Source organism: Arundinibacter roseus (assembly GCF_004348825.1).
Classification (GTDB): domain Bacteria; phylum Bacteroidota; class Bacteroidia; order Cytophagales; family Spirosomataceae; genus Arundinibacter; species Arundinibacter roseus.
Genome location: NZ_SMJU01000006.1, coordinates 1 through 57,671 on the forward strand (window position 1 = coordinate 1; position 57,671 = coordinate 57,671).

A 57,671-nucleotide genomic window follows, 5' to 3' on the forward strand; every position below is an offset into this window, starting at 1 on the left:
TCAGCAGAGTGAAATAAAAATACGCACTTATAAAAAAGAAAGCCGCTGCAAAAATAATGTTGCAACGGCCTAAACAATCTAAATTAAACTAATCTTAAATCTGTATCTCTATTTTAGGACTAGTCATTCAACTTGTATTACTGGTTTCAACTACGCTATTTGGCAGTTGCTGCGGCGGGTTGTTTCACCACATTCATTGTTCCTTTCATCAAGCGCCAGTGACCGGGGAAGGTACACACGTAGGGGTAGTTCCCTGCTTCGGCAGGAGCTGTAAACTTCATGCGGTAAGTCTGATCAGGGTTAACTAGTGGACTTGCCATCAAAACCTGCGGGATAGATGGTACATAGTTCCGTTCGGCACCATCTTTGGCGGTGATGAGTTTATCTGCTGCGGCACCAATGATTTCCAGCGATTTGGGTTTACCAATCACCAGGTTATGCTGCATGGCATCGGGGTTTTCAAAAATAATCTCAACAGGTTTGCCGGCTATTACCGTAAACTCGGAAAGGTCAAATTTCAACGCTTCGCGCACAGCCTTGATGCGAATCACCTGCACGTTCGGATCGTTTTCTGAGGATTCCTTTATTCCAAAAGATTCCAGAAAACTTCCCATGCGTCCACTTAATTCGGGAGAAATCGATTGACTTAAAGATGCCAAAAATGACTTATCGGCCTCAGATGCAACTTCTTTTCTTCTGACATTCCAGCCATTCAGAACGCCCTTGTTAACTGCAAAAAGTCCGTCAGGATCCAGCTTTTGGGCCGTTTTCAGCATGTCAAGCACCTCGCTTGCCGAGGCGTAAGACGCATAACTCCGGGCGGCACGTTCCAGGGCAAAATCCGACATACGCTGTGGGCTGCGAACCTCAAAGGTTTTGGTCAACACGTTGTTACGTTCGTTGGCTTCTTCAACCACGTTATCTTTATCAATTGTCGCCGTTACGCTCACTTTTCCTGCCTGCTCCGACGTAAACCCAAACGGGCTGTTCCAGGGGCCATTGTTGCCTTCTGAGAGCTGAATGGTTTCGCCCGGAGCAATCCCCTTGGTAATTTTACGACTTACATAATTGATATTCAATCCATTGCCACGAATACCTACCGTTATCAGCGGTACTACATCGGCCGGAACTGCCACGCTGCCTTTATTGGTAATTTCGAGTGTAATACGTGCATATTCGCGAACATACGGACTTGATGGATTGATTGTGATATTAGAAACGGACAATTCGGCTTTTCCTTCAATCAGTGCCGTTTCGCCCATCGCATGTTTGGAGTGATCCATCCCCTGCATCGGCGCAGTACTTGCTGTAAATGAAGCGCTTGCAGCCTTCTTTTGGGGAGCTGCCGCTACACGCTGGGCCAGGTATTTCTGACGAAGTTTACCATCATTGGCATTCAATACAATGGAAAAAGCATCGGGCAACCAACGGTCATTGGCGGCTTCGTATTCTTCCATTCGAGCCAGAAGGGCCGTTTCAATGGCAGGTGTTTGGGGCGTTTCGGTAAGAGCCAGCAGCGTGTTCAGAACTACCAACGGCTCCTGATCGTGCAGGGCGTTTGCCTGCATGAGCGCCTGCGCAGTTGCTTCGTTTTTGGGCAATACCTGTACGGCATTCTTACGAACGGCTGCACTTGGGTGGCGCAAGGCCTGCGTAACCGCACTCAACACTGTCGGGTCTCCGAGGGCATCCAGGCCGTGCAGGGTCCAAAGCGCGTGGATGGCAGCAGTATTCAGGCCAATTTCATCAACCGACTGATCTTTCACCAGCGCTACCAATTGAGGAACTACGTCTTTATTTCTACGCTCAACCAGCATCCGCTGCGCATGACGACGCCACAGCATGTTGGTATTTTTGAGGGTAGCAACCAACTCTTCGGGACGATCTTTGCTCAACGAAATCGGCGTATAAGCCGGAGCATTTTTCCAGGCAATCCGGTACAAACGTCCGTGAGTAAAGTCTCTAAGATCGGTATCATAGGCATTACCACTTCCATTATCAAATCCTTTGGGCGTTGGGTTATGCTGAATAATGAAGCTATACCAGTCGGCTACCCAAACGGCGCCGTCCGGGCCCACCTCAGCAAACACGGGCGACACCCATTCGTCAGCCCCGGCCAACAGGTTGAATGCTTCCTCATCTTCGTAGTCCGTTCCGTTTTTAACCATTTTGTTTTGGTGCAAAACGTGTCCGGTTGGTTCAGATACAAACGCAATGCTGTTCCAGTATTTTTTTGGAAAAGCGCGTGCCGTATAAAAATTATGACCCGCAGCGGCAGTAAAGCCACCAAATACATCCACCTGCCGGACTTTGGGCGTAATAGGCTTCATGTCTTTGTGCGTATCCGTTCCCCGTCCGCCGTTGTCTACCCGACTATTTCCAAAATAGCGACTTGGAATCGCCATGTACCAGCCGTGTGAGTTGTTGGCCGTAGAGCCGAACAAATCGCCGGCTTCGTTGAAACCAAGTCCCCAGGTATTATTGGAAGTACGGGTCATCATTTCCATATCAGAACCATCGGGACGGAACCGGAAGAGTACTTGTCCGAAATTAAGGCTGTCTTTATCGGCAAATTTTCCTTTGAAACCCGAATAGCCCAAAGCACCATAAATCCAGTTATCAAAGCCATAGTGCAGGTTGGAAGGTCCGGCGTGGGTATCAAACGTACCAAAACCCGTGAAAAGAGTTTTCTTGACATCGGCTTTGTCGTCTCCGTCGGTGTCCTGCAGGAAAATCATATCAGGAGCCTGAGACACGATAAGTCCGCCATTGGCAAACACCATACCCGTCGGAATGCTGAGTCCATCGGCAAAACGGGTAAATTTATCCGCTTTGCCATCCTTATTGGTATCCTCACAAATCAGGATATAATCGCTTCCGCCACTGCTCTTGCGTTCGTTGGGATAATCTTTGGTAATCAGCACAAACAACCGTCCGCGCTCGTCCCAGGTCATTGCGATAGGGTGCATGACGTCGGGCTCATGAGCAAAAACAGATAGAGAAAAATCTACCGGAATCTGAATATGTTTTACGGATTCTTCGGGCGAAAGCGGTAACTGCTGCAACTGAGGACCGGGGCGTTGCTCGTAGTTGGGCAGGCGGGCTTCCCGGTATTCAAAAGGCTTTGGATTAAGCGCTTTATGCGCCTGACGGGCTTCGTCATTTACAGCCCAAAGAATTCCTTTTTCAATTAGGTTATGAAACTGAGGCTGTGTCCAGGTGCGCTCATCGTGGCCGTAGGCTGTATAAAATACGCGCCCCTTGCCGTGCGTCCGCACCCATGTGTACGGTTCTTTGGTTTGGCCGGGTTTATCCTTGGCCTGATCTGCCTGAATAATCCGCTCCGTCAGGACGATGTTGTCCGGCTGCAATTTTTCGTGCAAATACGTTTCATCCCAGGTTTTGAAAGGCTCTACGCCCGCGAGTGCCGGATGTTCAGGCTGTGTCCATACGGGCTGAATGGTGTCCATCGTATGCCGCCAAAACTGACCGCCAATTAGCTTCACCACCTCAGGATTATTTCTAAAACAGTAGGAAGCACAGTGAATGGGCAGGAACCCTTTTCCCTGCGCCACAAAATCCAGCAGAGCATTGGCCTGTGCGGGCGCAATCGTGTCCCAGTTGGCAAAGAGCAACAGCGCGTCATACTTTGCCAGCGTTTCGGGGTTCAGGTCCGTAAGCTTATCTGTGTAGGTAAAATTGATTCCTTTACTGCCCAAAGCTTCCATCAGTTTGGGCACAAAATCTATGGGGCGGTGATGCCCGTTATCGCCCAAAAATAGTATTTCCAGCCGCCGTGCCGTTACCTTCGACGCTGCCGTCGTTACGGTAGCCAATTCGCCGGTAGCGGTCTGTTGTACGCCTGTATTCCTGGCACATTGCCAGAACAGCGCCACACCCACAATCAATAGCCCGATGCGTTTCATAAAATTGGTTGTTTAAAAAATGAGTGCAGGCGCAGCTATGTACGCCACGCCTGCGGTAGGGTTAGGAATTTTTAAAATCAGGAATCGCAATCAGTTTGCCACCTTCCATTGCCGACTCATGCGCCAAAATCCCGACGCTCGTCCAGTTGGCTGACTGCCAGGCATTTGGGAACGGTTCACGATCTTCGATCAGCGCCATAATAAATTCATGGGCAAGGTGCGGGTGCGAACCACCGTGGCCGCCTCCCTGCACAAACGACAGGTGCGCTTTTTCGCCCAAATCATACACGCCACGGCCCGTAAACGACTGAATCTCTTCGGGTAGCAGGTGCGCATAATCAGGGGTTGGAACACGCTCAGGGATCTCATGCTCAGGCTTTTTGGCCGTATGAATCACCGGATCTTCGCCTTCAATGAGCGGCCATTCAAATGATTTTTTACTGCCATATACCTCAAAACTTTCCCGATATTGACGGGCCGTATCAAAAAGAGAACGGTACACATAAGCCGACAAATCACTGTCTTTGAACTTGATATGCGCCGACTCAACGGCAAAAGGCGAGTTATGGATTTTTACCAGATCTTCACTGATTGTCCCCGAACCAAAGCACGAAACATATTCCGCTTCAAGCCGCAGCAAACCCGCCACCGGTCCCACGCAGTGTGTGGCGTAGTGCATCGGCGGCAGGCCGGGCCAATAGTCGGGCCACCCTTCCATATCCTGCTGATGACTCGCTTTCAAAAACTGCACTTTGCCGAGTTCGCCTTTTTCGTATAATTCTTTGACAAACAAAAACTCGCGGGCGTACACCACGGTTTCCATCATCATGTATTTCAGGCCGGTTTCTTTACACACCTTCACGATTTCCATACAATCTTCTACCGAAGTAGCCATCGGTACGGTACACGCAACATGCTTACCTGCCCGAAGAGCTTTCAAAGTTTGCTCGGCGTGATTTGGAATGGGCGAGTTTATATGAACAGCATCTACGTTTGGGTCAGCCAGCAAATCGTCGTAGCTTGTGTAGCGCACGTCTACCCCAAATTCATCGCCCACGGCGTAAAGTTTGGACTCCGTCCGCTGACAAATCGCATACATATTGGCATTCGGATGACGCTGATAAATGGGAATAAACTCAGCTCCGAAACCAAGTCCAACAATGGCAATATTGATTTTTTTCATGGGTAAAAAAGTAGTAATTAACTCAAAGTTTTCAGGTAGTTATTATGACAAAACAATGTGATTTTGCACGGGAGCAGTTTTCACATTTTTTTTGATAAAGTCCAGTCCATCACGCATCAGTTGCTCTTCTGAATCAAACATTTTGCGCCAGATATTCGCCGCCGGGAGTTTTGGGCTGAACGCCTCAATACTCAGCCAACCGTCGTAGCCAATCGCCTGAATCGCGTCAAACACACCCGGCCAGTCAACATTCCCTTTGCCGGGAGTCGATCGGTCATTTTCAGAAAGTTGAATGAAAGAAATTCGGTCGCCCATTGTGCGGATACACTCGCCCGTATTTTTTTCTTCAATGTTGGCATGAAATGTATCGAACATGATTCCGCAAGCGGGGTGATTTACCTCATCCACAAATCGAATCAGCTCATCGCCACAGCTTGTAAGGTACGTTTCAAAGCGGTTGAGGTATTCAAGACCCAGCGAAATGCCCTGCTGCTGTGCGTATTCGGATAAATTATAAATACCTTCCACGCCCCATTTCCATTCGTCGGCAGTGGCGGGTTGTCCGCTAAAAACGCCCAAAGCGGCATTAAACGGTCCCATAAGTCGTGGCGCGCCTAACACAACGGCGCAATCGACGCAGCGTTTGAGGGTTTCCAGGGCATGCGCACGAATGACGGAATCGGGACTAATGAGATTGGTGTCCGCACCACAAAAGGTATCGGCTTCGCGATGAAGGCCCAAAGCATCAAGTTTTTTGCGCCATCCCTCCCAATACTTTGGATCAGGATTAAAAACCGGGACTTCCACGCCTTCAAAACCGATTTCCTGAATAAGATCCAAAACCGGAAAGAGCGTCTCATCCACCTGCGTTCCCCACAAGAGGAGATTCATGCTGTATTTCATAAAAAATAGGGGCTAATACCAGAATACAATTTTACAGCAGAAAAATACTAAATACTTTTCGAGTTTTGATTAGTACTGACTTAATTTTGACTTTTAATAAAATTATTATTGAAATTTAGGGCAAAATTAAGCTAAAATGAAACTACCTGTTCTAAAAAACTTTGAAAGTCCTACCGGTTCCCTCATTATTCAGGAACTGGAAGAACCGCATTTTGACCCAAATTGGCATTTTCACCCGCACTTTCAGCTGTTCACCGTTCTGGAAGGCACAGGCACTCGTCTGATTGGCGATTCCATTCAAAGTTTCGAGCCGGGTGATACCGTTTTTCTTGGGCCCGACGTGCCGCACCTTTGGCGAAGTGAAGCGCCTTATTTTGAGAAAGATAGCCAACTTCGTACGAAAGGAGTAGTGCTTTATTTTCAGGATGATTTTTTGGGTAAAGAGTTTTTGAGTAAACCCGAAATGCACCCGATTCAGCAATTTCTGGAAGAATCGCGTCGGGGAATTTCCTATATTGGTGCTACCCGTGAACTGATCCTGAGTGAACTATTGGCGCTCCCGCACTGCGACGACTTCGCCCGAATTCTGCGGGTTCTGGCTTTGCTTAATACCCTGGCTCACAGCAGCGAAGGCATTCCAATTACGAGTTATGGTTATGTCAATACCTATAAAGTTTCAGAAACGGAACGAATGCAGAAAGTACATAATTATGTGTGGCAGCATTTTCAAAAAGACATTCGACTGGGCGAAGCTGCCTCGCTTGCGGGCATGAGTGAAGCGGCTTTTTGCCGCTATTTTCGAACACGTGCCAACAAAACATTTACCGATTTCGTGAGCGAAATTCGAATCGGGCATGCGTGCAAATTACTCGTAGACACGCAGTGGACTGTTTCACAAATTGCCTACGAAAGCGGTTTTGACACGCTCTCAAATTTTAACCGAAATTTTAAAAAATTTACCCGTCAAACTCCCCGCGAGTACCGCAGCGCGTACCGCACTTCTGTTCAAAGTTCTTTGTAAAAAGAGAATGAAAGTCGGCTTTTTTAATTTTTTTTCAAAAAATAAGTTGGGGAAAATCCCTCTACTGCTAGTCTGTTAGTGCAGGGGTCAGGTACTATGCTGTAAGGCTGCATGCCTTCGGACTAGATCGTCCCTTGCGGTAGAGCGCGGGCTCTTTCCGCTTTTTTGTTCTCAAAGGTTTTTGACATTCCTAACAATACAGCAGACTATTCCTGAAAAGCCCATGAAACCCCTTGCTCACAACCGAAGAACGTTCCTAAAAACCACTGCCCTTACCACGTTGGGGGTTTCTGTCTATGGTGCCGATGCCCTGAGCAAACAGGCCGCCGGCACACGAGTCGGGATTATTGGCCTCGACACCTCGCATAGCGTCGCTTTTACCAAAGTATTGAATGCCGAAAACCCGGACGCTGCTTACCGTGGCTACCGCGTGGTGGCGGCGTATCCGCAGGGAAGTCTCGATATTGAATCGAGTGTCAAGCGGATTCCGGGGTATATCGAAGAGGTAAAGAAATTGCAGGTTGAAATTGTAGATTCCATTGAGGAACTACTGACTCGCGTGGATGTAGTTTTGCTGGAAACCAACGATGGCCGCCGCCACCTGGAACAGGCTCTGCCGGTACTGAAAGCGGGCAAAAGATTATTTGTTGATAAACCAATTGCAGGTTCTTTGACAGATGCCGTCAAACTTTTTGAAGCGTCAGAAAGATATAAAGTACCGCTGTTTTCGGCTTCTTCGCTACGCTACATCAAAGGCATCGAAACTTTGGACAAAAGCAAGGTCGTTGGTGCGGATACGTACAGCCCGGCAGTCCTCGAAAAAACACATCCGGATTTGTTTTGGTATGGCGTGCACGGGGTTGAGACATTGTTTACCGTGATGGGTACGGGCTGTCAAAGCGTAGTTCGGGTGCATGCCGACTCCACGGATATTGTCATTGGTACGTGGAAGGATGGTCGGGTTGGAACTTTTCGCGGCACCCGCACCGGCAAGCACGACTACGGCGGCACGGTATATACTCAAAATGGCAACCTTACCCTGGGGCCGTACGGTGGCTACGAACCTCTGCTTAAAGAAATTATTACATTTTTTGACACCGGAAAAGTACCCGTTTCTTCGGCTGAAACGCTTGAAATATTTGCTTTCATGGAGGCCGCCGACGAGAGTAAACGTCGTGGCGGCGCTCGTGTAACGCTGGAAGAAGTGATGCAAAAAGCCCGGAAAATGTAAGTAGTAAAATCTGATTATTCCTGAACCTAAAACTCCAAACTCATGCTTTCTGAACAAGAATCCCGTCGAAATTTTATTAAAAAAACCGTCGCCGGCACGGCAGCATTAAGCCTCGGCGGACTATTGCCTGGTTTCAGTCCGCGCAGTTATGCGCGTATTTTAGGCGCCAACGACCGGGTTCAGGTTGGCGTGATGGGCGTCAATAGCCGGGGCTTTGCGCTGGCGTCAAATTTTGCGGTGCAGCCTAATTTTTCGGTTCTCAGCATTTCGGACGTAGACTCGCGTGCTGCCGACAAATGTATTGACGCGGTTACGAAGCTGCAAAGTACCAAACCTTCCGCCCAGCCGGATTTTCGGAAATCGCTGGAAAACAAAGACATGGATGCGCTGATCATTGCCGCTCCCGACCATTGGCACGCTCCGGCAGCTATTCTGGCTTCTCAGGCAGGCAAACATGTGTACCTGGAAAAACCCTGCAGCCACTCCCCCAACGAAGGCGAACTGCTGCTGGCCGTAGCCAAGAAATATAAGAATGTGATTCAAATGGGCAATCAGCGGCGCTCGTGGCCCAATGTGGCCGCAGGCATTGCGGAGGTAAAGGGCGGCAGCATTGGCCGTCCCTACTTTGCGAAAGGCTGGTATACCAACAACCGTGCGTCGATTGGTATTGGCAAAGAAACCGCCGTGCCTTCCTGGCTCGACTACGAGTTGTGGCAGGGGCCCGCACCCCGGCGGCCGTTCAAAGATAACCTGATTCACTACAACTGGCATTGGTTCTGGAACTGGGGCACTGGCGAAGCGCTCAACAACGGCACCCACATGGTAGACCTTATGCGCTGGGGGCTTGATGTTGAGTACCCAACACGCGTGACCTCGGCAGGCGGGCGTTACCGCTATCAGGACGACTGGGAAACACCCGATACTCAGGTTATTACGATGGAGTTTGCCAACAACACGGCTATGACCTGGGAAGGCCGCAGCTGCAACGGCCGCACTATTGAGGGGCAAAGTGTAGGCGTAATTTTTTATGGAGAAAAAGGTTCGCTTTTGATTGAAGCGGGAAATTCATACAAGATTTTTGATCTTGAAAATAAACTTATAAAGGACGTTAAGAACGATCTCGTCATTGACCCCCGCAACAAAATGAATCCTTCACAGGCGTTGGATGCGTTTCACTTTCAGAATTTTTATGACGGCATTGCCAAAGGGGCAACCCTGAAATCAGACATTGTGGGCGGTCACCAAAGTACGCTGCTGTGCCAACTCGGAAACATTGCCCAACGCACCGGCACGACACTGATAACTGACCCAACCAATGGGCACATCAAAAACAACGCCGCTGCCATGAAACTCTGGAAACGAGAGTATCAAAAAGGCTGGGCACCGACTGTGTAAGCATCAATTTACCCTCAATTTTCGAAAAAAAACTATTCCTAAACCCTTATGAAAACACCTCCGCTGGCCGTTGAAGTCAGTTCGTTGAGCAAGCGCGACACGATGGTCTCCATCCTGATTATCGGCATGCTGTTTTTTATATTCGGCTTTGTGTCGTGGGTCAACGCCATTTTGATTCCTTATTTCAAAATCGCCTGCGAGCTTACGAGTTTTCAGTCCTATCTCGTCGCATTTGCCTTTTACATTTCCTATTTCGTGATGTCGGTTCCTGCTTCATTTCTCCTGAAAGCAGCCGGATTTAAGAAAGGGATGATGATCGGTTTTTGGGTCATGGCGCTTGGGGCGTTCATTTTTGTGCCTGCGGCCTACACCCGGACCTACGAGGTTTTTTTGGCGGGCTTGTTTACCATCGGCATCGGATTGTCCATTTTGCAAACGGCTGCCAATCCTTATATTACCATTTTGGGTGATAAAGAACGGGCAGCACAGCGCATCAGCATTATGGGGATTTGCAACAAAGGTGCCGGAATTCTTGCACCGATTTTATTTGCAGCCGTCATCCTGCGTCCCACCGATACGGCCCTTTTTGAACAACTGTCGAGCATGGGCGAAGCCGAGCGCGCCGCTGCACTTGACGAACTGATCCGGCGGGTTATTGTGCCGTATTCGGTAGTAGGCACCGTGCTGTTTACTTTGGGTGTTCTGGTTTTTTATTCCCCTTTGCCCGAAATCAACACCGAGCACGAAAGTCCGGAACTGGCTTTGGCCAATGCCGATAAGAACAGCATTTTCAAATTCCCTCACCTGATTCTGGGTGCCATAGCCATATTTTTACACGTAGGCACACAGGTCATCGCTATTGATACAGTCATCAGTTATGCCAATTCTATGGGGATGGATCTGCTGGAAGCCAAGGTTTTTCCTTCGTATACGCTGTTTTTTACGATTTGCGGGTATTTGCTGGGCATTGCACTTATCCCCAAATTCATCAGTCAGGTCAATGCGCTGCGATTCTGTACGGTACTCGGTACGCTGCTTACGCTACTGATTATTTTTGCCAAAGGTCCGGTCAGTTGGCTGGGACATGAGGCTGATATTTCCATTTGGTTTGTGGTGCTGCTGGGGTTGGCCAACTCACTGGTATGGGCCGGCATTTGGCCGCTTGCTCTGGATGAATTGGGGCGGTTTACAAAGCTGGGGGCTTCTATTTTGATTATGATGCTTTGCGGCAATGCGCTTATGCCGCTGGTGTATGGCTACGTAGCCGATTTGTCGGATGTCCGTTCGGCCTATTGGGTGCTGTTTCCATGCTATTTGTATCTGGTGTATTATGCGGTTTACGGACACCGGGTGCGGCGGTGGGGGTTATGAAATGTTATAACTCACGTTTCATATTTCACATTTCACATTTCACAGGGCTGCACCCTGTGCTAGCGGATTGCGCCCCTTTGGGGCTTTTTGGAGTTTTTGTAAGTTGTATAGATCGTTTTTTTTTATATCCATTATTTATCCTCATCCATAAGCACCCTGTGCTAGCGGATTGCGCCCCTTTGGGGCTTTTTGGAGTTTTTGTAAGTTGTATAGATCGTTTTTTTTATATCCATTATTTATCCTCATCCATAAGTACCCTGTGCTTGCGGATTGCGCCTCTTCGGGGCTTTTTGGAGTTTTTGTAAGTTGTATAGATCGTTTTTTATATATCCATTATTTATCCTCATCCATAAGTACCCTGTGCTTGTGGATTACGCCACGTTGGGGCTTTTTGGAGTTTTTGTAAGTTGTATAGATCGTATTTTATATATCCATTATTTATCCTCATCCATAAGTACCCTGTGCTTGCGGATTGCGCAACGTTGGGGCTTTTTGGAGTTTTATAGAATTTTTTAATCATTCATTTTTTATGCAAATTATACATACCGCCGATGCGAAGGATCTTGGTCAAAAATCCGGTGACCTGGCAGCAGCTCTTATCAAGAAAGCAATTGCCGAAAAAGGCCGTGCGCATATAATCATGGCTACGGGTACAAGCCAATTTGAAACTCTGAATCAACTGCTTTCACATACAGATATTGAATGGGAACGAGTGGTGATGTTTCATTTAGATGAGTACATTGGCCTGCCAATTTCTCACCCGGCAAGTTTCCGAAAATATCTGATAGAACGGGTTTTGGATAAAGTACCCGCCCTTCAAAATTATTACCTGATTAATGGCGAAACCGACCCCGAACAGGAATGCGAGCGTTTGGGCGCACTCATTACGGCTCACCCGATTGACGTTACATTGTGTGGAATTGGTGAAAACGGACACCTTGCGTTTAATGATCCACCGGCCGATTTTGATACGCAACTCCCCTACATCGTGGTACAGCTCGATGAGCCATGCCGCCGGCAACAGTTCAACGAGGGATGGTTTGAATCAATGGAAGAAGTACCTCAACAGGCCATTAGTATGTCGATTCAGCAAATTCTGAAATCCGAAACGATCATTTGCTCCGTACCAGATGAACGTAAAGCTGCGGCTGTAAAAAATTGTCTGGAATTACCCATAAGCAATCTCTATCCGGCTGGAATTTTACGCACCCATTCCGACTGCACACTTTACCTGGAACCCGCTTCGGCTTCGCTTCTCTCGCAAAAGTAAGCTATGAAAAAACGCCTGAAAATATTTAATGGCACAGTTATAACCCCCTATCGGCTCATTCCGAACGGAATACTGCTGATTGAGGATGGCATCATTCGGGAAATTGGTACCGCCAACCGGGATTTTCCCGACGCTGACGAAATCGACGCAAAGGGACAATTTATTGCGCCCGGCTTCATTGATTTGCACGTACACGGCGGCGGTGGGCATGACTTTATGGATGGTTCATTAGAAGCTTTTTTGGAAATAGCCAAAACCCACGCCCGTTTTGGAACCACGGCGATGGTGCCTACCACGCTTACCGCCACCAAGGAATCGCTGTTGAAAACGCTGGATTTGTATCAGGAAGCCGTAAAAAATAACACGCAAGGTGCTGAATTTCTGGGACTTCACCTCGAAGGCCCCTACTTTGCCATGAGTCAGCGTGGTGCGCAGGACCCACGCTACATCCGAAATCCTGATCCTGCGGAGTATCGGGAAATTCTGGCTCACGCTCCCGGCGTCGTTCGTCGGTGGAGTATTGCACCCGAGCTACCTGGTGCGCTCGACATGGGACGTTTTTTGCAGTCGCAGGGAATTCTTGCTTCGGTTGCGCATACAGAGGCGATTCATGAAGATGTAGTGTTGGCAGCCGAAAACGGGTATAGTCTCATGACGCATCTTTACTCGGGCATGCTCGGTGTTACTCGTCGAAACGCATTTCGGTATGCGGGTGCGGTCGAAAGTGCGTTTTTGCTGGACGATATGGATGTAGAAATCATAACGGACGGCATCCACCTGCCCCCGCCCCTTCTCCAATTAATCTATAAAATCAAAGGCCCGGATCGGATTGCGCTTATTACGGACGCTATGCGGGCGGCCGCCCAAAACGTAACCGAAAGTACGCTGGGTTCGCTGCAAAATGGGCTACCCGTTTTGGTAGAAGACGGCGTGGCCAAACTACCTGACCGGACAGCCTTTGCCGGTAGCATCGCCACCGCCGACCGGCTGCTTCGAACCATTATGACACAAACGGACATTCCGCTAACAGCGGCTGTACAAATGCTCACGGCTACACCTGCCCGCATCATGGGCGTTGACAAACGTAAAGGTTCGCTTGCTATTGGTAAAGAGGCAGACGTGGTTCTATTTGATAATTTATATCAAATTCAAACCACAATCTGTAAAGGAAACGTGGTTTTTTCTTCCTGAAACAGGGAAAACAGTACAATTGCTCGTCTGTGTTTTTGTAGAAGAAATAAAACGACAAACCATTCATGTCGTTTTTCTTTTTCCCCAATTAAATAGTTCGGCGAACGCCAAATTACCACTTGTAATCAACTACTTATGTTAAAAAAAAGTCTGTCTGTTCTGGCCTTATCTGCCCTCTTGATTATGAATCAGGGATGTAATACTTCCAAAGAAACCGCCGATACCTCGTCGTCAGCGCTGCGTCTGATTGTGCTGGACCCCGGGCATTTTCACGCGGATCTCCTGCAAAAATCTACTTACAATGATGTGGATTCTACGGTATACGTTTACGCTCCCGAAGGACCGGAAGTGAAATCGTATCTCAGCAAGGTTGAAAAATACAACAGCCGGAACGAATCGCCTACGAACTGGAATGAGCAGGTATACACTGGCGCTGATTACCTGGAAAAAATGCTGGCCGAAAAACCCGGTAACGTGGTGGTGATGGCAGGAAATAACAAGCGCAAGACTGATTATATCAAAAAATCGGTAGATGCCGGGCTGCATGTGCTGGCCGACAAACCGATGGCAATCGACGCTGCAGGTTTTGAATTGCTGAAAGAGGCGTTTGAATCAGCAAAAAAGAACAATGTGCTGCTTTACGACATCATGACCGAACGCTACGAGATTACCAACACGCTCCAAAAAGAACTGGCTAAATCGCCGGAGATTTTTGGTGAATTACAAAAAGGAACCCTCGAAGAACCCGCTGTTAGCAAGGTAAGCGTCCATCATTTTTTCAAATATATTTCGGGCGAAGCACTCGTGCGTCCCGCCTGGTTTTTTGACGTAAGTCAGCAGGGCGAAGGAATCGTAGACGTAACCACGCACCTCGTAGACCTGATTCAGTGGGCGTCTTTTCCGGAACAGGTACTTTCTCCCTCAGACGTAGACATCAAGACCACCAAACGATGGACTACCAACCTCAGTCCGTCGCAGTTTAAGCTCGTGACAAAGCTCGACAGCTACCCTGATTTCTTAACTTCGTCAGTAAAAGACAGCACGTTGAGTGTCTATTCCAATGGCGAAATCAACTACACGCTCAAAGGCGTTCATGCTCAGGTTCAGGTACTTTGGAATTTTCAGGCACCGGAAGGCGCCGGTGATACGCACTATTCGATCATGCGCGGCTCAAAAGCCAACCTGATTATCCGGCAGGGTGCTGAGCAAAAATACAAGCCTGCGCTGTACATTGAGGCCGTAGGAAAAGATGAAACCTATGCAGCGGCACTGGAAGCGGCCTTTCAGAAAGTAGAAGCGCTGTATCCGGGCATTTCCCTGAAAAAAGATGCCAAAGGGTGGCAGGTACTGGTTCCCGAAAAATATGAAGTAGGACATGAAGCGCACTTTGCGCAGGTAGCCCGCAAGTACATGGAGTACCTCAAAGACGGAAAGCTGCCGGAGTGGGAAGTCCCGAACATGATCACGAAGTATCATACAACTACGCAGGCTTTGCAAAAAGCAAAATAAGGTCAAAACTGTCCAAATGAAAGAAAAGCGTCAGTCCAAAAAACCTGGACTGACGCTTTTACTTTGAGGTAAAGGACATTTTAATAATACCAAAAACCTACTGTTCGTTCAGGGCCCAATTGTAATTCATGTACGAAATGGCATCGCTTTCGAGTTTTGTTTTGGCATACTTGTTAATCCACTCTTTCACAGGCATTTTCTTCTTAAAATCGCCACCATACCAATCCATAATCTTGGTAATACTGGCGCTGTTTTTGGTTACTACATTTTTGGTCGGATCATTCAGAAAATCGCGCCCCTGATCGTCGAGTTGCTTGTCTAGTTTATCAGCTGTAAACGCCTCGTTGCGAAGGGGCGGGCACGATTTGGCTGCGCAAACAAGCGCAAAGTGAATGCGGGGCTCGTTGAACTGCTTGCGGATGATGCCGTGTTCGATGTTGTTCAAATCCATTTTTTTGCCCCCAATCTCAATAAACTTCACATCCCAGGGTGTATTTACGAACGGAATTTTTATGGAAGAGCCAATATCTTTGATACTCTTGACAGGATAATGTTCCAGGATAAGTTCAATGGTGTAGGCGTTGTAAGCATTGATCCAATAAGCCAATTGTTCGTCTTTGCTCCATTTGTTGTTGGGCGCACTTTTGCTCAGCAGATTGAGGTATTTTTTCAGCTCAGCTCGGTCTTGTTTAAAGCCTTTGTAATCGACCATTCCCTGGTTGTTCACATGTTTTTTGAGCAACTTATCCCAGATTCCATGATCCACGTCAAGAGCATTTGAGGTGGGCGCAGACGTGCCGCAGGAGGTCATTAACAGAATGACATAAATGGTATACAGGAGATTTTTAATAGTCATAAATTTTAAAATTTAAGGCGCAAATCGTGAGATACGTATTTACTGCCGGTTGAATTTGCATCTTTGGTATATATACGAAAAAAAGCAAGCCATAGTTTGCTGACGGTACGGGCCAAAACAGCATGTTGAAGAAAATTAGCCCATTTTTTCAAAAAAAATTCCGGCTTATTGATAGAAGCCGGAATCAGAAACCTTAAAAAAACTAGTGGATTATCCTTCAAACAAATTACCCAAACCACCCAAAACTGAGCCGCTTTCTTTCTTGGCATTGCCGCCGCGGGGCGACAGCCGATCAATGAGTTTAGAAATTGGCATGGATTGAATCCAGACTTTTCCGGTTCCACGCAGGGTTGCCAAAAAGATACCTTCTCCACCAAAAACCATGGATTTGAGGCTACCAGCCCGTTGAATATCAAAGCTAATGCTTGGCTCGAAAGCGACCACACAGCCGGTATCTACCCGAAGTGTTTCGTTATTCAATTGCCGCTCCATCATCACGCCGCCCGCATGCACAAAGGCCATGCCGTCGCCACGAAGCTTTTGCAGGATAAAACCTTCACCCCCAAATAATCCTGAGCCGATTCGTTGATTAAAATGGATTTTCATGCTTGTTCCCATTGCCGCGCACAAAAAGCCATCCTTCTGCACAATGAGCTCATTGCCATAGATTTTGCTCAGGTCAATCGGCATGATCGTACCGGGATAGGGCGCTGCAAAGGCTACTTTCCGCTTGCCAATTCCGCGGTTGGTAAAGTGCGTCATAAACAGCGACTCGCCCGTAATGAGGCGGGTGCCAGCCTGAAAAATCTTGCCCATAATGCTTTGATTCGCTTCCGAACCATCGCCCATTTTGGTTTCAAACTGAATGCCATCTTCCATGAACAGCATAGCACCGGCTTCGGCAATTACGGTTTCGTTGGGATCAAGTTCTACCTCAACCACCTGAATGTCTTCGCCAAGTATTTTGTAATCAATTTCGTGTGAAATCATGAGTAAAAGAGTTTAAATAGGTTTAAGGTTACGTGAGTAAAAATGAATCCAAATAGTTTATTCTTCTTCCTGCGGGGGAGTTTTGGGTTTTGCTTTCCGCGTTTTCCGGCCCGGAATATCTTCGCGGTCGCGGAGTTTTTTATCGTCTACATTTTTATTCAAAAACTCGTTGATGCGATCCATGTCAAAGCTCGTGGTTATTTCTCCAAAAGAATTTATCTGAATATCAAATCCTTCAAGGTCTTTATGTACGCGCGGTTTTTCTTCTTCGGGAGCGTTGGGATCCAGTGGTTTTTTCTTAGCCATAATCAGTTGATTTGAAAGGTTTTTTATGTCGGGGACTTCCGTTGAATGCCTTTTTTTTAGTGTATAAATGTAAAGAACCTTGCCAGCAAAGGCAAGGTTCTTCCAGTAAACGGCTCAATTTAGCCTTTAATCGGTACTTTTGAATGTATAAAGGGCAGCGCTACTTTCAATGAGCATTGCTGTCGGCAGGGTTTCCTTTCAAAGATTCAATCACGATTTCTTCAAATCCCGGCAGCGTTTTGTACGCGTAGTCGCAGGTCCAGGTAGCAGGATAGTCGTACGATACTTCCAGAAAAGCCTTTTTGCCTTTGGGCGCATTGGGCGTCGTTGCGTCGTTTTCGCGGTAGTTTATCTGCACCGGAATATTTCGGTAATACTTAAAAAACTCAGGATGAGTCACATGGCCTAGCGGCGTGGTATCATAAGGTATGAAACCTTCCACGCCAAAAATCCGCTTACCCCGCTGCATCCAGGGCGCAAATTGGGCAGCCAGCCATTGGTCGCCTTTTGAACCCGATTTTAAAAAGTCAAGATCGGTTTTTCCTAAAAATAAATAGGCACTGCATTCAAAACCAGATAGAATTACTTTCACACCAGATTCAAAAATTACTTTGAACGCGTCAACGTCTTTTTCAAAATTGTAATCCGAAACAGTCAGCGTTTCCAAACCCGGCCGAAAGGGAAATTTCTCGGTGCGTCCGGCGCAAAACGTAATTTCCTTGATCTGACTCGCTAATTCGGGATGATTTTTAAGCACCGTGGCCACATTGGTAGCCGGGCCAATCGCCACAATCGTTAGCTTTTCTTTGCGAAGTGCCTGGGCCAGCGCCCGGCTTGCGTCGTTTTCTACGCCTACATCGCCACACAAATCGGAGCCTTTGTACACAGGAATTGTGCGGTCCGGTGCATACCATTTCAGCATGTTTTCGGCCACGCCATAGCCGTAGTCTACATAGGTAACAAGGCTCACGCCTACCAAATCGACTTTGTCAGCCATTCGCAAAGTCATGAGCAGGGCCACAGCGTCGTCAACTTCGCGGGGCGACCGTTCCGGCAGGCCGATCATCAGGTCGGTATCCAGCCATATCGCCGGTCGGGCAGATTGCGCATGAGTCAAACCTGCGCTAAGGATGAGTAGTAAAAATGCAGTTTTTATAAAATTCATTGGTAAATAGTTGAGGATTGAAATAAAATTTTAATAGATAAATAAATTGATTTTCAGCACATTATAAAAGGTTTCACCAAAAATACCTAACACCAAACTGAAACTGTCGGGGCGGAGCTGCCGAGCGAGTTACGAAAGTATCGCCGTATTGAATTTGGTTGCTCGCACCACGCGTGACGTTAAAGCCGGAGATATTCTGCGTGTTGAGCACATTAAAAACATCTGCTGAAATTTCCATGGACGTCTTTCCAAAGGAAAGTACATAACGCGCCGACAGGTCCAGGGTTTTGGCCCAGGGCAGGCGCTGCCCATGGCGTCGTTCACCGGGGGCGTAGTCGGCAGGCCAGAATGTTTCGGAATCACCGTTCAGATCCGAGGTTCCGTAGATCCGGGCATCGGCCAGAATCGTGTACGGCTGACCGCTTTGGAGCAGAAAAGCCGGAGTAATAGACAGTCCAGGCAAGGGTTTATAAAAAATCATGGCGTTGAGCACATGACGGCGATCCTGCTCGTCAAAGGTATATTCGGCTTCAAAATTGTTGGAATCCTGCGCACGGGTGTTCAGACTGCTTGTATTGCTTTTGACCAGCGCCAGTGCATAGTTGACCCGGTAACCAAATTTATCATTTTCGGGTAATTTATGGAACACAAAATTGGCGGCCCAGTAGCGGGCTTTACCCTCGGCTGTGGTCACAAACACATTTCGGGCAATTCCTCGCAGGGTTTCACCATTCACAACGGCCACATTTCCCGCACGTATCGGCACCGGGCGGGTGGCATCGGCTTCGGCAACGGAACGTATTTTCGGATTTTCAGGATCGTCATTTGGAAACGGCGAGGCCGGATTCAGGTTACGAATCATGTATAGATCGTTGGTAGCCGTATGGACAAAATCAACGTAAAAGAGCGTTTTGTCGGTTGGCTTGTATTGATAACCCAACGAAGCCTGATGTGAATAGGGATTTTTGAAACCCTGCGGGTTCAGAATTCGTAGATTGTTAGAAAACTGTCGGTCGCGCTGTCCCTGCAAATCGTCCGGCCCGGGGCCGTTCAGGTAGGTAACTCCCGATGTGGTGGCGCGCAAATTTCCCGGAAACGTAATTTTGTCCAAATCAGCATTCGGGTCCAGGTATCCCAGGCGCTGCAATTCCGCCAACTGTTTTTTGTAATCAGCAGAAGTACTGTTAAACTGCAACGCATCGCTGTATGCCGAGTATTTTATTTTATCATAAAACAAACCATATCCACCCCGAACTACTCCCCGCTCCCCTACTCTGAGATTAAAAGCCGCTCGCGGAGCAATGTTGTTCCAATCGCCTTTGTTGCCGCCACCTTTTGACAAATTGTCGTAATCGTAGCGAAGGCCAAACGTAAGATTCAGGCGATTGGTGGCTTCGTAGGTATCTTCCAGGTATATGTTATACACATTTTGAACTGCACCAAAGGTTGTAGGTCTAAGCTCGACATCGTATCGAATCACGGCCACATCTGCCGAAATATCGTTTACATCAAGCGCTGCGCCAATGTTTCTGTTTTTCAAGGCTTCCAGTTGCGACTCATTCAGACGTACCGTGTAGGTGCCATTGGGGTTACCGCCTCCTAACAATTGAAAATCAGAAGACATAAATTCCAGACCCGCTTTAAAGGAATGCTTGCCACTCTTGTAAAAAAACTTTTGCTGCAACTGATGCGAAAATTCCTTGCTGTCAAAAATAGAACCACTTTGTCCGATAATCGCAATAGCTGCACCCGAAGGGTCCTGCACCGTAACCGATGCGCTGTTGGGATTGACGGGTTGGCGATAATTCCAGCGGAAGTACGAGTGCTGATAGTTGGTTTCTGCCGTAATCTGTGCGCCAATGGAATAGCTGTTTTTGAGGGCAATCAGGTACGTTCGGTTTTTTTGTGCCGAAGCGGAAGACGGAAAATTGACGCCGCCTTCAAGCCCTCCGCCCTGACGATCAATGTCAAAACTGCCGACATTGAGCCGAAGCGTAGTTTTGAAACGTCCGTTCCATAACTGATCGATTTTCCCTGACACATAGCTGAAACTATTTTTTCCGCGCACAGTTTCGTTCACTCCCAGAGCGGGCACATTTAGTAAATTATCTTTTTGATCGAGGGTTTGCTCAAAGTTGAGGTAAAAAAACGTTTTGTTTGGTTTGATCGCCCCACCCAGGCCGACGCCCAGCTGATGCCGCTGAAAACCGTCCTTCACCTGATTGCCGGAAAGATCCAGTGTCGCAAATGCAGACTTGGAATCAATAATACTACCTGGGCGAGTCAGGTAAAAAATCTCCCCTGAAAACTCATTTTTACCAGAACGGGAAGTTACGTTGATGACTCCGTTGCTCGTATTACCATATTCTACCGAATAATTATTGGTCAAAACCGTGATTCCTTCCGCAAAACCAACGGGCGTATTGAACTTCATATTCCCCAAAAATCGCTCGTTATTGTCCATACCGTCAATCATGTAGTTGGTATACGTCCCATTTAAGCCATTAATCGACACATTGGGGGCTTCGGCATAGCCAAGGGTAGCCAGCGTAAGGTTAGGCAAACGATACAACGAGCGCGTAATGTCACGCCCTTCGATGGGCAACGCCTGTATTTCTTTTTTGGTAACATAATACGAAACCTGTGCATCCTTCACGTTGAGCTGAGCGGTGCGTCGGTCGCTTACAACTACCTCATCCAGCACCGACTCCCGTCGTGAGGGAAGTTCAAGGATGATTTGGGAAGTTGTATTTACCCCAGAAACGGAGGCTTCGGCAAACTCGGCGAAAGCTTCTGTAAACACCCGAAAACGATTACCGGAGGCAAGATTTTCAAAGCGCACGCGCCCGGTCGAGTCTGTTTGGGCTGTGGCTTTAAAATTAAGCGTGCTGTTTTCGATAGTGACGGTTGCGCCCCGAACCGGCTGATGATACAGTAGGTCCAGCACCTGTACTTCCACCTGCGCCGAAACGGTAAGTGACGTGAAGAAGATCAAAAAGAGCGTCCATAAAAAGGAGATCTTTTTCAAAATTCCTGAAATTTGATTTGAAATAAAAGTTGCGTTCATACGGAAAGAAATAGTACATGAAATACTTTGGTGTATACGTAAAAAATCATGCTCTGGTTTTAACTGAGCTCAATTTTGATGTATTTATCCATAAAAAAGTGCCTCACAAAACGCTTTGTAAGGCACTTATTAATCTCCTAATGAGGTGAATCAGTTCAGGCGGGTAATTGTACCAGCGCTTTTTTCAAACGCCCGATCACTTCCTGCCGTCCAAGAATTTCCATCGTAATCATCAGGTCGGGGCCTGCCCCCACACCAGTAATAGCCACGCGGAGCATTTGCATGATTTTACCCATTTTGATTCCGGCAGCTTCCAGCGTTTGGGAGAGTAAATGCTTAAAATTCTCCGCCAAAAAAGGACCTTCTGTGGTCGCAAGTGCTTCTGCGAAAGCCGAGATTCCCCGACGGGCATCGTCGTTCCATTTTTTACTCACAATTTCCTCCTCATAGCGTTGAGGAGCTGAGAACAAAAATTCGGATTCGGAAACGATTTCATGCACAAAATGCACCCGATCTTTGAGTAGATGAACGATTTGAATGGCCTGCTCATCCGAAATATGAATCCCTTTTTTTGCAAAAATCGGTTGTACCTGCGCAGCCATCGTGGCGTCGTCCTTGTGTTTTAGATACTGCTGATTGAACCACATCGCCTTTTGAATGTCAAACTTGGCGCCCGCTTTGTGTACCCGTTCAAAGCTAAAAGCTTCGATGAGTTCCTGCATTGAAAATAACTCTTGCTCTGTGCCGGGATTCCAGCCCAAAAATGCCAGAAAGTTGGCCGTAGCTTCGGGGTAATACCCTTCTTCCCTAAAACCAAGCGCCTTTTCACCCGTTTTGGGGTCGGTCCATTGCAGCGGAAAAATAGGGAATCCGCCCAAATCCGCATCGCGCTTGGAGAGTTTTCCGTTGCCATCGGGTTTAAGCAGCAGCGGCAGGTGGGCAAACTGCGGCATAGTATCGGCCCAGCCCAGGTACTTGTAAAGCAATACGTGCATAGGCGCCGAAGGCAGCCACTCTTCCCCCCGAATCACGTGGGTAATTCCCATCAAATGATCGTCAACAATATTCGCCAAATGATAGGTTGGCATTCCGTCCGATTTGAGCAGTACTTTATCATCAACCTGCGACGAATGCACCACCACCCAGCCACGAATCAGGTCATTAAACCGAATATCGTCCTTAGGCTGCACTTTGATCCGAATCACGAACGGCTCGCCACTTTCAATACGGGCTTTGGTTTCGTCAATCGGCAATGTGAGCGAGTTGGTCATTTGCATGCGTGTAATGGCGTTGTACTGCGCAGCGGGCACCTTGGCTTCTTCGAGCCGCTTACGCATGGCATCCAGCTCTTCGGGCGTGTCAAACGCATAGTACGCTTTTCCTTCCAGCACCAGCTGTTCGGCATATTGCCGATACATGGGCTTGCGGTCAGACTGCCGATAAGGTGCGTGCGGGCCGCCCACGTGCGGGCCTTCGTCGATGTCTATGCCCAGCCAGGCCAGCGATTCCAGAATATATTCTTCGGCACCGGGCACGTAGCGGGTTTGATCCGTATCTTCAATCCGAAGCAGCATTTGCCCGCCTTGCTGCCGGGCAAACAAATAATTATACAGGGCGGTGCGCACGCCTCCACTATGTAGCGGGCCCGTAGGGCTAGGGGCAAAACGAACACGAACAGGTTGTTGACTCATGAATTAATTAAAAATATAAAAACGTAGTAAGTAGCTTTTTGACTTTTTAACTCTTTAAATTATTTAGTTGATTTTCAACTATTTATAAGTAATTTTTTAATTATAACCTAAAAATAATTGTATTCAATTACGGAATGTTTTTATTGATGAGTGAATTGAAATGTAAATAATTTTGAATGTCAGGCTGAGCGTAGTCGAAGCCCGACTGTCTAGACTGGCTTCGAACGCCAGGCGGCCCTGTACGCTCAGCCTGACAAATTCCTCAAACTCTAACTTTTCTTTACAGGATTATTCACCGATCAATAATAAATTCGGAAATGTTTCAGTTCAATCAATCATTTACAGCAATTACCGATATTTCCACGTTCACGTCCTTTGGCAGTTTCGCTACCTGCACGGTCTCCCGGGCGGGAGGTGCCTGTTCAAAGTATGCACCATACACCTCATTGATGAGGGCAAAGTCATCCATGTTTTTCAGGAAAATAGTTGCCTTCACGATATTTGCATACGACATACCGGCTTCACTCAGAATGTATCCCAGGTTTTCCATGACCTGCGTGGCCTCCGCCCGTAAATCACCGGACGCGGCTTCAGCCAACGCAATTTGGCCGGAAACATACAACGTATTATGTACGAGCACAGCCTGACTATACGGGCCAAGGGCAGCAGGTGCTTTGTCAGAAAAAATAATCTTTTTTGCCATTTGATTCGTAGGTTTTAACTTGTCAATGATTTGCAAAACTACCAAAATATGCCGCTACCCGCCCTGATTATTTTTGTAAAAAACCCAATTGAAGGAAATGTAAAGACACGAATTGCCAAAACTGTGGGTCATGCCAAAGCCGTTGAGGTCTATCAGGAACTTTTGCTACACACGCGTCAGGTAGTTTCTTCTGCCGTCTTGTCGGATGTAAAACGCACTGTATACTATGGCGATTTTGTATCAGAAAATGATCTCTGGAATGGTTGGGAGAAAGCATTGCAATGCGAGGGCGACCTGGGTCAGCGGATGCAGCAAGCCTTTCGGGAGCAATTTGAGGCAGGCGCGACGAAAGTACTTATTATTGGCAGTGACTGTCTGCAACTTCACGAAAACCACATCAAAAACGCTCTTAGACTATTAGACACTCAGGATGCCGTCATTGGCCCTTCTACGGACGGCGGTTATTATTTGTTAGGAATGAAGCGGCTGCATAATGCCCTCTTTGAAAACATGCCGTGGAGTCAATCCTCCCTGTTGCACCAAACTCTAACGGTACTTGAAACCGAAAATTCGACTTTTTCACTCCTCGAACCTCTCACCGACATTGACGAATGGGAGGATTACCTGAACGCAATAACCTTAAAAAAGTAAGGTTTCAAACGCTCCAACGTATAATACAAGAAGAATAGCCCTTCCAATACTCATGCGCGGCAATCCGTTGCCTAACTTGTCGCATATACCCCTCCATGATGTCGTAATTCACCAATACGGGTAAGTGGAAATAGTAGTATATTTGTCTTATATTATAAAAAGAATAAAAAAGTGTAGTTTTTATTTTTTATATGCTATATTTATATTTCAAATATATGATAAAGTCCGATTAACTTTTCGTCTATTAGCCATATATCCATCCGCCGCGTTCCTTCCGAACGTGGCGGAACCTTAGGTGCTACAAGTCTCGGGCCACTTATTCAAAAAGTATGGGTATGACAGGTATTTATTATTCAACTATGAAAAACGTCCAAATTCACAAATCAGCGGTCATAGATGCTTCCGCCGAGTCTGTGTGGAAAGTACTGCTTCAAAAACCATTTACAAGCCGTTGGTACGAAGAATTCAGCATGGGTGCAGAAGTAGAATCAACCTGGGAGACGGGAAGTAAAATCGTGTTCACTGATTTGAGTGGCAGCGGCATGGTGGGCAGGATTGTAGAAAACCGCACTTTTCAGTTTATTTCCATTGAGTTTGAAGGCGTTGTGGTAGCCGGCGAGGAAGAATACTATTCGGTCGATGCCCGGGCCGTGTTGGGCAGCCACGAGAACTATCGCCTGACGCCGGTGGGGAATTTTACCCTGCTGGAAATTGAAACCGAAGTTGCCCCTGCTTTCGTGGATTCCATGGGAAGTTCCTGGGAAAGTGCTCTGAAAAAGATCAAAATAATGGCCGAAAACCTCCCCAAATCTCATTCCTGAATTCCTTTTTTTAACCAATTCATATTCATAAAACCACTTTCAATTATGGCTAGCGTACATACCTATCTGAACTTTAATGGAAATACTGAGGAGGCTTTCACCTTCTACAAATCGGTATTTGGAGGCGAATTTATGGCCCTCATGCGCTTTAAGGATGTAGAAGGCAGCGATCAGATGCCCCCTGATGCTCAGGAAAAAATTATGCATGTGGCTCTTTCAATCGCTCCCGGATTTACGCTGATGGGCACCGATGCCCTCGAATCTATGGGTCAATTCCTGACGTTTGGCAACAACATGCAGATTCTTTTACAAACTGATAGTAAGGAAGAAACCACGCAGTTTTTCCATGCACTTTCGGAAGGTGGAACCATCGAAATGAACCTGGAAGATACGTTTTGGGGCGATTATTTCGGTGCCTTTGAAGATCAGTTTGGCGTGCATTGGATGATCAGCTATACCTATCCCAAAGAAGCGTAACATTATTTTTCAGTTCGTCTTGGTATAGATTAGTTGATTTTTAAGGAGGTAAGAATCATTGAGTTCGCTTGATGGTTTTTACCTCTTTTTTATTGTTGAAGTGCGATATTTGATATTAAATCATACCTTCTTCAAACGTATGGGGAGCCATCACAATTGATTTTTAATTCATAAATTGATAGTTTCCGCCACTAAAATTTTTCAATTGCTTCTATAACTTCCTAAATAACAACCACTATGACTTTTACTGAATTTGAGAATACTCTTAAACTCGCTGCACCTGATGATTCGTGGTCGCCCCTTTTGCAGGCGTTATGGTGGGACGCAAAGGGAGATTGGGAGGCCGCTCACGAAATCGCACAATCAAAAGAAGGCACAAAAGCCTTTGATCGTCTGCATGCCTATCTGCACCGCGTGGAAGGCGACGACTGGAACGCGCGCTACTGGTATCGCCGCGCCGGCGCTACCCTACCCGACCAAACACTACGAGAAGAATGGGAATATCTGGTTCGGGAACACTTATGATTTTGAAAATGTGAGTGACAAAATCGTCAATTCGTAGATTTTTCCCTGCACGTAATTTTACTTAAATTACCGTGAAACTTACCATTTAATGTGTACTCAAAAGCTTTGGCACAAAATTTCTGAGGGAGTTTGTACAAGACAAAAATTTGTCAAACTTAAACAGTAAGGAAGATGAAAAAGATCGTGAGTTTTGTTTTTGCATTGGCAGTTGCCACCGGCACGGCGGTTTACTCAGCGCCGACTGAAAATGCCGTCATTGGCGTACAGGTAATTCAGGAAAAAGTTGAAGTAAAGGCAGAAGATTTGCCTGATCCGATAAAGAAACTTTTTAAGGAAGATGCCACCTATACGGGCTGGGAAGTAGTAAAAGCCTATCAGGTGCCCGGTCCCGGAGATTTGATTATGTACGAAATCCAGTTGAAAAAGGGCGAAGATGTGATGTCCGTCACGCTGGATAAAAGTGGAAATAAGGTCGTATAACCGTTCCCCTAACCCATAAACGAAGCGGTAGTATTTTCCTTTGGGGAGGTTGCTACCGCTTTTTTATTCTGGATAAAAAATTGGAGTTTTAAACCAATCGGAAAAGTGAGACTCTAAGGTTTTGAACTTATAAAAAATTACCATGAAAAAAGGAATTTTGCTAGTGGCCCTGATGGCCCTGTTAACTACTGCCAATGCCCAACGTGGCACCAGCAATGCAACACCGGAAGAGCGCGCCAAGCGTCAAACCGAACGAATGACCGAACAATTGGCCCTGACCGCCGGGCAGCAAGAGCAAGTATATACGCTTAACATGGCACAGGCAACCAAAATGCAGGAGTTGCGGGCGTCGCCGGATCGGGAGAAAATGAGAGAAGCTCAGGAAAAATTTTCGGCTGCTATTTCCGAAATTCTCACACCGGAGCAGCGGGTAGAATATAAAAAGAGAGAAGAGGAAATGAGAAACAACCGTCCTCAAAATGGACAAGGCGGCGGTGGTCGCTCTCGTGGACCGCAGTAAAACACAAAAAATCCCGGAGTCAAATCCGGGATTTTTCGTTTTTATGTGGTACAAATACCTCAACCTGCCTCGACCATTACAAGGCCGCTTCGGTTTTGAATTCGGAGGTATAGTGAAACTGAATATCGGGATTATTGTCACGATTCATGCGGATCATCCACTCCGACTCTGCCAGAAAAACTGGATTTTGGTCTTTATCAAATGCAATCTGATTTCCTTTCAGCCGGATGAATTCACTCATTTTCAGTTTATCATCTGCCGTTAACCAACAGGCTTTGGCGATATTCATGGGTACCCACCGACATTTAGCGCCATATTCGTGTTCAAGGCGATACTGAATCACGTCAAATTGCAGTTCCCCTACAGTTCCCACAATTTTCCGGTTGCCAAGTTCGAGCGTAAAGAGCTGCGCTACTCCTTCGTCCGTCAGCTGCTGAATTCCCTTTTCCAATTGTTTGGATTTCATCGGGTCGAGATTGATCAACTCCTTAAAAATTTCGGGAGAGAAACTGGGAATGCCTGAAAAATGAAAATTTTCTCCTTCGGTGAGCGTATCTCCAATCTTGAAATTTCCGGTATCGTATAGCCCCACTACGTCGCCCGGAAAACCTTCATCCAAAATACTTTTGTCAGAAGCCATGAACGTAAACGGGCTGGAAAAGCGTAAATCTTTATTGAGGCGGACGTGATGATAAAACTTTCCCCGCTCAAATTTGCCCGAACACACCCTGAAAAACGCAATGCGGTCGCGATGGCGCGGGTCCAAATTGGCGTGAATTTTAAAAATAAAGCCACTTAGTTTATTTTCAAGTGGATCAATCGGACGCAGGTCCGTAAGGCGAGGCTGCGGTGTTGGCGAAATCTCACAAAACGTATCCAGGAGTTCCTTTACGCCAAAATTATTGATCGCACTTCCAAAAAATACCGGTGCTAAATCTCCCTGATCGTAGGCTTCCTCCGAAAATGGATCATACACGCCTTCAATTAGTTCTACCTCTTCACGCAGCGTATCAGCGTCCCGTTGACCAAGGAGATGCGGCAGATTATCAGCGTCCAGGCCAATTTCCACTACATCTTCCTCCACTTTGGTTTTATTGATCCGAAAAAAGTACAGTTTGCTTTCATACATGCTGTACACGCCCTTAAACTGCGACCCCATGTTGATGGGCCACGTAAGCGGCCGCACTCTGATTTTCAGTTTTTCTTCCAGCTCATCCAGCAAATCAAACGGACTTTGTCCCTCGCGGTCAAGCTTATTGATAAAAATAATCACGGGTGTTTTGCGCATCCGGCACACTTCCATCAGACGCTCTGTCTGCTCCTCCACGCCTTTTACACAATCAATCACCAGAATTACGCTGTCAACAGCCGTAAGTGTCCGATAGGTATCTTCGGCAAAATCTTTGTGTCCGGGTGTATCCAGGATATTGATTAACAGATCTTTATATTCAAAAGTCATTACCGAAGTAGCCACGGAAATACCCCGTTGCTTTTCGATTTCCATAAAATCGGATGTAGCCGTTTTCTTAATTTTATTGGATTTTACCGCTCCGGCTGTTTGAATAGCACCGCCAAAGAGGAGCAATTTTTCGGTGAGCGTCGTTTTGCCCGCATCAGGGTGGCTGATAATGGCAAAGGTTCGCCGTTTTTTTATTTCGTTCTGATAACTCACAGGTCGGATTTGTGTCGAAAGTTTTGAATAATGGTACTGAAAAAGAAAATGTTACAGATACGTACGATCTGTAACATTTTGGGGGCAAAGGTACGAAAAATCAGGCTACTGTGGGAGTCCTCAATAAAACGATTGCTTGTAGTCTTCTACCGATGTCAGAATTACCTCGTAGGCTTCGTCGCGGCCATAGACGTTGGTTATTTCAATATGCGCGGGCTCACCGGGCAGATTTTTATAAGTCAAAAAATAGTGTTTGAGCCGCTCTACCACATTCGCAGGCACCTCACTCAAATCCTGATACGCCCCGTACACTTCGTCGCCTTTGAGCACGGCAATGATTTTATCATCAGCCTCGCCTTTATCAATCAGACGAATGCCGCCAATCGGGCGCGCTTCGCAGATAATATCTCCGTGAGAAATGATTTTTTCGCACAATACACAAATATCCAACGGGTCGCCATCGCCTTCGGTTACGTCCCTGCCGGAGCGTTCTGCGGCAAGAAGTGCGATTTTTTCAGCGCAGTAGGTCTTCGGAATAAAGCCGTACAAAGCCGGAACAATGTTGGAATATTTCTGAGGACGGTCAATTTTCAAATAACCCGTCTGCTTGTCAATTTCGTATTTTACAGTATCCGTAGGTACAATTTCGATAAAGGCTGTTACGATTTCGGGTGACTTATCACCGATCGGAATTCCATGCCAGGGATGCGCTTTATGCACGTTTGCGTTCATTTCGTTTGTTTTTGGTGTACTTGTTTGCCAAAGGCAAACTTGGTTTATTCAAATAGTTCCACAAAGTTAGCCCAACTGGAACGAATTACAACTCAGAAATGTCCAATTTCTGCCAGAATCATATTATCTCTTTGTTACCTTATGTAAATTAAAAATTCAGGAATAACTCCCCTCCATTTTTGGTTAAGTACGTCACAGTCAGTGAAGGAGAGTTTTTCAAATTTTTACGATTAATCAATCATCCAACGTTTGGTAAATCATGCGAATAAAGGTGGCTTCGCTCGTATCGTTTGATACGCCCTGCGTTTGTTTCATCAGCACAGCCACAATTTTTTCTTTGGGATCGGCAAAGTAATTTGTGTTAAAATATCCGCCCCAATTATACTTCCCAATGCTACCCATGCCCCGATTTTGTCCGTTTTGATTGACGACGCTAAATGCCAGGCTAAAATGTGACGGGCCGTTTTCGCCTCCGTAAAGTGTGCCAGTTTGGTTAGAAGTAGTAAGCAATTCGGTGTTGAAGCGGCTTAAAAAACGCCGACCGTTGTAGGCGCCGCCATTGACGAGCATTTGTAGAAAAGTGGCGTAATCTTTGGCCGTCGACGATAGCCCGGCTCCGCCCGAAAAGAAGCGTTTGGCACCTTTTCGTGGATAATCAGGATCATAAAAAGTTGTTGGAAACGGAATCCAACGACCATTTTCCGGCTTGTGAATCGTAACCAGGCGATCGCTTTTGGTCTCAGGCAAATAAAAATACGTATCCTTCATGCCCAAAGGTTCAAACAGATGTGTGCGCAAATATTCGTCAAAAGGCATGCCCGACATGATTTCTACAAAATAGCCCATCACATCCAACCCTTCGGAATACAGGTACTTTTCGCCCGGCTGATGATGCAGCGGCAGTTTGGCTAGTTTTTTAATGTTGTCACCAATTGACACGGATTCCGTGGTAAACAAGTCGACAATTCCGGCTTTGTGATACAACGCTTTGAACCGCTCGTCTGCGTCGATTACGCCATACCCAAGTCCGGAAGTATGATTGAGCAATTGCCGGATTGTGATTTCGGATTTGGCAGGTTCGGTTGTGTAGGTACTGTCCGAAAAACGGAAATTTTTCAATACTACCGGATTCCGAAATTCCGGAATATAGCGCGAAATCGGATCATCAAGTCCAAATTTACCTTCTTCGTACAGCATCATGACCGCAGTAGCCGTAATTGCTTTGCTCATGGAAGCAATTCTGAAAATGGCATCTTTCTGCATCGGTTTTTGGGAAGGTACATCCGCAAATCCATACGCCTGATGATACACGATTTGTCCGTTTCGGATCAAAATTGCGACAAGACCCGGTACTTTATTGTCAGTTACGATGTTTTTCAGGGCCATATCCAGCCGTTGCACACGCTCAGACGAAAGCCCTACCGCTTCTGGATTTTTGGCCTCCACCAGATTTTGATGGGGAATAGTGGTGGTTAATTTGGTTTGGGCAACGAGCGACGAGCCACTACTCAGAAGCGCACACAGGAGAAGGTATTTTAGTTTCATAGGTAGGTTTTTAGGAGATAAAGTAAAAAATACACCCAACTTAACGTCCGCCTTTTACTCCTTTCTGCATTTTGAGTAATGATTCGGAAGAGTTTTGGGTACTATCGTGGAGAAGCCACACAAAAACAGGGTCATCTCGGAACAATCATGTTCCGGATGGGCAGCCTAAGAATATGTACAGGAAAAAACGTTTTGTTATCGGTCCTCCTCCACATGAATTTGTGGCGAACCTACCTCCTGCGCAATTAAATATTCCCCCGTTTTGGAAATGGATTGTCGGGCAAGAAGCTCACCCAAAAATCCACCGAGAAAGAATTGAGAACCTACAATTATGACAGTTAACGCAATGAAAAAAAGCGGATTATCCGTAACATTCCGATACGGCTGATGTGAGTAAATGTTATAGATTTTTTCACCAATCAACCATAAGGTCAACATGGAACCGAAAAAAAACATGAGCGTTCCGAGGCTGCCAAAAAAGTGCATGGGCCTGCGACCGAATTTATTGACGAAGGCAATTGACAGCAAATCCAAAAATCCGTAAAGAAAACGTTCCAAGCCAAACTTGGTAGTCCCATACTTTCGGGCCTGATGCTGCACGACCTTCTCACCAATTTTATTGAAACCATTCCACTTGGCAATTACCGGAATGTAGCGGTGCATTTCTCCATAAATCAACACGCTTTTGACCACCTCCCGCCGATACGCTTTTAGGCCGCAATTAAAATCATGAAGATACACTCCTGAGATAGCACGCGTGGCAGCGTTGAACAATTTGGTGGGCAACGTCTTTGTAATCGGGTCATAACGTTTTTGTTTCCAACCCGATACCAAATCATATTTTTCCTGCGTAATGAGCCGGTAAAGTTCCGGAATTTCTTCCGGGCTATCCTGCAAATCAGCGTCCATCGTGATAATTACGTTGCCCAAAGCAGCCTGAAAACCCGTTTGCAGAGCGGCCGTTTTTCCATAATTTCGGGTAAAACGCATGCCTCTGACGTGTTTATTCCGCTGACCAAGTTCGCGAATGACTTCCCACGAACGATCTTTACTCCCATCGTCCATAAAAAGAATTTCGTACGTAAAATGATTTTCACGCATCACCTTCACGATCCAGTCGTGCAGCTCGGGAAGCGATTCGTCCTCGTTATATAGAGGAACAATTATAGAAAGTTGGATGGGGCTAATGGTCATCAGGCAATTAGAATATCAGGTAAAATTCCTGTAAAAGTTTGCGAAAAGCAACTGTGTAGGTTTTTCCATCAGGTTCGTAGAAACACAATTCACTTGCTTTAACAGCAAAATCCGGGCCTGCGTTAGAAACAAAAGTGGAAATAATACAGCCGGGCGCATGAGCGGCTGTGTGTCGGAGAGTTAGTTTTTCGGTCAAAGCCCAGTCTATCTCTAACGCATTGTTATACAATAGTTTACTCTCCTTTTCCGGCAAGAGAATTTGCCAATTTCCACCGGGTTTCAAGAGCCTCTTTATGGCCATTAACAAATCAGAAAATGATAAGGACTGAGCATGATGCGCACCGTTTATGGCCGAGTCGGGAGAACGTAAATCGGATTGAAAAAAGGGTGGATTTGTTACAATTACATCAAAAAAATAATCCGGACGAAAGTCCTGAATTGCCGTTGAAACAATTTCTATTCGAGAGGCAAACGGACTATTTTTTACATTTTCCTGTGCCTGCGAGGCGGCCACAGGATCAATTTCTACCCCGATGATCTGCGCCTGCGGATAGCGTTGCGCCAGCATGAGCGAAAGCAAACCTGTGCCCGATCCTATATCGAGCACGCGGATGTTTCCGACAGGTAATACTACCGACGCTCCAAAAACGCAGGCATCGGTACACACTTTCATGGCGCAAAGATCCTGCTCAATTTTGAACTGCTTGAACTGAAAATAGGAATTTCTTGCCATAAACAATTTATAGTGAACTATTTACGTCCAAAATCTGCCGGGTTTTCTCCCCAGTATTCGGTTTCCCATTTTAGTATTTTATTGGTGTAGCGGTTTTCTGCCAGCCATCGTTCGGCGCGTTGTAACAACTCAAAAACGGGTTTATTTCTCGGGGTCAATGCCAGTTTGGTATTGGCATGTTTGCGCTTTACCCAGGCCATTGCGGTTTTGGAATCGGTATAAATCGGCAGCTGACTTTGGTTGGTGTGTAAATACGCCAAACCGTGCACAATCGCCAAAAACTCGCCGATGTTGTTAGTGGCGTCTTTGAATGGTCCCTGCAAAAAAATGCGTTCGCCGGTCTTGAGATATACACCCTGATACTCCATATCGCCCGTAGCGGTATTCCAGGCGGCATCTACTGCAATGCTATCCAAATCGGGCTTTCCGATATGAATCGGCGGCACCTTGGTAACAGGCTGCTTTTGATCTTTTTTTGTAACGAATTCCCAATAGTTTCGCTGAATAGCTCGCTCGGCCTCCGGTAATGATTCAAACGATTTGAACCGGGCATCAGGATAGCCCTTGATTTGCGCTTCACACTCTTTCCAGTCAGTAAAAATGCCGGATTTATGACCTTCCCACACAACATAATATTTCTTTTTCTTTGCCATAGTTGCGCAAATAAAGCACTGCTTCGGGTTTTTCGGTAGTTTATTTGAATATTTGCAGGCAATTCTAACCTATGAACAAGTCCTCCCATGAAGACAGAATTTAAATACGCCGCCCTGCTTACTGTAAGTTTATTTCTTTGGCTATGCTTCGAATTTTGGATCGGCTTTCACGATGCATTTGTCGATTTTCTGCCACTTACCTCCGCCTTAACGATCCTGATTTGGGGAGTTTTGCTTTTTCTGGAAATAAAGGAAAAACAAAATTTGCCGGGAAATTCCGTTCGAACCTACGGAAAAGGTTTCAGAACGGCATTTCTGACCACAGTGTTAGCTGTGCCAATGCTGCTCCTGACCCGTTGGGTTTTCTACGACCTCATCAACCCCGATTTCTTCAATAATATCGTCATTAAAGGACGCGAATGGATATCGGTTTCGGCAAAAACGGAGGATAATTTCAATAATTCAGTCAAGATGATGGAAGATTTTTTTAAGATGAAAAATTACCAAACCATCGTTCTTGTACTCAATATAGCCGTTGGATTGCTCTTTTCTTTGATTTTGCCATTATTTACCCGAAAAAAATCAGCCTGATCAAGCGTGTTCTTCCCATACTTTGGCCAGTTCAACGAGTACCTCCACTGCTTTTTCCATATCCTGCACCGACACCCATTCGAGGCGTGAGTGAAAAGCGTGCTCACCGGCAAAGATATTGGGACAAGGCAGCCCCATAAACGAAAGCCGAGAGCCGTCTGTGCCTCCCCGAATGGATCGAAGTTGCGCATTGAGGCCCACACGCTGCATCGCTTCCATCGCATGCGTCACCACCTCTGGATTTTTGTCCAGAATTTCTTTCATGTTGCGGTATTGCTCGGTTGTTTGAATCGTGGCAGTAGATCCCGGATACCGGAGAAGAACCTGTTCCATGGTTTTTTTTAGCCATTCGTTTTTTTGCCGCAAACCAATAGTTGTAAAATCACGCAGAATGAAATCAATACGTGCCTGATCCTGACCACCTTCCAGATGAACGGGGTGAATAAAGCCCTCCTTTTCGTCAGTCGTTTCGGGCGACAGGCGGTCTTTGGGTAAAGCGGCTATAATGTCTGAGGCAATTTTCAGCGCATTTTCGAGTTTTCCTTTACCAAAGCCCGGATGCGTACTAACTCCCTGAATCTGAATGGTGGCCCCATCGGCCGAAAACGTTTCATTTTCGAGCGTCCCGACAGTTTCGCCATCCACCGTATAACCAAAAACTGCACCTAATTTCTCAATATCAACGTGTTCCGTTCCGCGGCCAACCTCTTCATCGGGTGTAAAAAGTATTCGAATGTTGCCGTGCGGAATTTCGGGATGCTTCATCAAAAACTCCGCCGCTGCCATAATTTCGGCGACACCCGCTTTGTTATCTGCCCCTAAAAGCGTTGTGCCGCTTGCCGTTACAATATCGTTGCCAAGTTGCCCGGCCAAATCGGGGTGTTCAGACAAACGGATTACCTGTGCAGGATCATCCGGCAGCACGAGATCTTCCCCCTGCCAGTTAGAATGCACAAGTGGTTTTACGTTGGTACCGGTAACATCCGGCGAGGTATCAACATGCGAACAAAAGCAAATAACCGGAACATCGGCCTTGGTACTTGTTGCCGGAATAGTTGCATACACATAGCCGAACGCGTCCAAATGAGCGTCCGAAATCCCCATTTCCTGCAACTCAACCACCAGTAAATTGCTCAAATCACGCTGTTTTTCGGTGCTTGGAAAACTCGTGGAAAATGGATCAGACTGTGTGTCGATGGCTACGTAGCGCAGAAATTTGGTTAAAACCGAAGACATGTGTCAAAGATAATGGTTACTTAATTTATGCAGAATATACAGGAAAACGAATCTAAAAAAGACTTGGGAAAATTATTTTTCTGCCAGAATTTTTGACAAATCCGCCGGAGAATACTTGATATTTTTAAGCGTTTTGTTGTCCGCACTTCGGTAAACAAGGTATTTGCCGTTGTCTTCTTTGAAATGACAATCCACTCCTTTTGCCTGATAATGTTCTACGGTTTCTTGGGCTTCTTCAATAGAGTTACAGGCTTTTGACATGTTGGAGCGCTGCACTTCGTCGAACAAATCCCGGAATTTTTCTCCCAAACCAAATTCAAGTACGGCACCGGAAAGTACATACTGCAAATCGCAGAGGGCATCGGCAACTTCCACGAGATCATTTTGAAGAATTGCCACTTCCAGTTCTTTCAGTTCTTCGGCCAGCAAAGCCACTCGCAACCGGCAACGCTCATCCGAAGGAATCATGGGCACCTCTAAAACAGGATGATGAAATGTACGGTGAAATTCGGCTACCTGATTGAGACTATCGAGAGATTTCATAGAGGAAAATAAAACGGTTTATAAAAAATTTACTTTGAAAAGTTTTACGGCAATTGCTATAAGAATGATGCCAAAGATACGGCGCAGCACGTCCATTCCCGCTTTGCCGAGCTTCCGCTCGATCCATCCTGAAGATTTCAGAACGAGATATACAAAGAATAAATTGACCACCACTCCGACCAGAATATTGGCTAATTCGTAGGTGGAGCGCAGCGATATAAGGGTGGTCATGGTACCCGCACCGGCAATGATCGGAAACGCAATGGGCACAATGGATGCCGACGACGTATCGACATCGTCGTGCTTGAAAATATTTCGTCCCAAAATCATTTCCAGGCCCAGCAAAAAGAGAATTAACGCACCAGCAGCGGCAAAAGAAGAGACATCTACACCAAATAAATTCAGAATTCTTTCCCCCAGAAACAAAAAGGAAATCATGATAAAACCCGCGACAAGGGTCGCTTTTTCGGATTCAATATGCCCTACCTTTTTCCGTAAATCCACAATAATCGGTACGGCACCGATGACATCAATTACCGAAAACAAAATGAGTGTAACCGATAAAATTTCTTTCAGGTTGAACATGTGCTACATGATTAAATGACGCCGCAAAGGTCAGGAATTGGCGTTTCTATCCCAAATAGTATTTTTGGAAACCAGAAAGAGTTCGTAAGGCTGTTAGCTAATCCAGAAATCCGTTGGGAATAAAATTGAGGAAAGAGTCAAAAAACTTGACGTATTTTTCATTGTCTACGCGGTAGAGGTAAGCGCCCTTTTTGGAGAAGCCCTTTTGCTTTTCTTCCAGCTTGATTAACAGGCCGGTAGAAAGGATTTTTCGGCTAAAATTCCGCTTGTCAAACTTAAAATCAAAAATCGCTTCGTAGAGTTTTTGTAACTGAGGGATGGTAAATTTATCCGGCAATAATTCAAAGCCGATGGGATGTTGTGTGGCTTTGTAGCGCAGTCGTTCAATGGCTTTTTTTACCATGTCGGCATGATCAAAAAGTAGCGTAGGTAATTCATGAATCGAAAACCACTGTGCTTCGTAGGTATGAGAAATAACATCGTCGTAGTCGGCAACGTTGATCAGTGCAAAGTACGAAACCGACACCGTACGCTCAATTGGATCGCGGTCAGGTTTCCCAAAAACATAGAGCTGTTCGAGGTAAACATCCTGAATTCCGGTCAGTTCAAAAAGGATTCGGGAAGCGGCATGTTCGGGGGCTTCATTGTCCTGCAACCAACCGCCCATAAGTGACCACGTGCCGTCATAAACTTCTACACCACGTTTGACGAGCAAAAGTTTGAGTTCGTCGCCGTCAAATCCAAAAATTATTGAGTCGAGAGCTACTAGACATTTCGTCTGAGCCCGGTATTGTTCAAGCATCCGATTGATCACGGGAGGGTAAATGGTTAAAGTTTTGGTTAAGTATTTGTTGAATTGTGTATAAAAGAAACACAGGAATCATTCTTTACTCAACCAGTGATTTTATCCGAACGCTGCAATACCTGCATGAGGCGGTCGCTGTCGTCGGTGGTGATTGCGGGGAAGTTGGCAAGGCGAAAAGTAGTTTTTTTCCAGGCACCGTAGCCGTTGCCCAGGGTGATTTCGGCAGCCTGCGCTTTGGCTTTTATCATCCGAATATTTTCTTCTGAATCCTGCGCGACTACTACCGTAACGGCTTGTACCTCGGGTAGACCTACGAGTAATTTGTAGCCATTTTCACGCAAAAAATTATACCAAATTTCAGCCCGTTGATGAAGAGATGTACTTATTTTCTCAATCGGGCTGCGCTCCTGCATGCAGCGTTTGAGTAAAAAAATCCCTAGCGTATTGGGTGTAAACGGGGTTTGGAATTGCTGAAAATTACTGCGGATAAACAGCAAACTATTGTAATGATTTTGCTCATTCAAAGCCTGAGCCCGCTCAATTGCCAGCGGTGAAACAATTAGAATCCCCAGGCCGGACGGCAGGCCAAAGCATTTTTGTACGGAGGCAAACCATACATCTGCCAGCAGCCACGGCAGCGCCTCGCCACCCATCGACGACGTCGCGTCTACGGCAATGAGTCCGGGTTGATTTTTGCGTAGTTCAGCCAAAAAGGGAAGAGGTAGAGCGGTACCGTTTGACGTTTCGGTATGAGTTACACAAAGCACTTCGGCTGCGGGCACGTGCGCAGGGTCAGGCGGGAAATCGTTGAATCCAAAAAGTTGCCCGGTCGTAGCAGGATGAAGCCGTTGAGCGTACTCAAACCATTTTTTACCAAAAGCGCCATTGTATACATGATGACTCGCCTGTTGCACCAATGACTGCGAAATTATTTCCCAGCATTCGGTGGCAGAAGATGTTAAGTAAACTTCGTAACCATCTGGAATGGAAAGCTTTATTCGCAATGCCAGAAGTGTTTCTTCGAGCATTGCCATAAACGCCGTAGAACGATGATTTGCACTCAGCAAACCCGATTGAAAGGCTTCCTGCAAATGCTGCTCTACCTGTGCATGAAGTTTGGATGGACCAGGATAAAATGTCAGATTCATCTACAAATATAGCCCTTCTTCATCAAAAGGGACATCCTGCCAGGTTCCTGCCACCAAAACCCGCAACGTTTTGAAGCCAGCCTGTTTGAGTAGAAGAGCCGTGCGGGAAAGTTTGGCCGTAATTTCTGAGGGAGCGTGGCTATCTGAATTGATCATCACCGGAATCTTTCGCTCCTGTACTCGTTGCAACACGGACAATCCCGGATAGGTAGCGAGGTTTTTCTTATAAAGACCACGGGTATTTACTTCCAGCACGCAATCTGTTTGGGCCAGTAGCGTCAGCGTTTCGTCGATTTCTGCCTGATACCAGGGTTCGTTTTCGTCGTACAGGCTGTTGCGCAGGTTATGAATTTTTATTTTATCCAAATGCCCCAAAATATCCGGCGCATCCGTCTCAATCATTTGTCGGATGTGCTCGTAGTACAGATGAATCACCTTCCTTATGTCTCCTCCGTGCACTTCTACCAACCCTTTCATGAATTTCTCGGTTGAGCCATCAATTTCCCAGGGCTCGCCTTGCTCGTTAAGTCCGAGGTAATGTACTGAGCCAACCGTAAAATCAAGGCGCGAAGCGTACGTGGACGGACCGCTGAAACCAGGCAAAAAATCAACTTCCAGCCCCACGTAGAGATCGATTTGGTCGGCAAATTCTGCTTGAAGTGCCCGGGTTTCTGACAAGTATTCTTCGAGCCTATCTGCCTGCATACTCCATGCATTTGGAAAATGAACCGGCCCATGCGAAGAAAACCCAAATGCACGAACACTCTGACGAAGCGCGGCTTCTACCTGCTCCCGGGGCGATTCTACACCGTCGCAATAGTGGCTGTGGCTGTGATAATTAGTCCAAGAATCAGGCATGAGAAGGGTTTTAGAATGAATAAAGTTACGGTAAAATTACCAGTCAAAACGAGCCATTAGCCATACGCTCCTGCCCACTTCTGACACACCCGAGCCATGTGTTTTGTAGGCTTCGTTGAGCAAATTTTGAGCGGATGCAGTCAGGCTGATTTTTCCAATTTGATAGCCCGCCGAAAGATTGAACACGTTCCAGCCGGGTGTTCCGCCTTCGGGAATTCGGTTGTCGTCCACGTCGCCTTTGGCCAGTCGGTCCTGCGTGGCGGCGGTCAGGTAGTCCAAACTTAGCCAGGATTGCCGGGTGGGCTGATACCGCAGGCTCATGCGTCCGTTGAGCGGAGGGATACGGCGGTAAGGTTCATTTCCGGATAAATTTTGTCCGTAGGTATAATTTAAAAATCCTGATAAAAGCAAGTCAGAAGCAAGCTGAAACTCTGCATCGGCCTCTAATCCCCGAATAAACGCTTTTGAAATATTTTCTTTGAGATATACCGGATAATCCTGCCGAATTTCTGCCGTTTTTACCCGGCCAATCAGGTCAGTTAGTTGGTTATGATACACAAACACGGAAGATGAAAAACCGGGTAATTTTATTTTTAATCCAACTTCTTTATTGAACCCCCGCTCAGGACGCAGGTCCGTATTGGGCACTTCGTACCGAAAATCTACAATACCTAACGTTCCTAAATCATCAATATTTGGTGCTCTGAACGATGTGTTGGCTTGGGCAATGACCCGTAAAAAGGGTAACAATTCGTAAGAAATCCCGGCATTTCCCACCCAGGCGGAAGGCGATATAGTCGAATTCCCCAAATCTTTATCAGGAATACTGATGGAAAACGTATTAAATCTACCCCCAACGGTGACCAGTAATTTTTGCAGCTGAATGGTATGCAGGTTATAAAAAGCGAGATTGCTCATGTTGGCATGATCAGGATACAATCCACGCTGAATCGGTTGCGGACCAGCCGAACTGAAAATTGGCTCGATTTCCTGTTTCATACTGCCGATATAGTCATAATACCACTCAATACCTGACTGAATAGTCCACAGGCGCGTTGGTCGGGAAATAATGGACGCCAATGCGCCCACAGTTTGCACCTCATCTTTTTCGTGTAACGTTCTGACGGCAGAATTTTTTCGGCTCTGCCGCTCTTCAACCGTCCGTCCGGCAAGGGCAGTTAATTGCCAGGAACTTGCCCATTTAGTAGCTTTTTGACCTTCCAGGCGGGCATAAGCGAGGGTTCTGATTTGGGGATTAAATTGGTTTACGGCAAAGTTTTCAAGCTGTACTTTATGAAAAACCGGAACACTGTCCTGCCGCATATGCTGCACCGAAAGTGTCAACTGCACATTGGGAGTTAGTTTGATGCGCGATTTAAGATCCAGCGAATATTGATCGTAGCCCGTTGGCACCTGCGTTCCGATTCCAGCGCCACCGATTAAGTCACCAAAGGAACGATACGAAAAACCGCCTTGTATTCCTACGTTGGGTGCCGTAACGGAAGCCGAAAGCCGGCCACTTTTTTCCATACCTCCACTCATTAATTTCCCTAAAACCGTCCCATGAAACTCGGTTTTGTCAGAATAATCGGGCGAGGCCGTCAGGACATTTATGGCTCCACCGATGGCGTCGCTGCCATACTGAACCGACCCCGCGCCCCGCGCAATTTCTATGCGGTCGAGCAAAAAAGGATCAATGGTATTCAGGTATTGATTGGGCCCCGAGCGAAACGTCGCATTGTTGAGTCGGATGCCATCAACGAGCAACAGCGTTTGCTGTCCGGTTAGTCCCCGAACAAAAGGTGAACCGCCGCCATGATTGGTCTTTTGCAGAAAAACGCCCGACTGTCCCATCAATATTTCGGGTGTGGAGCGCATCGAATTTCCTGACAAATCTCGCTTACTGATGACAGTAAGTGCTTCGGGACGCTCAAAATCAGGCGTTTCGTAACGTTGAGCCGTAACGACTACCTGATCGTTTAATTGAATCAGAGCGGGTGTAAGGCTAATATCTACTACAACAGGCGCGTTGTCAACCTGTACGGTTTGCTCAACCGCACTAAATCCTACACTTGAAAAACGCAACTGATAGATTCCCGATCGTGAAACCCTGAGTTGAAAAGAGCCATCGGCAGCACTGCGGGTTCCAAGGTTTGAGTTCAGGATTTGCACAGTTACATCCGACAAAGGCTTATCGGAAGCTGTCGTGGTTATTTTTCCAGAAATCAACCGTGTACCTTCCTGAGCCATAGCAGGCAAGGAAAGACAAAGCGAAAGAAGTAAAGCTCGAAACATACCGATGACGGGTCAGGGTTAGTGGAATTTCAAAATACGGCATTGCCCTACTCAAAAAAAAGAAATCTATGTTATATTGATGTAATGTTTTTGTAGCCTGTTTATTCGTTGTTTTGAAGTAAAAAACGAATGGCCAATTCATAGCCAAACAACCCCAATCCGCAGATCATGCCCTTGCAGCGACTCGTCAGGTAGCTGTGGTGACGAAATTCTTCGCGGGCATGAATGTTGGAAATATGTACCTCAACGGCAGGCATTGTCACTGCCGACAAGGCATCGGCCAAGGCTACTGACGTATGCGTGTAAGCACCGGCATTGATCACAAGCCCGTCAAACTCAAAGCCTGTTTCGTGGATTTTGTCCAGCAAAGCACCTTCATGATTGGACTGAAAATAGTGCAGTTCTACGGTACTAAATTGTTGTTTCAGTTGCTCAAAAAACGACTCAAACGATTGATTACCATAAATACCCGGCTCCCGCTTGCCGAGCAGGTTGAGATTGGGGCCGTTCAGAATCAGGATTTTTTTCATACAAAAGATCAGATTTGTAGATTAGATGAGCCCCGGAGTGAATACTTTTGTTTGATTTCCCTCTTCCGATACACACAGTAATTTCGCATTTCACTCCTTTCGGACTATGTGGCAAATCTACATCAAACATTTCAAAAACTACCTGCAACTTGAACGTTCGCTCTCGGCCAATTCAATTGAAGCCTACGTGCACGATGCCGAAAAGCTGCGGGAGTTTGTGGAGCTATCAGGTTTGGAACTTTCGCCTGTCGAAATTACCGAAGAGCATTTGCTGGCTTACCTGAAATATCTCACCGAGCTTGGCCTCTCGGCACATTCGCAGGCGCGCTTTTTGTCGGGTATCAAGTCCTTTTATGCGTATTTATTACTCGAAAATATCATTCAGACCAATCCAACTGAGCTGATTGAAGCACCATCTTTACCCCGAAAACTTCCGGATGTACTTTCCTACGAAGAGATTATTCGGATGCTGGAAAGCATCGACCACTCCACGCCCGAAGGCACCCGCAACCGCGCAATTCTCGAAATGCTGTATAGCAGCGGGCTGCGGGTTTCGGAACTCACCTCACTGCAATTGACCAATTGTTATTTTGACATTGGGTTTATCCGAGTATTGGGGAAAGGCGACAAAGTGAGGCTTGTACCGATTGGGAAAGATGCGATTAAATACACCCAAATTTATCTTGATACAATTCGACCCACACTTTTGGTTGCCAAAGAAAGCGAAGACATCGTTTTTTTGAACCGGCGGGGCGCACAACTGACCCGGGTGATGATTTTTATAATTATTAAAGAACTAGCCAAAAGTGCCGGAATAAATAAAAATGTGAGTCCGCACACCTTCCGTCACTCCTTTGCTACGCATTTGATTGAAGGCGGCGCAAGCCTGCGAGCCGTACAGGAAATGCTCGGACATGAGTCGATTCTGACCACCGAAATTTATACTCACCTGGATCGTGATTATCTCCGGCAGGTTATTACGGAATTTCACCCCCGTAAGTAATCGTACTTCCCATTTTATTATTAGCTAACCTCTCGTTACAAGCAATTATTTTACCGGCTTAGGCTACCGATTGCATCCTAACTATAATTCACCTAAATTTCCTTTTTTTACGCTCAATTCAACGGTTTTTTTCATGTCAACGCCCATCTCTGAACCGCTCTTGCTGACCTCAGCACAGGAAATTGAAGGAAACCTGGTTTTGCTCAGCGGCTCGTTCCCAACCGATCTGCCGGGTTCGGTGTACGTGGTTTATCAAGTCGGAAGTGTAAACTCAGAGGGTTTGCCGTACCCGGCTTTGTTGCCCGACGGAAGGCCCAATCCCGAATACGGTTCGGCGATTATGAGTGGCGACGGAATGGTGATGAAACTGGATTTTGGAAGTACGCCAACGATCCGGACGCTATTGATGAAAACCCCCTGTTATTACGCCGATTTTGCCACCCGAAATGGCACGGCTGAATCACACGCGGATTGGGGAATGCTGCGGTTCCATAATTTTGGTATTTCCCGAATGTCGCTGATGCTCGGAGCCCGCAATCCACTGAATACGTCCGTAACGCCCGCTCAGTTTGGCACCGACCCGGCGGTGCTTATCGCTGCTTATGATGTAGGCCGCCCCTACATTCTTGATCCGGTTTCGCTTGATTTAAAGACTGTTATTGGCCAAAATAGCGAATGGATAACCGGCACTCCTGCCAAAGTTCCCTGGCCTTTTGAGCTCATAGAGTCTACGGCACACCCCTGTTTTGACCCACATACACAAGAACTTTTTACGGTCAATTATTCGCACATCCAACCGTCTTCGGTACTGCACGACCGCACGCTTCATCATTTACAGCATTCGCGGGAAACGTTCAGGGAAAAATTGTTGGACCTGATGCACACGCATCAGCACAATTCCGATCAGGAGGCAGTCAGACAGCGGGTTGTATCTTTTTTTGAAAATCTGGATGAGGAATTGTCGGGTGAAGTTTCAGCTAATTCTACAAATATTTTTACCCGAATTATTCAATGGTTTAAAAATTTGTTTCACAAAAAGGAGCCTGAAACAGCCTCTGGTGCAGTGGTGAAGCTCATGCGTTTTGATGGTAAAAATCCCTGGCAACAGTGGACGCTGCACGATCAGTTTGGGCAGGAATTATTGATCAAAAACTGCATGCATCAAACCGGTCTTACGCAGGATTACATCATTTTGCAGGATTCTTCTTTTAAGTTTTCTACCGAACTATTGTTCACAAATCCGTTTCCCGAACACCTCGAACTTGAACGCTTTCTACGCAAAGCGCTGGCTACAACTATGCTGCCCTATACGGAGTGCTACGTGGTGAAACGAAGTGAGTTAAAACCTGAAAATGCTACCGCAACGGCCTACAAACTCGATAAGCCGTTACCGATTGAAACCATTCATTTTTCGTGCGATTACGAAAATCCCGGTGGAGAAATTACGCTCTATGGCATTCACAATGCCGCTATGTGCGTAGCTGAGTGGGTGCGTCCGTACGACATTTCGGCCATTACGCGACAGCCAATTGACCCGGATGTCCTCAGCCTTTTTGCGCTTGGCACAATGGATGTGAGCCGCATTGGAAAATGGAAAATCGATGCTGCTAATTTTATTTTACAGGAAGAAAAATCTACGCTCCTGGCCGAAACCGGCAACACCAATGCTGCCGATGGACAGCTGGGATTTAATACCTGGACCGTCGGATTATACGCCTTTCGGGACATGATTTCGGAGAAAACGGCAGTAAAAAAAATCGACCATTTATGGTTTGTTTCGGGCGGACTGGATCCGAAAATGCTAACGCAGTTTATTGAAGATCTTTACAAAGACTACCCCAATCGGGATGTGCCTTACGTGCAGGTAAAAGAGCTTACCAAAAAAGGATTGCCGTTTAGCCTGAATTATCTTCAAACCGACAGCATGTCCTCCCATGCGACGGGGTATTATCAGTTTAAAGAAAACGACTATTTACGCAGCATACAGTTTGTGCCTCGTCAAGCCCCCACGCCCGGACTGGATCCCGGCCTTGATGGATATTTGGTGTGCAGCATGCAGGTGGCCTATCCACAACCGGACGGTTCCCTGCATCGGCAAGGCGAATTCTGGATTTTCAGAGCGGAGAATATAGCTGCCGGACCTATTTGTACCTGCTATCATCCGGATGTGAAATTTTGTTTTACACTCCATTCTGCCTGGATGAATGACCCGCAATCGGTAACTATGAGTTATAATGTTGACGTTCGACAGGATTATGAGGAAATCATTAACCAACTGCCGGACAAAAAAATAATCGAACCATTTTTTGAAAAATACGTCTATCCATATTTTTAACCCACCACAACCTTAAACCTGCATATCCGGTTAAAAGACCTACTCCTGCCATAAACGCATCGGTAAGGTCCAAAGGAGAAGTTGTCAAAAAGAATAACCCCCTAAAACAAGCCGTTTCAGGCTGTAAATGAATATGTTGACAATTTTACATAAGAAAATTATTTACGAAACTGAATTAACTATTGTCTATAAAGGCGTGGTGGAAACTACGGACGATGAGGTAATTGTAAAAACGCCCAAAGGCAGTGATTATTCAGGAATTTACAATGAATATGCTTTATTAAAAGAAGAGAAATTTCCACTGGGGGTCATTGAAATCGTACATTTTGACGACATCCCATCTTTGGTTCGCAGTTACTTGCCCGGCCTTTCCCTCAAATCATTGATTGAACAAGGCGAGTTTGGGCTTGATTTGTTTTTTGACTACGCCCTCGAAATCATTGGGCAGTTGCAGGATATTCACGCCCGAACGATCATTCATAAGGATATTTCTTCGGTCAATATTATCATTCACACCACGCACAAAACGGCCAGAATCATTGATTTTGAGTCGAGTATCAAGGCACATTATACAACCGTTCCGGTTTTTGAAGCTACCCGCCGCATTGGCAATTTATCTTATATTTCTCCCGAACAAACCGGTCGAATGAACCGGATTCTGGACTACCGTGCCGACTACTATTCGCTCGGAATTGTGTTTTTTGAAATGTTGACGGGACAATTACCATTTCAATCGGGTGACATGCTCGAACTTATTCATGGACATATTGCCCGAAAACCTCCTGGAATCAACGAAATAAACCCCGAAATCCCATCGATTCTTGGCGATCTTGTTGGCAAATTAATTGCTAAAAACGCCGAAGAAAGGTACCAATCCATGCAGGGTTTACGGGCAGACCTACTACGCTGTCGTCAGGAATGGATTGATTTTCAAAGAATTGAATCATTTACCTTGGGTCAGTTTGACGTACCGGCCCGATTGTTTATTTCCCAAAAAATGGTGGGACGTACCTGGGAAAAAGAGCGTATTCTGGATTTGTATGCGCAGGCGGCCGCAGGTGGAAAAGTTTTTCTGACGGTAGGTGGATTAAGTGGTGTTGGAAAATCGACGTTGATTGGAGAAACGGCAAAACCGCTGACCGAACACAAAGGCTTGATTTTGAAAGGCAAGTTTGATCCGCTTCAAAAAAACATACCCTATTTCGCCTGGATTCAGGCAATTGATCAGTTTGCCGACAGCGTTCTGACGGAATCTCCTGAAACATTACAAAACTGGAAACATATCTTTCGAAACTCTTTGCAGGATTTGGAGGGAATTTTGGTACAGCTCGTTCCAAAAATGGGGAAAATTGTGGGGCCCGTTCCGGCTGTTTCAACGCTGAATGCACTGGAAATCAAAAATAGGCTGCAATATGTTTTGGGCTTATTTTTGTCACTTTTGGCCAATGCTCAACATCCGCTCCTGCTTTTTCTGGACGATTGGCAGTGGGCCGATGATGACTCGATTCGCCTTTTGGAAAGCATACGATTAAACCCCGCTCTGAGTCATATCATGCTGGTGGTGGCCTACCGAAGCAACGAAATTGACGCTGTGCACTCTTTTTATCCAATACTTAAAAAGTCACAGGAAGAAGCGGAATCCTCCGTTTTTTTGACTGAACACCTGCACGTGGAGGCGATTTCCGAAGCCGATACGGAAGAACTGATTCGGAATACGTTACCCGAAACACAACAGAATCCTGATACTTTATCAGCCATTCTTTATTCAAAAACGCAGGGAAACCCATTTTTTATCGGGCAGTTTCTGAACCTGCTATACGACCGCAATCTGCTTTGGCTCGATAGTACCACGCATCTTTGGACCTGGGATTTGCCCGCTATTCAGGCGTTGGCCATTTCGGATAATGTCGTCGAAATAATTCTCCAAAAAATCTCCGGCCTGACCCCCACCACCCGACACGGCCTGACGGTGGCCTCTGCTATTGGCAATACTTTCGGTGTGGCCCAAACGGCAGAACTACTGGATCTCAATCCTGCTGACCTGCATCGTTTGCTTTGGCCGGCTATTCAGAATACCTGTATTTTACCAACCCGCGCTGACTATAAATTTATACCCGAATTTTATGAATCACAACAAACTGACGTGCAGTTTCGGTTTGCGCATGATCGAATTCAGCAAACCCTATACGGTGAAATTGACTCGTCACAACGTGAAGAATTACATTTCAAAATAGGTATGCGACTGGCACAAGGCCCCGATGCAGAAAACCGAATTCTGGAAGCAGCAAATCATTTTCTCACCTCCGAATCGCTGTTATCAGCTGCTTCTGAGCGTACTTTCATTGGGCAGCTCCTACAAAAAGCCGGTTATTTGGCCTACCGTTCCGCAGCGTTCGGCAATGCTTTTCACTATTGGGCACTTTGGGAAAAATTGCTTCTGGAACCTGCCCGTGAAGATTTGCCAACCTATCGTCATTTGATCGAGACATCCCACCTGAGCGGTCGGAAGGAACTTTCGCAAAAATATGAACAAAAAGCGCTGGCACTTTGCCTCACGCAGGAAGAGCGGAGTCAGACGTTTGAAATCATGATTACGAGCTACACAGCCACGGATCAGTTGGCCGAGGCAATTGCTCTTTCACGCAAGGCTTTGGGCGAGTTGGGTATTAAAATTCCTGAAAAAGCTCAAAAATGGCAGGTGATTTATCAGGCGATTCGCTCCCGTTTACACTTGCCCGATGCCAAAATTGCAAAAATTGCCCAGGGTCCCGACATGACTGACAGCCGCTATACCTGGGCAATGCGGTTGCTGAATGCCTCCTTGTCTTCCTATTTTCTGATCAAGTTTGAAACCTACCCACTGCTTATTTTCAAAATGGTGGATTTGAATACAAAGTACGGCAATACACGGGAAGCAATCACTGGTTTTGGATCGTATGGTTTAATTCTGGCTGGTATTCTCAACGCGCCCGAAAGTGGCTATATGGCAGGAAAACAAGCCTTGCTTCTCCTGGAAAAATACAAAGCTGAGGATTTGGTGGCTCAGGCTGGTTTTATCGACAGTACGTTCATCGCACACTGGAAGGAGCCAATCACCGAAATGGCTACCCGCTGTTTTGAGAATTATCGCAAAGGGCTAAGCAAGGGCGATATCTGGTACTCGGGATGGAATCTGTACATGAGCAATGTTTTCAGAATTTATGTAGGAGATAAAATGTCGGTTTTATTGAGTTCTTTGTGTGGACAGGAAACCTTCTTTTTGCAGCACAACATCGCCAATTTGGTGCAGAGAACGCGCTATGAGCGCCATTTCGCTTCCATACTAAGGTATGCGCGTTACTCTGACCCTACGTTTGACTGGCAGTTAATTCTTTCCGGTTTTACCACTACGGTTGATCTCACCGCCCTATTTACTTCACATGCCCTGCACACGATATGTAGTCTCTGGATGGGAGATTTTGCCAAAGCCTGGGAAATGTCGCTGCTGACAGATGCCTACACCGACAGCGTAAAGAGTGTTTTTTCCTACCATTATTTTCAGGCCTATCAGGCAATTTCCGGATTAGCAATTTATGAACAATCCGATCCGGCAACGCAAAAGAAAATAAGGAAAGTGGTGCAGAAAAATACAAAATTCCTGACCCAGCTTTCAACGCTGCAGCCCGGCAATTACGCCTGGGCGCTGCGGTTGGTTGAGGCCGAAAGTAAACGCGCTTTCTCCGGTGATTTTGAACCGCAAGCCTACCATGATGCCATCGAAGCGGCACGCCGGGGCGGCATGGTTTTTCCGGCAGTTTTTTCCCGATTGACACTTTTGCGGGCTTTGCTCAAAACCAATTCTACCGATAGCTACGATGAATATGAAAAACTGAAAGCCGAGCTACTGTATTGGGAAATGGAAGGTGTTTTGGCAGCATTGCAAGATACGCACAGCATGGCGTTAAGCTCCCGTTCCAGAGTTCGCCCGCAGGTTTCGTCCGGTCGGGCAAGCCATTCCAGCTACTCGTTACCTTTTGAATTTGATGCACTTACATTTGTTAAGAGCATTGAAGCCCTCAGCGGTGAATTACAACTAGACAAACTTCTCACACGACTCATGACGTTTGCACTCGAAAATGCGGGAGCAGATTATGGGTGTTTTCTAATTAGGCGCGGCAACGACTTTGAGCCAGTTATTGAGCGGTATGCCGATGGAACAATTGCTACTTCCGAAGAAACAATGTTATCTGCCGTACCGGCGGTTGTCTATAATTTTGTGGTTCAAACGGGAGAAGTTTTACTTCTGGAAAATGTATCCGAGGACCCTCGTTTTGGACAGGATCCGGTCGTTAAAAAGTATAAAGACAAATCGTTGCTTTGCGTTCCTTTTATTACAAAAGGAAAAATCAACGGCATCATTTACCTCACCAATCGTCTGACTCCGAACGTATTTACTGAACAGCGGGTCGGATTACTCACGCTGTTGGCTGGTCAAATATCTCTTTCCATTGAGAACGCCATGTTGTATGAAAACATGGAAAATCTGGTCGCAGAACGGACGAGTCAGTTAGAGGAAGAAAAAAAGAAATCGGACCGCTTGTTACTTAATGTCCTGCCTGAGCAAGTTGCAGACGAACTTAAACGCTCCGGGAAAGCTTCGCCCCGATATTTTGGGCAGGTCACGGTCATGTTTTGTGATTTTAAGGATTTCACGCTTTTTGCAGAAATCGAATCTCCTGAAACGTTAATTGAAGAACTGGATTATTGTTTTAAGGCGTTTGACGCAATCATAGGAAAATACGCCATCGAAAAAATTAAAACCATCGGCGATGCCTACCTATGCGTCAGCGGGTTGCCTCTACCCAATCCTGACCACGCGCTCACCACGGTTCAGGCTGCTATGGAATTACAACAGTGGATTAGAGAAGAAACTCAGAAAAGGCAGATAGCCGGAAAGAGTTTTCTGGACCTGCGCATCGGAATCCATACCGGACCCGTGGTGGCAGGTGTGGTTGGTGCTACAAAGTTTGCCTATGATATTTGGGGAGATGCCGTCAACATTGCCGCCCGCATGGAAGAATCAGGAGTAGGCGGAAGAATCAACATCTCCGACACAACCTATGCCCTCATAAAAGACCATTTTTCCTGTGAATATCGAGGTAAAATCGTGGCGAAAAACAAGGGAGAAATTGATATGTATTTTGCCAATCCGCCCATTTGAGTAATGTTTTAAAACTAAATTAGAAAATTTTATTTTTCTATAAACCTGATAATCAGCCACAAATAAAAAGTAGTAAAAATAATTTATACTTTTTTTACCGGTATTAAATCTTAAAGCCCCTATTTTACGTACATATTAATGTTGATAGCTTCACAGGCGATTCAATAACATTAATACTAATAACTTAGAGGGGACGGTAGTGCTTAGACCTGTTTCAGATACGAAACAGGTCTTTCTTTTGTCAAAATTTTTCTAAATTTTATTCCTTCCCCCGTTCGCCAACGAAATGATGATTTTTATCCTGAAAAAGAACGTTAAAAGAAGTCAATGAACCATAGCAACGCGTAATATACTGCTGCATCGACACCTTCTCCTCGTCCGTCAGACCGCTGGCATTTAGCCGTTGTTCCAGTACCCGCAGCCGATCCCGAAGCATCACTATTTTGTGAAAGAATGTCTCAATCGGCCACTCCTTATTTTGCAGGCCGGACACGCCCGGAGTCAGGATCATGCTGCCGCCCTGCCACTTTTGTCCAAGTGGTACGATTTCACTTACATCCGCCCATTTTTTTAATACCCGGCTCAGGACCAGTTCAATATCCCGCATACTGACCCTGTCAGTATCAGGAGCTACCGCTTCAATTATATCCATTTGCTCATCATACAGGATAATCAAAACTCCGTGATTGACAAAGGAAATTTCATGGCCCTTTATCTGTTGATTAATGACGACTCCTACACCGTAGTCGGGATGTCTGACGCGCGAGCCGATTCCTAATAGTTGGTTCATGGTTGATTTAATGAGGTTTTGGGCTAAAATAATTAACTTGCTTTTGCAGCAGATTTTCAATTATTGTGCCATTTTTCGTTTCTAACTTTCGCAGGCTTCGCCATGAAATGTCAAAAAGATCAGTTCAATCTTTCTCCATCGGTTCACTACATCAATTGCGCTACCCGTGGTCCATTCAGCAAAAAAGTAGAAGCTGCTGGCTATCAGGCTATTCAAAACCTGACACCTTTGATTCATACCCTTACGCCAACTGATTTTTTTGAACCTGTTTGGGAAGTTCGCGCCTTGTTTGCACGTTTATTAAATACTTCTGCAACAGGTCGCATAGCCGTAATTCCTTCGGTTTCATATGCCATGAGCGTAGTGGCCTGCAACCTGCCCGCCAAAGCAGGTTTACGCGCCGGACAGAAAATTTTGCTTTTGGAAGGCGAATTCCCAAGTGATGTATACGCCTGGGAACGGGTAGCCAGGCAGGAAAATCTCTCGATTCAAACCGTGGCAATGCCTGACACGAAACAATGCGGAGCCGATTGGAACACGGCTATTCTGGAAGCAATTACGCCCGAAACTGCTCTTGTGGTATGCCCGCACGTACATTGGATGTATGGCTTTTTGTTTGATCTTCAGGAAATCTCCCGTAAGGCAAAAGCCGTGGGTGCCTGGCTCGTGGTTGATACCACTCAATCCGTGGGAGCACTACCATTTGATGTAGAAAAAATTCAACCGGACATGGTTGTCTCGGCGGGCTATAAGTGGCTTATGGGCCCGTATTCGTTGGGGCTAGCGTATTTTGGGGAAGTATTTGATGGAGGAATTCCGTTGGAAGAAACATGGATGGCTCGACAGGATAGCCACCTTTTTCACAAACTAACGGATTATCAGGCGCACTATCAGCCCGAGGCTTTTCGGTATAATATGGGTGAACAATCAAATTTTACCCAAATGCCCATGCTGAAAGTCGCTTTGGAGCAAATTCTTGACTGGAATCCTGCTGAAATTCAAGCCTATTGCCGAACACTATTTCGGGAAGCGATTCCGGTATTGGAGCAGGCAGGTTTTTGGCTTGAACCGGAAGAATTTCGGGCGGCGCATTTACTTGGCCTGCGACTCCCGGAGCATGTAAATCCGATGGATCTCCACAAAAAACTGGTAAACCAACAGGTGTATGTTTCTGTGCGGGGATCAGGACTGCGAATTTCACCTAATGTTTACAACGACGCAGCGGATGTTCAGGCGCTCGTCAGAGCCTTACTTGATTGATTTTTAACCCACTACCTTTCTATTTCTGCCGGGTAGTATCGGGCAGTAACGAATCAAGTAACAGTGAATCCTGTAACGGCAGTGCCCCCGGCAGGGCACGGTCGAGCTGCCGGGGTTTGTTCCAGGGAGCAGTAGTGCGGTTTGCCATGTCGAGGGCAAAAAGCGCCACCACAAGCGTAAAGACGATAAATACAACGATAAATATTTTTCGATTTTTTGCTGGATCAGCCATTTTTTTTCAAAATCAGCGATTCGAGGTCAATCGAACCTTGTTTTATTTCAGATCTTTTGGCGAAATATGTTTCCGTACTTTCCCGGTTTTGCCCGAAACTTCGGCCCACAGCAAATCCTCAAATTGCATCACAACCAAATCACATGTACTTAGCGAATTTACCTGATCGCGCGTGAGGTATTCGGCAAAAAAACTAATGTCCGGATTATGTCCGCAAAGCATCAGGGTTTGCACGTTTTCGGCAGTCGTATTGACAGCTGAAAGGTACGCCTGCGGACCTCCGTCATAGAGTTTTTCTATTTGCTCGATAGAATCGGTATCAATTTTCAGCTGCTCGGCAAGCACCTTCACGGTTTGAAACGCACGGGCAGCAGCACTTGTTTTGATAGAATTTACTGTAAATTTTTCACGAAACAGAAAATTCCCTAACCGGGCCGCATCCATTATTCCCTGACTGAGCAATTCCCGGTCAAAATCTTTAAGCATCATCGACGAATCTTCCGCCTTTGCATGACGGACCAAGAGCAAATATTTTTTCATTATTGAGTCAGTATTTTTGCAAAAGTAGGATAAAAGCCGAAACCTTTGGGCATTCTGTATGATTTATAAATAGGCATACAACCGCTCGCCAAACTATTTGTACCATTGGGCAAATATTCCCGGTACTATCGGGACCTAAATTGTCTATTTTTGTTATCAGGTAAGACTTTTTATAATCACCAATTGTTCGTTTAATCTCATATGCTGCAATTTCTTAAATTCGTTTTAGCCACCCTTGTCGGGCTTTTTCTCTTCATTATTCTATCTTTTTTCATTATTGCCGGAATCGGTTCTGCTTTTTCATCGGAAGAAAAAACCGTAGTTAAAAGTGGTTCTGTTTTAAAACTTGACCTTAATAAACCCATTCAGGAAGTTGGGGTAGACAATCCTTTTTCTGAGTTTGCCTTTCCCTTTGGCGACAACTCCAATGTGTTGGGTCTGAAAGATATTCGGGAGGCTCTTTCCTACGCTGCAACCGACGACAATGTGAAGGGGATTTACCTGAAAGTGGAAGATCCTTCGGCAGGTTGGGCTTCGCTGGAAGAAATCAGAAATGAGCTTCTTGAATTCAAAAAATCCAAAAAATTTATTTATTCCTACGGAGAATATTACTCCGAAAAAGGCTACTACCTGGCTTCGGTAGCCGATAAGATTTACCTGAATCCGGCGGGAGGAATGGAATGGAACGGACTCTCTGCGGAATATGATTTTTATCAGGGAACGTTTGAAAAGCTGGAAATTAAGCCGTTGGTGTTCCGGGTCGGTGAATTTAAAAGCGCCATTGAAATGTTTTCGAGAAAGGATATGAGCGAGGCAAGCAAGCAGCAATCTACTGAGCTTTTGAGCGCACTTTATAGCAACTATCTTGAAAAAATATCAAAATCAAGAAACATTTCTACCGCAGAACTAAACGGTTTAGCCGATTCCTTGGCAATTTCTAACCCTGCCTCAGCGCTTAAATATAAGCTTATCACACATGCAGCTTATCACGACGAGCTGGAAACTGCGCTTAAAAAGGAACTGAAACTTGACGACTCAAAGAAAATTGAGTACGTAGGTCTGCAAAAATACATGAAAGCTGATCATCCTTCGGAGGGCGGTGATTTTAATAAGCGCGTTGCGGTGATTGTGGCAGAAGGAGAAATTGTGTCCGGGAACAGCACCGACGGAGTAATCAGCTCTGAGAAATTCGTGAAGGAATTGAAGGCAATTCGTGAAAATGATAAAATTAAGGCGGTGGTTATTCGTATCAATTCGCCCGGTGGAAGTTCGCTCGCTTCGGATGTAATGTGGCGGGAGATTGAACTGACTACGCGAAAGAAGCCCGTGATTGCGTCTATGTCTGACGTAGCTGCCTCCGGCGGTTATTACATGGCAATGGGCTGCGACACCATTGTTGCCCAGCCAAATACAATCACAGGCTCCATTGGAATTTTTGCCATGTTGTTCAATATTGAAGATTTTATGAGCAACAAACTTGGCGTCACTTTTGACGGTGTCAAAACCAACCCACACGCCGATTGGCCAACGTTGACACGTGAAATGACCGAATTTGAAAAAGCAAAAATTCAGAGTAGCGTGAATGAAGGCTACGCAACGTTTACCACAAAAGCGGCCAAAGGGCGGAATATGTCGGTAGAGAAACTTCGGAGTTTGGCGTCGGGCCGGGTGTGGTCGGGTGTTGAAGCCAAAGCAAACGGATTGGTGGATGTATTGGGTGGTCTTGATGAAGCAATCAGTTTGGCTGCCAAAGCCGCAAAGCTAAAAGAAGGTGATTATCGGGTACGTTTTTACCCTGAAAAAATTGACCCTTTAAATGAGTTTATGCAAAAACTAACGGGCGACTCGGAAAAGAAGATTCTGAATGAAAAACTTGGCGAATTGGCTCCTTACGTCAAAATGTACCACAAATTGATGAACATGCAGGGCTTACAGGCGCGGATGCCTTTTGAAATGCAGATTCGATAGAGTATAATTTATCATAAGCCATTTAATCAAAAACGGGATGCATCCAAATGGATGCATCCCGTTTTTGATTGGAAACGTACGCTGGAATTACATCAATAATCCGGCGAAAGTTGCGGACATATAAGAAGCCAGTGTACCGCAGATTAAGGCTCTGAACCCCAACCGTGCCAGGTCTGAACGACGGGAAGGAGCCAACTCGCCAATTCCTCCTACCTGAATAGCGATGGAACTAAAATTAGCAAATCCGCACAAAGCAAAACTCGTAATGACAATAGTCTTTTGATCCAGCGTATCTTTCAGTTTGACTAAATCGAGATAGGCCACAAATTCATTAATTACCATTTTGGTACCCATCAACGCACCTGCCGATTCAACATCCTGCGAAGGAACGCCCATGGCCCAGGCAAAAATCGCAAACAATTTGCCTAGTACGTAATTAAAGCTCAATTGTGGGAAATTGAAAATTCCGCCAGCTTTACCCAATAAAAAATCGAGTAGACCAACCAATGCAATAAACCCAATGAGCATAGCGATTACGTTAAAACCGACTTTCAGTCCTTCGCTTGCACCGGCGGCAATAGCATCGAGCAAATTGGCATGCGTCTTCTTGATTTCCAGTTTTATCGCCCCTTTTGTTTCGGAGACTTCCGTTTCCGGATACACGATTTTTGAAATTACCAACGCACCCGGTGCAGCCATCAAACTTGCCGCAATGAGATACGGCGCCGGTACACCCAACGAAATATAAACGGCCATAACTCCTCCGGCTATACAGGCAAAACTACCTGACATAGAAGCCATTAGCTCAGAGTTCGTCATCCCTTTCAGATAGGGTTTAATCATAATTTGTGCTTCTACCTGCCCCACAAACGTACTCGCAACATTGGACAAAGCCTCCGAACCACTCACGCCCATCAACCAGTATACGCCTCTTGCAATAATGGCGATGATGCGCTGCATGATGCCCAGGTGGTAGAGTATATTTACCAAAACGGCTACAAAAATGATGGTCGGAATCACTTTAAAGAAAAACACGAAGTCATTTCCCGGCCCAAAAGCCCGTTGCATGGGTTCGCTGCGCACCAGGGTACCGAACACAAAATCTGCTCCCTGATCCGAAAAAGAGAGGAGTTTTTGAACCTTGTCACCCAACCACTGAAAAATGGCCTGTCCGGTTTCGGTTCGTAGAATAAAAACAGCCAGCCCAAACTGTAAACCCAGTCCTACGCCAACGGTTCGGTAATTAATTGCTTTACGGTTGTTTGAAAGTGCATAGGCAGTTCCCAAAATAAGTACAATTCCGATCAGTCCGGTAAATCTTTCCATCTAGTAGGTTTACAATTTTATTTTTACACGAAACCGCTAAATTAGCTAAATATGCCCATACATGACGGGGTTTATTTTTGGGTAATTCAATTTTCGGTCGTTAGAATATTTACTTTGTTTCAATCTGCCGTTCGTCTCCCTGCCCAAATGCCGCAGGTTTAGAAATAAATAACTTACAAAAAAGCCCGTTCGATCAGGAACGGGCGGTAAAATATATTTTTACGGGTAAATCACTCAGCGGCGTCTGCCGGATTGGCTTCTGCCGGAATCTCCGGTGCGTCGGAACAAGCATAATTTTCACGTGTATCAAACAATCGTGCCTTCTTTACGTCGTTGGGTTTTACCTCAAAAAATGCTTTATGAATATCAAATTCTTCTTCATCACCCGTTGCTACGCGGCATTTCTCGTACGTTCCATCTTCCCGTAGTTCATACGAATTGACATTATCTTTCAGGTTGTAAGCCAACATCAGAATGGTTTCCTGTTTTACCCGCTCATCTACAAGTATAAATAAGGATTCAATTCTACGGTCAAAGCTACGAACCATTACATCGGCACTTCCGCCGTATACAAGCGGATCGCCCTGATTATGAAAATAGTAAATCCGCGAATGTTCCAGAAAATTTCCAACAATGGATCGAACA

48 protein-coding genes (1 of these 48 running past the window's edge) are annotated in these 57,671 nt (G+C 46.1%); 19 read left to right on the forward strand and 29 right to left on the reverse strand.

Going from position 1 to position 57,671, the window contains the following annotated elements; translation table 11 throughout:
* Nucleotides 1-155: 155 nt before the first annotated feature.
* The 3 genes from EZE20_RS10025 to EZE20_RS10035 all read right to left on the reverse strand — a co-directional run bounded on the left by EZE20_RS10025 (nucleotide 156) and on the right by EZE20_RS10035 (nucleotide 6,012).
* A complete protein-coding gene (locus tag EZE20_RS10025; RefSeq protein WP_132117136.1) occupies nucleotides 156-3,926 on the reverse strand; it encodes a PVC-type heme-binding CxxCH protein in 3,771 nt (1,256 codons plus the stop codon).
* 61 nt (nucleotides 3,927-3,987) lie between these two features.
* Nucleotides 3,988-5,109, reverse strand: a complete 1,122-nt coding sequence (locus EZE20_RS10030) for a Gfo/Idh/MocA family protein (protein WP_132117138.1) — start codon at nucleotides 5,107-5,109, stop codon at nucleotides 3,988-3,990.
* Between the two features lie 42 nt (nucleotides 5,110-5,151).
* The gene (locus tag EZE20_RS10035; protein ID WP_132117140.1) at nucleotides 5,152-6,012 is read right to left on the reverse strand and encodes a sugar phosphate isomerase/epimerase family protein; all 861 of its coding nucleotides are present in this window, start codon (nucleotides 6,010-6,012) and stop codon (nucleotides 5,152-5,154) included.
* Nucleotides 6,013-6,148: 136 nt separating this feature from the next.
* Between EZE20_RS10035 and EZE20_RS10040 the strand changes: the two genes are divergently transcribed.
* The 7 genes from EZE20_RS10040 (at nucleotide 6,149) to EZE20_RS10070 (ending at nucleotide 15,000) form a co-directional block, all read left to right on the forward strand.
* Nucleotides 6,149-7,033 carry an AraC family transcriptional regulator gene (locus EZE20_RS10040; protein ID WP_132117142.1) on the forward strand — a complete coding sequence of 295 codons (885 nt, stop codon included), beginning with the start codon at nucleotides 6,149-6,151 and terminating at the stop codon, nucleotides 7,031-7,033.
* Between the two features lie 223 nt (nucleotides 7,034-7,256).
* Nucleotides 7,257-8,264, forward strand: coding sequence for a Gfo/Idh/MocA family protein (locus EZE20_RS10045; RefSeq protein WP_132117144.1), 1,008 nt, complete (start codon nucleotides 7,257-7,259; stop codon nucleotides 8,262-8,264).
* Between the two features lie 42 nt (nucleotides 8,265-8,306).
* Nucleotides 8,307-9,659: a Gfo/Idh/MocA family oxidoreductase gene (locus tag EZE20_RS10050; RefSeq protein ID WP_132117146.1), complete on the forward strand. Its 1,353-nt coding sequence runs from the start codon at nucleotides 8,307-8,309 to the stop codon at nucleotides 9,657-9,659.
* A gap of 48 nt (nucleotides 9,660-9,707) precedes the next feature.
* Nucleotides 9,708-11,030, forward strand: coding sequence for a sugar MFS transporter (locus EZE20_RS10055; protein WP_132117148.1), 1,323 nt, complete (start codon nucleotides 9,708-9,710; stop codon nucleotides 11,028-11,030).
* A gap of 529 nt (nucleotides 11,031-11,559) precedes the next feature.
* Nucleotides 11,560-12,300 carry a glucosamine-6-phosphate deaminase gene (locus tag EZE20_RS10060; protein WP_132117150.1) on the forward strand — a complete coding sequence of 247 codons (741 nt, stop codon included), beginning with the start codon at nucleotides 11,560-11,562 and terminating at the stop codon, nucleotides 12,298-12,300.
* A gap of 3 nt (nucleotides 12,301-12,303) precedes the next feature.
* Nucleotides 12,304-13,491 (forward strand): N-acetylglucosamine-6-phosphate deacetylase, encoded by a 1,188-nt coding sequence (gene nagA / locus EZE20_RS10065; RefSeq protein WP_132117152.1) that lies wholly within the window; start codon nucleotides 12,304-12,306, stop codon nucleotides 13,489-13,491.
* A gap of 135 nt (nucleotides 13,492-13,626) precedes the next feature.
* Nucleotides 13,627-15,000 (forward strand): putative oxidoreductase C-terminal domain-containing protein, encoded by a 1,374-nt coding sequence (locus EZE20_RS10070; protein WP_132117154.1) that lies wholly within the window; start codon nucleotides 13,627-13,629, stop codon nucleotides 14,998-15,000.
* Nucleotides 15,001-15,097: 97 nt separating this feature from the next.
* Here the strand turns inward: EZE20_RS10070 and EZE20_RS10075 are convergent, their stop codons facing one another.
* The 7 genes from EZE20_RS10075 to EZE20_RS10105 form a co-directional block, all read right to left on the reverse strand.
* Nucleotides 15,098-15,856 (reverse strand): DUF547 domain-containing protein, encoded by a 759-nt coding sequence (locus EZE20_RS10075; protein ID WP_132117156.1) that lies wholly within the window; start codon nucleotides 15,854-15,856, stop codon nucleotides 15,098-15,100.
* A 210-nt stretch (nucleotides 15,857-16,066) separates the two neighbouring features.
* A complete protein-coding gene (locus EZE20_RS10080) occupies nucleotides 16,067-16,846 on the reverse strand; it encodes a TIGR00266 family protein (RefSeq protein ID WP_132117158.1) in 780 nt (259 codons plus the stop codon).
* A gap of 57 nt (nucleotides 16,847-16,903) precedes the next feature.
* Nucleotides 16,904-17,152: a hypothetical protein gene (locus tag EZE20_RS10085; RefSeq protein ID WP_132117160.1), complete on the reverse strand. Its 249-nt coding sequence runs from the start codon at nucleotides 17,150-17,152 to the stop codon at nucleotides 16,904-16,906.
* Between the two features lie 166 nt (nucleotides 17,153-17,318).
* Nucleotides 17,319-18,317 carry a nucleoside hydrolase gene (locus EZE20_RS10090; RefSeq protein ID WP_132117162.1) on the reverse strand — a complete coding sequence of 333 codons (999 nt, stop codon included), beginning with the start codon at nucleotides 18,315-18,317 and terminating at the stop codon, nucleotides 17,319-17,321.
* A gap of 73 nt (nucleotides 18,318-18,390) precedes the next feature.
* Nucleotides 18,391-21,345, reverse strand: a complete 2,955-nt coding sequence (locus EZE20_RS10095) for a TonB-dependent receptor (RefSeq protein WP_165933451.1) — start codon at nucleotides 21,343-21,345, stop codon at nucleotides 18,391-18,393.
* Between the two features lie 194 nt (nucleotides 21,346-21,539).
* Nucleotides 21,540-23,075, reverse strand: a complete 1,536-nt coding sequence (gltX, locus tag EZE20_RS10100) for a glutamate--tRNA ligase (RefSeq protein WP_132117166.1) — start codon at nucleotides 23,073-23,075, stop codon at nucleotides 21,540-21,542.
* A gap of 331 nt (nucleotides 23,076-23,406) precedes the next feature.
* Nucleotides 23,407-23,778 (reverse strand): Rid family detoxifying hydrolase, encoded by a 372-nt coding sequence (locus tag EZE20_RS10105; protein ID WP_132117168.1) that lies wholly within the window; start codon nucleotides 23,776-23,778, stop codon nucleotides 23,407-23,409.
* 48 nt (nucleotides 23,779-23,826) lie between these two features.
* On the opposite strand from EZE20_RS10105, the gene EZE20_RS10110 reads away from it, so the two are divergent.
* The 6 genes from EZE20_RS10110 to EZE20_RS10135 all read left to right on the forward strand — a co-directional run bounded on the left by EZE20_RS10110 (nucleotide 23,827) and on the right by EZE20_RS10135 (nucleotide 27,252).
* Nucleotides 23,827-24,429, forward strand: a complete 603-nt coding sequence (locus EZE20_RS10110) for a TIGR04282 family arsenosugar biosynthesis glycosyltransferase (protein ID WP_132117170.1) — start codon at nucleotides 23,827-23,829, stop codon at nucleotides 24,427-24,429.
* A 359-nt stretch (nucleotides 24,430-24,788) separates the two neighbouring features.
* Nucleotides 24,789-25,250 carry an SRPBCC family protein gene (locus EZE20_RS10115; protein WP_165933452.1) on the forward strand — a complete coding sequence of 154 codons (462 nt, stop codon included), beginning with the start codon at nucleotides 24,789-24,791 and terminating at the stop codon, nucleotides 25,248-25,250.
* A gap of 45 nt (nucleotides 25,251-25,295) precedes the next feature.
* Nucleotides 25,296-25,727, forward strand: a complete 432-nt coding sequence (locus tag EZE20_RS10120; RefSeq protein WP_132117174.1) for a VOC family protein — start codon at nucleotides 25,296-25,298, stop codon at nucleotides 25,725-25,727.
* A gap of 237 nt (nucleotides 25,728-25,964) precedes the next feature.
* Complete coding sequence (locus EZE20_RS10125; RefSeq protein ID WP_132117176.1) at nucleotides 25,965-26,252, forward strand: hypothetical protein; 288 nt, start codon at nucleotides 25,965-25,967, stop codon at nucleotides 26,250-26,252.
* Between the two features lie 171 nt (nucleotides 26,253-26,423).
* A complete protein-coding gene (locus EZE20_RS10130; RefSeq protein ID WP_132117178.1) occupies nucleotides 26,424-26,732 on the forward strand; it encodes a hypothetical protein in 309 nt (102 codons plus the stop codon).
* A gap of 142 nt (nucleotides 26,733-26,874) precedes the next feature.
* A complete protein-coding gene (locus tag EZE20_RS10135) occupies nucleotides 26,875-27,252 on the forward strand; it encodes a DUF4890 domain-containing protein (RefSeq protein WP_132117180.1) in 378 nt (125 codons plus the stop codon).
* A 76-nt stretch (nucleotides 27,253-27,328) separates the two neighbouring features.
* Here the strand turns inward: EZE20_RS10135 and EZE20_RS10140 are convergent, their stop codons facing one another.
* The 6 genes from EZE20_RS10140 to EZE20_RS10165 all read right to left on the reverse strand — a co-directional run bounded on the left by EZE20_RS10140 (nucleotide 27,329) and on the right by EZE20_RS10165 (nucleotide 33,781).
* Nucleotides 27,329-28,924, reverse strand: a complete 1,596-nt coding sequence (locus tag EZE20_RS10140) for a peptide chain release factor 3 (protein ID WP_132117182.1) — start codon at nucleotides 28,922-28,924, stop codon at nucleotides 27,329-27,331.
* 120 nt (nucleotides 28,925-29,044) lie between these two features.
* Nucleotides 29,045-29,656, reverse strand: coding sequence for an inorganic pyrophosphatase (locus EZE20_RS10145; protein ID WP_132117184.1), 612 nt, complete (start codon nucleotides 29,654-29,656; stop codon nucleotides 29,045-29,047).
* Between the two features lie 234 nt (nucleotides 29,657-29,890).
* Nucleotides 29,891-31,201, reverse strand: coding sequence for a serine hydrolase domain-containing protein (locus tag EZE20_RS10150; RefSeq protein WP_132117186.1), 1,311 nt, complete (start codon nucleotides 31,199-31,201; stop codon nucleotides 29,891-29,893).
* 195 nt (nucleotides 31,202-31,396) lie between these two features.
* On the reverse strand, nucleotides 31,397-32,395 hold the full coding sequence (locus EZE20_RS10155; RefSeq protein WP_132117188.1) for a glycosyltransferase family 2 protein: 999 nt from the start codon (nucleotides 32,393-32,395) through the stop codon (nucleotides 31,397-31,399).
* A 7-nt stretch (nucleotides 32,396-32,402) separates the two neighbouring features.
* Nucleotides 32,403-33,128, reverse strand: coding sequence for a tRNA1(Val) (adenine(37)-N6)-methyltransferase (locus EZE20_RS10160; protein ID WP_228713674.1), 726 nt, complete (start codon nucleotides 33,126-33,128; stop codon nucleotides 32,403-32,405).
* Nucleotides 33,129-33,145: 17 nt separating this feature from the next.
* Complete coding sequence (locus EZE20_RS10165; protein ID WP_132117190.1) at nucleotides 33,146-33,781, reverse strand: ribonuclease H1 domain-containing protein; 636 nt, start codon at nucleotides 33,779-33,781, stop codon at nucleotides 33,146-33,148.
* An 87-nt stretch (nucleotides 33,782-33,868) separates the two neighbouring features.
* Here EZE20_RS10165 and EZE20_RS10170 point away from each other — a divergent pair, with 87 nt between their 5' ends.
* Nucleotides 33,869-34,372: a DUF4199 domain-containing protein gene (locus EZE20_RS10170; RefSeq protein WP_132117192.1), complete on the forward strand. Its 504-nt coding sequence runs from the start codon at nucleotides 33,869-33,871 to the stop codon at nucleotides 34,370-34,372.
* On the opposite strand, the gene pepT is transcribed toward EZE20_RS10170, so the two are convergent.
* The 8 genes from pepT to aroQ form a co-directional block, all read right to left on the reverse strand.
* Nucleotides 34,373-35,608, reverse strand: a complete 1,236-nt coding sequence (pepT, locus tag EZE20_RS10175; protein ID WP_132117194.1) for a peptidase T — start codon at nucleotides 35,606-35,608, stop codon at nucleotides 34,373-34,375.
* Nucleotides 35,609-35,680: 72 nt separating this feature from the next.
* A complete protein-coding gene (locus EZE20_RS10180) occupies nucleotides 35,681-36,151 on the reverse strand; it encodes a pyrophosphohydrolase domain-containing protein (RefSeq protein ID WP_132117196.1) in 471 nt (156 codons plus the stop codon).
* A gap of 18 nt (nucleotides 36,152-36,169) precedes the next feature.
* On the reverse strand, nucleotides 36,170-36,736 hold the full coding sequence (locus EZE20_RS10185) for a MarC family protein (protein WP_132117198.1): 567 nt from the start codon (nucleotides 36,734-36,736) through the stop codon (nucleotides 36,170-36,172).
* A gap of 97 nt (nucleotides 36,737-36,833) precedes the next feature.
* Nucleotides 36,834-37,538 carry an NUDIX hydrolase gene (locus tag EZE20_RS10190; protein ID WP_199879894.1) on the reverse strand — a complete coding sequence of 235 codons (705 nt, stop codon included), beginning with the start codon at nucleotides 37,536-37,538 and terminating at the stop codon, nucleotides 36,834-36,836.
* Nucleotides 37,539-37,627: 89 nt separating this feature from the next.
* Entirely contained in the window at nucleotides 37,628-38,689 is a 1,062-nt protein-coding gene (locus EZE20_RS10195; protein ID WP_132117202.1) for an aminotransferase class V-fold PLP-dependent enzyme, read from the reverse strand.
* Nucleotides 38,690-39,547: a histidinol-phosphatase gene (locus EZE20_RS10200; protein WP_132117204.1), complete on the reverse strand. Its 858-nt coding sequence runs from the start codon at nucleotides 39,545-39,547 to the stop codon at nucleotides 38,690-38,692.
* Between the two features lie 36 nt (nucleotides 39,548-39,583).
* A complete protein-coding gene (locus EZE20_RS10205) occupies nucleotides 39,584-41,842 on the reverse strand; it encodes a TonB-dependent receptor (protein ID WP_132117206.1) in 2,259 nt (752 codons plus the stop codon).
* Between the two features lie 101 nt (nucleotides 41,843-41,943).
* A complete protein-coding gene (aroQ, locus tag EZE20_RS10210) occupies nucleotides 41,944-42,372 on the reverse strand; it encodes a type II 3-dehydroquinate dehydratase (RefSeq protein WP_132117208.1) in 429 nt (142 codons plus the stop codon).
* Nucleotides 42,373-42,478: 106 nt separating this feature from the next.
* On the opposite strand from aroQ, the gene xerD reads away from it, so the two are divergent.
* From xerD to EZE20_RS10225, 3 genes are all read left to right on the forward strand, one after another.
* The gene (gene xerD / locus EZE20_RS10215; RefSeq protein ID WP_132117210.1) at nucleotides 42,479-43,375 is read left to right on the forward strand and encodes a site-specific tyrosine recombinase XerD; all 897 of its coding nucleotides are present in this window, start codon (nucleotides 42,479-42,481) and stop codon (nucleotides 43,373-43,375) included.
* Between the two features lie 133 nt (nucleotides 43,376-43,508).
* Nucleotides 43,509-45,710: a carotenoid oxygenase family protein gene (locus EZE20_RS10220; protein ID WP_132117212.1), complete on the forward strand. Its 2,202-nt coding sequence runs from the start codon at nucleotides 43,509-43,511 to the stop codon at nucleotides 45,708-45,710.
* Nucleotides 45,711-45,843: 133 nt separating this feature from the next.
* Nucleotides 45,844-50,910, forward strand: coding sequence for an adenylate/guanylate cyclase domain-containing protein (locus EZE20_RS10225; protein ID WP_165933453.1), 5,067 nt, complete (start codon nucleotides 45,844-45,846; stop codon nucleotides 50,908-50,910).
* A 259-nt stretch (nucleotides 50,911-51,169) separates the two neighbouring features.
* Here the strand turns inward: EZE20_RS10225 and EZE20_RS10230 are convergent, their stop codons facing one another.
* Entirely contained in the window at nucleotides 51,170-51,700 is a 531-nt protein-coding gene (locus EZE20_RS10230; protein ID WP_132117215.1) for a hypothetical protein, read from the reverse strand.
* Nucleotides 51,701-51,802: 102 nt separating this feature from the next.
* Between EZE20_RS10230 and EZE20_RS10235 the strand changes: the two genes are divergently transcribed.
* On the forward strand, nucleotides 51,803-52,960 hold the full coding sequence (locus EZE20_RS10235; protein WP_132117217.1) for an aminotransferase class V-fold PLP-dependent enzyme: 1,158 nt from the start codon (nucleotides 51,803-51,805) through the stop codon (nucleotides 52,958-52,960).
* Between the two features lie 19 nt (nucleotides 52,961-52,979).
* On the opposite strand, the gene EZE20_RS10240 is transcribed toward EZE20_RS10235, so the two are convergent.
* Nucleotides 52,980-53,192: a hypothetical protein gene (locus EZE20_RS10240; RefSeq protein ID WP_132117219.1), complete on the reverse strand. Its 213-nt coding sequence runs from the start codon at nucleotides 53,190-53,192 to the stop codon at nucleotides 52,980-52,982.
* Nucleotides 53,193-53,234: 42 nt separating this feature from the next.
* Complete coding sequence (locus tag EZE20_RS10245; protein ID WP_132117221.1) at nucleotides 53,235-53,732, reverse strand: SixA phosphatase family protein; 498 nt, start codon at nucleotides 53,730-53,732, stop codon at nucleotides 53,235-53,237.
* 201 nt (nucleotides 53,733-53,933) lie between these two features.
* Here EZE20_RS10245 and sppA point away from each other — a divergent pair, with 201 nt between their 5' ends.
* A complete protein-coding gene (gene sppA, locus EZE20_RS10250; RefSeq protein WP_132117223.1) occupies nucleotides 53,934-55,700 on the forward strand; it encodes a signal peptide peptidase SppA in 1,767 nt (588 codons plus the stop codon).
* A gap of 87 nt (nucleotides 55,701-55,787) precedes the next feature.
* Here the strand turns inward: sppA and EZE20_RS10255 are convergent, their stop codons facing one another.
* Together EZE20_RS10255 and ppk1 are read right to left on the reverse strand one after the other, a co-directional pair.
* On the reverse strand, nucleotides 55,788-57,026 hold the full coding sequence (locus EZE20_RS10255; RefSeq protein ID WP_132117225.1) for a NupC/NupG family nucleoside CNT transporter: 1,239 nt from the start codon (nucleotides 57,024-57,026) through the stop codon (nucleotides 55,788-55,790).
* 230 nt (nucleotides 57,027-57,256) lie between these two features.
* Nucleotides 57,257-57,671, reverse strand: partial view of a polyphosphate kinase 1 gene (ppk1, locus tag EZE20_RS10260; RefSeq protein ID WP_228713676.1) — the final stretch only. The gene runs 1,793 nt beyond the window's last position; only the last 415 of its 2,208 coding nucleotides appear in the window; the start codon falls outside the window, past its right edge; the stop codon is at nucleotides 57,257-57,259.

Excerpts from the sequence above, each read along its gene's own strand:
- EZE20_RS10045 (WP_132117144.1), top strand. The coding sequence starts at position 7,257 with ATGAAACCCCTTGCTCACAACCGAAGAACGTTCCTAAAAACCACTGCC.
- EZE20_RS10110 (WP_132117170.1), top strand. The coding sequence starts at position 23,827 with ATGCCGCTACCCGCCCTGATTATTTTTGTAAAAAACCCAATTGAAGGA.
- EZE20_RS10075 (WP_132117156.1), bottom strand. The coding sequence starts at position 15,856 with ATGACTATTAAAAATCTCCTGTATACCATTTATGTCATTCTGTTAATG.
- EZE20_RS10130 (WP_132117178.1), top strand. The coding sequence starts at position 26,424 with ATGAAAAAGATCGTGAGTTTTGTTTTTGCATTGGCAGTTGCCACCGGC.
- EZE20_RS10080 (WP_132117158.1), bottom strand. The coding sequence starts at position 16,846 with ATGATTTCACACGAAATTGATTACAAAATACTTGGCGAAGACATTCAG.
- EZE20_RS10085 (WP_132117160.1), bottom strand. The coding sequence starts at position 17,152 with ATGGCTAAGAAAAAACCACTGGATCCCAACGCTCCCGAAGAAGAAAAA.
- EZE20_RS10230 (WP_132117215.1), bottom strand. The coding sequence starts at position 51,700 with ATGAACCAACTATTAGGAATCGGCTCGCGCGTCAGACATCCCGACTAC.
- gltX (WP_132117166.1), bottom strand. The coding sequence starts at position 23,075 with ATGAGTCAACAACCTGTTCGTGTTCGTTTTGCCCCTAGCCCTACGGGC.
- EZE20_RS10170 (WP_132117192.1), top strand. The coding sequence starts at position 33,869 with ATGAAGACAGAATTTAAATACGCCGCCCTGCTTACTGTAAGTTTATTT.
- pepT (WP_132117194.1), bottom strand. The coding sequence starts at position 35,608 with ATGTCTTCGGTTTTAACCAAATTTCTGCGCTACGTAGCCATCGACACA.
- EZE20_RS10225 (WP_165933453.1), top strand. The coding sequence starts at position 45,844 with ATGTTGACAATTTTACATAAGAAAATTATTTACGAAACTGAATTAACT.
- EZE20_RS10240 (WP_132117219.1), bottom strand. The coding sequence starts at position 53,192 with ATGGCTGATCCAGCAAAAAATCGAAAAATATTTATCGTTGTATTTATC.
- EZE20_RS10160 (WP_228713674.1), bottom strand. The coding sequence starts at position 33,128 with ATGGCAAGAAATTCCTATTTTCAGTTCAAGCAGTTCAAAATTGAGCAG.
- EZE20_RS10125 (WP_132117176.1), top strand. The coding sequence starts at position 25,965 with ATGACTTTTACTGAATTTGAGAATACTCTTAAACTCGCTGCACCTGAT.
- EZE20_RS10055 (WP_132117148.1), top strand. The coding sequence starts at position 9,708 with ATGAAAACACCTCCGCTGGCCGTTGAAGTCAGTTCGTTGAGCAAGCGC.
- EZE20_RS10035 (WP_132117140.1), bottom strand. The coding sequence starts at position 6,012 with ATGAAATACAGCATGAATCTCCTCTTGTGGGGAACGCAGGTGGATGAG.
- EZE20_RS10255 (WP_132117225.1), bottom strand. The coding sequence starts at position 57,026 with ATGGAAAGATTTACCGGACTGATCGGAATTGTACTTATTTTGGGAACT.
- EZE20_RS10050 (WP_132117146.1), top strand. The coding sequence starts at position 8,307 with ATGCTTTCTGAACAAGAATCCCGTCGAAATTTTATTAAAAAAACCGTC.
- EZE20_RS10245 (WP_132117221.1), bottom strand. The coding sequence starts at position 53,732 with ATGAAAAAATATTTGCTCTTGGTCCGTCATGCAAAGGCGGAAGATTCG.
- EZE20_RS10185 (WP_132117198.1), bottom strand. The coding sequence starts at position 36,736 with ATGTTCAACCTGAAAGAAATTTTATCGGTTACACTCATTTTGTTTTCG.
- EZE20_RS10135 (WP_132117180.1), top strand. The coding sequence starts at position 26,875 with ATGAAAAAAGGAATTTTGCTAGTGGCCCTGATGGCCCTGTTAACTACT.
- aroQ (WP_132117208.1), bottom strand. The coding sequence starts at position 42,372 with ATGAAAAAAATCCTGATTCTGAACGGCCCCAATCTCAACCTGCTCGGC.
- EZE20_RS10105 (WP_132117168.1), bottom strand. The coding sequence starts at position 23,778 with ATGGCAAAAAAGATTATTTTTTCTGACAAAGCACCTGCTGCCCTTGGC.
- EZE20_RS10195 (WP_132117202.1), bottom strand. The coding sequence starts at position 38,689 with ATGAATCTGACATTTTATCCTGGTCCATCCAAACTTCATGCACAGGTA.
- EZE20_RS10060 (WP_132117150.1), top strand. The coding sequence starts at position 11,560 with ATGCAAATTATACATACCGCCGATGCGAAGGATCTTGGTCAAAAATCC.
- EZE20_RS10155 (WP_132117188.1), bottom strand. The coding sequence starts at position 32,395 with ATGACCATTAGCCCCATCCAACTTTCTATAATTGTTCCTCTATATAAC.
- EZE20_RS10150 (WP_132117186.1), bottom strand. The coding sequence starts at position 31,201 with ATGAAACTAAAATACCTTCTCCTGTGTGCGCTTCTGAGTAGTGGCTCG.
- EZE20_RS10120 (WP_132117174.1), top strand. The coding sequence starts at position 25,296 with ATGGCTAGCGTACATACCTATCTGAACTTTAATGGAAATACTGAGGAG.
- xerD (WP_132117210.1), top strand. The coding sequence starts at position 42,479 with ATGTGGCAAATCTACATCAAACATTTCAAAAACTACCTGCAACTTGAA.
- EZE20_RS10090 (WP_132117162.1), bottom strand. The coding sequence starts at position 18,317 with ATGAATTTTATAAAAACTGCATTTTTACTACTCATCCTTAGCGCAGGT.
- EZE20_RS10200 (WP_132117204.1), bottom strand. The coding sequence starts at position 39,547 with ATGCCTGATTCTTGGACTAATTATCACAGCCACAGCCACTATTGCGAC.
- EZE20_RS10040 (WP_132117142.1), top strand. The coding sequence starts at position 6,149 with ATGAAACTACCTGTTCTAAAAAACTTTGAAAGTCCTACCGGTTCCCTC.
- nagA (WP_132117152.1), top strand. The coding sequence starts at position 12,304 with ATGAAAAAACGCCTGAAAATATTTAATGGCACAGTTATAACCCCCTAT.
- EZE20_RS10205 (WP_132117206.1), bottom strand. The coding sequence starts at position 41,842 with ATGTTTCGAGCTTTACTTCTTTCGCTTTGTCTTTCCTTGCCTGCTATG.
- EZE20_RS10180 (WP_132117196.1), bottom strand. The coding sequence starts at position 36,151 with ATGAAATCTCTCGATAGTCTCAATCAGGTAGCCGAATTTCACCGTACA.
- EZE20_RS10025 (WP_132117136.1), bottom strand. The coding sequence starts at position 3,926 with ATGAAACGCATCGGGCTATTGATTGTGGGTGTGGCGCTGTTCTGGCAA.
- EZE20_RS10235 (WP_132117217.1), top strand. The coding sequence starts at position 51,803 with ATGAAATGTCAAAAAGATCAGTTCAATCTTTCTCCATCGGTTCACTAC.
- EZE20_RS10190 (WP_199879894.1), bottom strand. The coding sequence starts at position 37,538 with ATGCTTGAACAATACCGGGCTCAGACGAAATGTCTAGTAGCTCTCGAC.
- EZE20_RS10070 (WP_132117154.1), top strand. The coding sequence starts at position 13,627 with ATGTTAAAAAAAAGTCTGTCTGTTCTGGCCTTATCTGCCCTCTTGATT.
- sppA (WP_132117223.1), top strand. The coding sequence starts at position 53,934 with ATGCTGCAATTTCTTAAATTCGTTTTAGCCACCCTTGTCGGGCTTTTT.
- EZE20_RS10165 (WP_132117190.1), bottom strand. The coding sequence starts at position 33,781 with ATGGCAAAGAAAAAGAAATATTATGTTGTGTGGGAAGGTCATAAATCC.
- EZE20_RS10220 (WP_132117212.1), top strand. The coding sequence starts at position 43,509 with ATGTCAACGCCCATCTCTGAACCGCTCTTGCTGACCTCAGCACAGGAA.
- EZE20_RS10115 (WP_165933452.1), top strand. The coding sequence starts at position 24,789 with ATGAAAAACGTCCAAATTCACAAATCAGCGGTCATAGATGCTTCCGCC.
- EZE20_RS10145 (WP_132117184.1), bottom strand. The coding sequence starts at position 29,656 with ATGAACGCAAACGTGCATAAAGCGCATCCCTGGCATGGAATTCCGATC.
- EZE20_RS10030 (WP_132117138.1), bottom strand. The coding sequence starts at position 5,109 with ATGAAAAAAATCAATATTGCCATTGTTGGACTTGGTTTCGGAGCTGAG.